Annotated in this window: 47 protein-coding genes, 1 tRNA gene, 1 rRNA gene and 1 pseudogene (1 of these 50 running past the window's edge); 39 read left to right on the plus strand and 11 right to left on the minus strand. The window is 48.4% G+C overall.

The window, feature by feature from the left end:
• Positions 1-162: 162 nt before the first annotated feature.
• Positions 163-279 (plus strand): 5S ribosomal RNA (rrf, locus tag BLR50_RS07825).
• A 263-nt stretch (positions 280-542) separates the two neighbouring features.
• Here rrf and BLR50_RS07830 read toward each other — a convergent pair.
• From BLR50_RS07830 to BLR50_RS07850, 5 genes are all read right to left on the minus strand, one after another.
• The gene (locus BLR50_RS07830; protein WP_092640290.1) at positions 543-1205 is read right to left on the minus strand and encodes a redox-sensing transcriptional repressor Rex; all 663 of its coding nucleotides are present in this window, start codon (positions 1203-1205) and stop codon (positions 543-545) included.
• 50 nt (positions 1206-1255) lie between these two features.
• Positions 1256-2434 carry an isocitrate/isopropylmalate family dehydrogenase gene (locus BLR50_RS07835; RefSeq protein WP_242871714.1) on the minus strand — a complete coding sequence of 393 codons (1179 nt, stop codon included), beginning with the start codon at positions 2432-2434 and terminating at the stop codon, positions 1256-1258.
• A 49-nt stretch (positions 2435-2483) separates the two neighbouring features.
• A complete protein-coding gene (locus BLR50_RS07840; RefSeq protein WP_092640294.1) occupies positions 2484-4415 on the minus strand; it encodes an aconitate hydratase in 1932 nt (643 codons plus the stop codon).
• 203 nt (positions 4416-4618) lie between these two features.
• The gene (locus BLR50_RS07845) at positions 4619-5113 is read right to left on the minus strand and encodes a GNAT family N-acetyltransferase (protein WP_092640296.1); all 495 of its coding nucleotides are present in this window, start codon (positions 5111-5113) and stop codon (positions 4619-4621) included.
• Positions 5114-5128: 15 nt separating this feature from the next.
• Positions 5129-6310, minus strand: a complete 1182-nt coding sequence (locus BLR50_RS07850; protein ID WP_092640298.1) for an MFS transporter — start codon at positions 6308-6310, stop codon at positions 5129-5131.
• Between the two features lie 472 nt (positions 6311-6782).
• Here BLR50_RS07850 and BLR50_RS07860 point away from each other — a divergent pair, with 472 nt between their 5' ends.
• From BLR50_RS07860 to mtnA, 15 genes are all read left to right on the plus strand, one after another.
• Complete coding sequence (locus tag BLR50_RS07860) at positions 6783-7556, plus strand: ClpP family protease (RefSeq protein ID WP_092640302.1); 774 nt, start codon at positions 6783-6785, stop codon at positions 7554-7556.
• Positions 7556-7762, plus strand: a complete 207-nt coding sequence (locus tag BLR50_RS07865; RefSeq protein WP_092640304.1) for a YlzJ-like family protein — start codon at positions 7556-7558, stop codon at positions 7760-7762. The genes BLR50_RS07860 and BLR50_RS07865 overlap by 1 nt, the downstream gene beginning before the upstream one ends.
• 78 nt (positions 7763-7840) lie before the next feature.
• A complete protein-coding gene (locus BLR50_RS07870; RefSeq protein WP_092640306.1) occupies positions 7841-8722 on the plus strand; it encodes an undecaprenyl-diphosphate phosphatase in 882 nt (293 codons plus the stop codon).
• A 26-nt stretch (positions 8723-8748) separates the two neighbouring features.
• On the plus strand, positions 8749-11286 hold the full coding sequence (locus tag BLR50_RS07875) for a DNA translocase FtsK (RefSeq protein ID WP_092640308.1): 2538 nt from the start codon (positions 8749-8751) through the stop codon (positions 11284-11286).
• Between the two features lie 29 nt (positions 11287-11315).
• Positions 11316-13283: a YgiQ family radical SAM protein gene (locus tag BLR50_RS07880; protein WP_092640310.1), complete on the plus strand. Its 1968-nt coding sequence runs from the start codon at positions 11316-11318 to the stop codon at positions 13281-13283.
• Positions 13219-14262: a ComEC/Rec2 family competence protein gene (locus BLR50_RS07885; RefSeq protein WP_162840368.1), complete on the plus strand. Its 1044-nt coding sequence runs from the start codon at positions 13219-13221 to the stop codon at positions 14260-14262. Before BLR50_RS07880 ends, BLR50_RS07885 begins: the two co-directional genes overlap by 65 nt.
• 15 nt (positions 14263-14277) lie before the next feature.
• On the plus strand, positions 14278-14508 hold the full coding sequence (locus tag BLR50_RS07890) for a DUF3006 domain-containing protein (protein WP_092640314.1): 231 nt from the start codon (positions 14278-14280) through the stop codon (positions 14506-14508).
• 78 nt (positions 14509-14586) lie between these two features.
• Complete coding sequence (locus BLR50_RS07895; RefSeq protein ID WP_092640317.1) at positions 14587-15306, plus strand: nuclease-related domain-containing protein; 720 nt, start codon at positions 14587-14589, stop codon at positions 15304-15306.
• A gap of 98 nt (positions 15307-15404) precedes the next feature.
• Positions 15405-16046 carry a cysteine hydrolase family protein gene (locus BLR50_RS07900; RefSeq protein WP_092640319.1) on the plus strand — a complete coding sequence of 214 codons (642 nt, stop codon included), beginning with the start codon at positions 15405-15407 and terminating at the stop codon, positions 16044-16046.
• A gap of 33 nt (positions 16047-16079) precedes the next feature.
• Positions 16080-17543: a nicotinate phosphoribosyltransferase gene (locus tag BLR50_RS07905; RefSeq protein ID WP_242871715.1), complete on the plus strand. Its 1464-nt coding sequence runs from the start codon at positions 16080-16082 to the stop codon at positions 17541-17543.
• A 677-nt stretch (positions 17544-18220) separates the two neighbouring features.
• A complete protein-coding gene (locus BLR50_RS07910) occupies positions 18221-19411 on the plus strand; it encodes a sugar ABC transporter substrate-binding protein (RefSeq protein ID WP_092640320.1) in 1191 nt (396 codons plus the stop codon).
• An 18-nt stretch (positions 19412-19429) separates the two neighbouring features.
• A complete protein-coding gene (locus BLR50_RS07915; protein ID WP_092640321.1) occupies positions 19430-20941 on the plus strand; it encodes a sugar ABC transporter ATP-binding protein in 1512 nt (503 codons plus the stop codon).
• Positions 20942-20943: 2 nt separating this feature from the next.
• Positions 20944-21966 carry an ABC transporter permease gene (locus BLR50_RS07920; RefSeq protein ID WP_205408679.1) on the plus strand — a complete coding sequence of 341 codons (1023 nt, stop codon included), beginning with the start codon at positions 20944-20946 and terminating at the stop codon, positions 21964-21966.
• Positions 21967-22058: 92 nt separating this feature from the next.
• Positions 22059-23282, plus strand: coding sequence for an S-methyl-5-thioribose kinase (mtnK, locus tag BLR50_RS07925; protein WP_092640323.1), 1224 nt, complete (start codon positions 22059-22061; stop codon positions 23280-23282).
• 53 nt (positions 23283-23335) lie between these two features.
• Positions 23336-24430 carry an S-methyl-5-thioribose-1-phosphate isomerase gene (gene mtnA / locus BLR50_RS07930; protein WP_092640325.1) on the plus strand — a complete coding sequence of 365 codons (1095 nt, stop codon included), beginning with the start codon at positions 23336-23338 and terminating at the stop codon, positions 24428-24430.
• Positions 24431-24617: 187 nt separating this feature from the next.
• Here mtnA and BLR50_RS07935 read toward each other — a convergent pair whose 3' ends face one another.
• A complete protein-coding gene (locus BLR50_RS07935) occupies positions 24618-25394 on the minus strand; it encodes a DeoR/GlpR family DNA-binding transcription regulator (protein ID WP_092640327.1) in 777 nt (258 codons plus the stop codon).
• Positions 25395-25663: 269 nt separating this feature from the next.
• On the opposite strand from BLR50_RS07935, the gene BLR50_RS07940 reads away from it, so the two are divergent.
• From BLR50_RS07940 to BLR50_RS08015, 16 genes are all read left to right on the plus strand, one after another.
• Positions 25664-26608, plus strand: a complete 945-nt coding sequence (locus BLR50_RS07940; protein ID WP_092640329.1) for a class II aldolase/adducin family protein — start codon at positions 25664-25666, stop codon at positions 26606-26608.
• Positions 26609-26695: 87 nt separating this feature from the next.
• Positions 26696-28120: an aldehyde dehydrogenase family protein gene (locus BLR50_RS07945; protein WP_092640331.1), complete on the plus strand. Its 1425-nt coding sequence runs from the start codon at positions 26696-26698 to the stop codon at positions 28118-28120.
• A gap of 54 nt (positions 28121-28174) precedes the next feature.
• Positions 28175-28495 (plus strand): BMC domain-containing protein, encoded by a 321-nt coding sequence (locus tag BLR50_RS07950; RefSeq protein WP_092640333.1) that lies wholly within the window; start codon positions 28175-28177, stop codon positions 28493-28495.
• 14 nt (positions 28496-28509) lie between these two features.
• The gene (locus BLR50_RS07955) at positions 28510-28788 is read left to right on the plus strand and encodes a BMC domain-containing protein (protein WP_092640335.1); all 279 of its coding nucleotides are present in this window, start codon (positions 28510-28512) and stop codon (positions 28786-28788) included.
• A gap of 37 nt (positions 28789-28825) precedes the next feature.
• Entirely contained in the window at positions 28826-29122 is a 297-nt protein-coding gene (locus tag BLR50_RS07960) for a BMC domain-containing protein (RefSeq protein ID WP_242871716.1), read from the plus strand.
• Between the two features lie 313 nt (positions 29123-29435).
• Complete coding sequence (locus BLR50_RS07965) at positions 29436-29708, plus strand: BMC domain-containing protein (protein ID WP_143008071.1); 273 nt, start codon at positions 29436-29438, stop codon at positions 29706-29708.
• A 111-nt stretch (positions 29709-29819) separates the two neighbouring features.
• The gene (locus BLR50_RS07970) at positions 29820-30476 is read left to right on the plus strand and encodes a phosphate propanoyltransferase (RefSeq protein ID WP_242871717.1); all 657 of its coding nucleotides are present in this window, start codon (positions 29820-29822) and stop codon (positions 30474-30476) included.
• A 25-nt stretch (positions 30477-30501) separates the two neighbouring features.
• Positions 30502-30762: a EutN/CcmL family microcompartment protein gene (locus BLR50_RS07975; RefSeq protein WP_092640343.1), complete on the plus strand. Its 261-nt coding sequence runs from the start codon at positions 30502-30504 to the stop codon at positions 30760-30762.
• Positions 30763-30927: 165 nt separating this feature from the next.
• Entirely contained in the window at positions 30928-32037 is a 1110-nt protein-coding gene (locus tag BLR50_RS07980) for an extracellular solute-binding protein (RefSeq protein ID WP_092640345.1), read from the plus strand.
• The gene (locus tag BLR50_RS07985) at positions 32034-33365 is read left to right on the plus strand and encodes a CoA-disulfide reductase (protein WP_092640347.1); all 1332 of its coding nucleotides are present in this window, start codon (positions 32034-32036) and stop codon (positions 33363-33365) included. The genes BLR50_RS07980 and BLR50_RS07985 overlap by 4 nt, the downstream gene beginning before the upstream one ends.
• A 67-nt stretch (positions 33366-33432) precedes the next feature.
• A complete protein-coding gene (locus tag BLR50_RS07990; protein WP_092640349.1) occupies positions 33433-34245 on the plus strand; it encodes a CoA transferase subunit A in 813 nt (270 codons plus the stop codon).
• Positions 34246-34257: 12 nt separating this feature from the next.
• A complete protein-coding gene (locus BLR50_RS07995) occupies positions 34258-35007 on the plus strand; it encodes a CoA-transferase subunit beta (RefSeq protein WP_092640351.1) in 750 nt (249 codons plus the stop codon).
• 72 nt (positions 35008-35079) lie between these two features.
• Positions 35080-36252, plus strand: coding sequence for an iron-containing alcohol dehydrogenase (locus BLR50_RS08000; protein WP_092640353.1), 1173 nt, complete (start codon positions 35080-35082; stop codon positions 36250-36252).
• 39 nt (positions 36253-36291) lie between these two features.
• The gene (locus tag BLR50_RS08005) at positions 36292-37299 is read left to right on the plus strand and encodes a dihydroxyacetone kinase subunit DhaK (protein ID WP_092640355.1); all 1008 of its coding nucleotides are present in this window, start codon (positions 36292-36294) and stop codon (positions 37297-37299) included.
• Positions 37300-37338: 39 nt separating this feature from the next.
• A complete protein-coding gene (gene dhaL / locus BLR50_RS08010; RefSeq protein ID WP_092640357.1) occupies positions 37339-37962 on the plus strand; it encodes a dihydroxyacetone kinase subunit DhaL in 624 nt (207 codons plus the stop codon).
• Positions 37963-38045: 83 nt separating this feature from the next.
• Entirely contained in the window at positions 38046-38276 is a 231-nt protein-coding gene (locus BLR50_RS08015) for a hypothetical protein (protein WP_143008069.1), read from the plus strand.
• A gap of 211 nt (positions 38277-38487) precedes the next feature.
• Here BLR50_RS08015 and BLR50_RS14715 read toward each other — a convergent pair.
• Together BLR50_RS14715 and BLR50_RS08025 are read right to left on the minus strand one after the other, a co-directional pair.
• A pseudogene (locus BLR50_RS14715) lies at positions 38488-38631 on the minus strand (sigma factor-like helix-turn-helix DNA-binding protein); the annotation flags it as partial.
• 142 nt (positions 38632-38773) lie between these two features.
• A tRNA-Thr gene (locus BLR50_RS08025) sits at positions 38774-38849 on the minus strand.
• An 824-nt stretch (positions 38850-39673) separates the two neighbouring features.
• On the opposite strand from BLR50_RS08025, the gene BLR50_RS08030 reads away from it, so the two are divergent.
• The 3 genes from BLR50_RS08030 to BLR50_RS08040 all read left to right on the plus strand — a co-directional run bounded on the left by BLR50_RS08030 (position 39674) and on the right by BLR50_RS08040 (position 41541).
• A complete protein-coding gene (locus tag BLR50_RS08030; protein WP_092640363.1) occupies positions 39674-40567 on the plus strand; it encodes a GDSL-type esterase/lipase family protein in 894 nt (297 codons plus the stop codon).
• Positions 40568-40663: 96 nt separating this feature from the next.
• On the plus strand, positions 40664-41155 hold the full coding sequence (locus BLR50_RS08035; RefSeq protein WP_092640365.1) for a DUF4358 domain-containing protein: 492 nt from the start codon (positions 40664-40666) through the stop codon (positions 41153-41155).
• A gap of 29 nt (positions 41156-41184) precedes the next feature.
• The gene (locus BLR50_RS08040; protein ID WP_092640367.1) at positions 41185-41541 is read left to right on the plus strand and encodes a hypothetical protein; all 357 of its coding nucleotides are present in this window, start codon (positions 41185-41187) and stop codon (positions 41539-41541) included.
• Between the two features lie 60 nt (positions 41542-41601).
• Here the strand turns inward: BLR50_RS08040 and BLR50_RS08045 are convergent, their stop codons facing one another.
• Positions 41602-42096: an HD domain-containing protein gene (locus BLR50_RS08045; protein ID WP_092640369.1), complete on the minus strand. Its 495-nt coding sequence runs from the start codon at positions 42094-42096 to the stop codon at positions 41602-41604.
• 240 nt (positions 42097-42336) lie between these two features.
• Between BLR50_RS08045 and BLR50_RS08050 the strand changes: the two genes are divergently transcribed.
• Positions 42337-43968 (plus strand): SulP family inorganic anion transporter, encoded by a 1632-nt coding sequence (locus BLR50_RS08050; protein ID WP_092640371.1) that lies wholly within the window; start codon positions 42337-42339, stop codon positions 43966-43968.
• Between the two features lie 79 nt (positions 43969-44047).
• Here BLR50_RS08050 and BLR50_RS08055 read toward each other — a convergent pair whose 3' ends face one another.
• Positions 44048-45988 carry an NAD(+) synthase gene (locus BLR50_RS08055; protein WP_092640373.1) on the minus strand — a complete coding sequence of 647 codons (1941 nt, stop codon included), beginning with the start codon at positions 45986-45988 and terminating at the stop codon, positions 44048-44050.
• Between the two features lie 134 nt (positions 45989-46122).
• A complete protein-coding gene (gene mutY / locus BLR50_RS08060; RefSeq protein WP_092640375.1) occupies positions 46123-47196 on the minus strand; it encodes an A/G-specific adenine glycosylase in 1074 nt (357 codons plus the stop codon).
• A 371-nt stretch (positions 47197-47567) separates the two neighbouring features.
• Here mutY and BLR50_RS08065 point away from each other — a divergent pair, with 371 nt between their 5' ends.
• The 3 genes from BLR50_RS08065 to yfmH form a co-directional block, all read left to right on the plus strand.
• The gene (locus tag BLR50_RS08065; RefSeq protein WP_162840369.1) at positions 47568-54845 is read left to right on the plus strand and encodes a GH36-type glycosyl hydrolase domain-containing protein; all 7278 of its coding nucleotides are present in this window, start codon (positions 47568-47570) and stop codon (positions 54843-54845) included.
• Between the two features lie 148 nt (positions 54846-54993).
• Positions 54994-56274, plus strand: coding sequence for an EF-P 5-aminopentanol modification-associated protein YfmF (yfmF, locus tag BLR50_RS08070; RefSeq protein ID WP_092640379.1), 1281 nt, complete (start codon positions 54994-54996; stop codon positions 56272-56274).
• 146 nt (positions 56275-56420) lie between these two features.
• Positions 56421-57671, plus strand: partial view of an EF-P 5-aminopentanol modification-associated protein YfmH gene (gene yfmH, locus BLR50_RS08075; RefSeq protein WP_092640381.1) — the 5' portion only. It continues 27 nt past the right edge of the window; only the first 1251 of its 1278 coding nucleotides appear in the window; the start codon lies at positions 56421-56423; its stop codon lies off the right edge, out of view.

Here is a 57671-nt window from a genome sequence, read left to right on the forward strand (position 1 = left end):
TTTCGAATAATGAATTATTCGAAACATTGAAAATACGCTGTCGCGTATTTGATACCCACAATAATCTCTTAGTTTTTCTCTTCAACAGTTGATTTCCTTTTAACAAAAGGTTATCATAGATAGTGTGGCTGGGTTGAGAAGTTTACTCTTCATCACTCTTCAGCCGGTGCTTATGACGATGAGGTCCCACCTGTTCCCATTCCGAACACAGAAGTTAAGCTCATCAGTGCCGAAAATACTTGGCGGGAAGCTGCCCGGGAAGATAGGTCGGTGCCGGCTCCACGAAATAAGAAACAATTCACTTATGTGGGTTGTTTCTTTTTTGTGTATAGTGATAAGTAGTCGCTTGTTTAACTGGTGAGGGCAAGAAACTTAGGCAATAAGAAAGCCTCCTTTTGCTAGTGGCGGTTTGCCAACCGCACTAAGCAAAAGGAGGCTTTGTCGTGAATGACATAAATAGTAACCAGTGGTATTATACCATCTGATAAGTACGAAAATATTATTGCGTGAGTATGTTTGGATTAGCCGTCTCATATTAAATATTACTCTTTGTTGTCTGTACTGTTTCCTTCCAGGGTTTCGTTTACCCGGTAGCTTAGTATCATCAGGCTATCGCCAAGATGAACGTTCTCCACCACAATCCCGGGGTGAGAGACAGCGAAATCGTAATGAGTAAAATTCCAGAAGGCTTTAATGCCCAGCTCGACCAGCAGATCACTTGCTTTGCGGGCACTGTCTTTGGGAATACACAGAATCGCCACCAACGGCTGATGCTCTTTACAAAACGGTACCAGCATTTCAGAGGATAGTATCTTTAATCCGCGCAGATTTTTTCCTATCATCTGCTTATCGGTTTCAAAGACACCGATTAGGTCAAACCCCTTGGCCTCAAAGTCCATATGCGCGGCTACGGCCTTGCCGAGGTTACCGGCTCCAAGCAGGATGGTCTTATGCTTTTTGCCAACACCAAGGATATTGCCAATCTCGGCGTGAAGCTGCTCTACATTATAACCGTAGCCCTGCTGCCCGAAGCCGCCGAAGCAGTTAAGATCCTGCCGTATTTGGGAAGCGGTAAGCCCCATTCTGGATGAAAGCTCGCGCGAGGAAATCCGCAGAATTCCCGCGGCTTTCAGGTCGGACAAAAAGCGGTAATAGCGGGGCAGCCGTCTGATAACCGACAGCGAAACCGATTGACTTTTTGCCACATTAATCGCCTGCTTTCTGAATTTTCAATTAATTAATAACGAGTATACTATTAAAGCTTCTGAATGGTCTGCATTACATATTCGCCGAAATCCGAGCAGGTTGCACCGGTATCGCGCCCGGTAATGGTCAGTTTCTTCTCTTCGTACATACAGATATCCAGAGCACGCTCCAGCTTATCCGCCTGCTGCTGGTATCCGATGTGGGAAAGCAACAGAACCGCCGCCCGCAGCATCGAGCAAGGGTCGGCATATTGTGCGCGTCCCTCCTGAACCATTCTGGGAGCGGAGCCGTGAATTGCTTCAAACATCGAATAGCGCTTTCCGATGTTGGCACTGCCTGCGGTACCTACACCGCCCTGGAATTCAGCGGCCTCATCGGTAATAATGTCACCGTACAGGTTTGGTAGTACAAACACTTTAAAATCACGGCGGCGCTTCTCGTCAATCAGCTTAGCGGTGGTAATATCGATATACCAGTCGTCAGTAGTGATCTCGGGGTATTCTGTGCCGATTTTCTGGCACAGCTTCAGGAACTTGCCGTCGGTTGTTTTAACAACGTTGGCCTTGGTAATAATCGAAACGCGGTCTTTATGGTTCTTGCGCGCATACTCGTAGGCAAGACGAGCAATGCGCTCGGTACCCTGCGTGGTGGTTACGGTAAAATCAAAGGCCAAATCATCGTCCACATTTACGCCACTGGAGCCGATGGCATAAGCACCCTCGGTGTTTTCGCGGAAGAAGGTCCAGTCAATGCCCTTCTCGGGAACCTTTACGGGGCGAACATTGGCAAACAGATCAAGCTCTTTGCGCATCGCCACGTTGGCGCTCTCGATGTTCGGCCATGGGTCTCCCGCGCGAGGGGTGGTGGTGGGGCCTTTTAAGATTACATGGCACTTTTTAAGCTCGGCAAGCACATCATCGGGGATAGCCTTACCCGCTGCCGCGCGGTTTTCAATGGTGAGACCGTCAATCACGCGGAAGGATACCTTGCCCTTTGCAGCCTCATCCTTGAGAAGATACTCAATCACGCGGTGTGCCTCATTGGTGATGGTGGGGCCGATGCCGTCGCCGCCGCACACGCCTATTACGATATTATCCAGCTTGCTGTAATCAATAAAATCGCCTTGTGCTTTCATCTGCTCCACGCGCTTTAACTGCGATTCAATCAGCTTCGCGTATTTTTCAGCAGCAGCTGTTATCTTTTCCGAGTAATCCATTAAAATGACCATTCCTTTCTTTAGTACCCCAAACGATCAGAATAACTGACAGGTTTTTATTTTATTTGGATTGTTCTCTGGTATAGTTTAATAGCCCGCCCGCAAGCAGAATATCCTTCTGACGCTGTGAAAGCGCACAGGTAGCCGTAAACGTTTTGCCAGAAGCAGTACGGATGGTAAGGGGTTTGTCTGCAGCAATGTCTTTCAGCACGTTCTCAATAACAAGCGCGTCACCGAGCGCCACAGTGTCGTAATCCGCAGCGTTTTCAAATTCCAGCGGCAGAATACCGGCGTTAATCAGGTTCGCGCGGTGAATGCGCGCAAAGCTCTTGGCAATAACGGCCTTGATGCCGAGATAGAGCGGAACAAGCGCCGCATGCTCACGTGAGGAGCCCTGCCCGTAGTTGGTGCCGCCGATAATAATTCCCTTTCCGGCCGCTTTGGCTCTGGCGGGGAACTCCTCGTCACAGCGGGTAAAGCAGTAATTTGAGAGATGCGGGATATTAGAGCGGTAGGGCAGCAGCTTAGCGCCCGCGGGCATGATGTGGTCGGTGGTGATATTATCGCCAACCTTAAGCAGTATATCCGCCGAAATGGTGTCGGCAAGCGGGTCACTCTTGGGGAATTCCTTAATATTCGGGCCGCGAAGCACCTCAACATCCTTTGCCTCAGCTTCACTCGCGGGAGGAATGATCATATTATCGTTAATGATAAACTGCTCGGGAATTTTGATATCAACAGCACTTCCGAGGATTCTGGCATCAGTCAGCACACCTGTAAGAGCGGAAACTGCCGCCGTTTCGGGGCTAACCAGATAAACACCCGCATCTGCGGTGCCGGAGCGCCCCTCAAAGTTGCGGTTGAAGGTTCTCAGGCTGATCCCGGCTGAGTTAGGCGACTGCCCCATGCCGATGCAGGGGCCGCAGGCGCACTCAAGAATTCTGGCGCCCGAAGCAATCAGGTCGGCCAGTGCGCCGTTTTGCGCAAGCATATTAAACACCTGCTTGGAACCGGGGGCAATCGAAAGGCTTACGGCAGGATGTACGGTTTTACCCTTTAAAATCGCTGCGACACGCATTAAATCAAGGTAAGAGGAGTTGGTGCAGGAGCCGATGCAAACCTGATCAATCTTCATTTTCCCGATTTCGGAAACCGATTTTACGTTATCCGGGCTGTGCGGACAGGCTGCGAGGGGCTCCAGAGCAGAAAGGTCAATTTCAACAACCTCGTCATACTGAGCGTCGGGGTCAGATGCAAGGGGGATGTAATCAGCCTCACGGCCTTGAGCCTTTAAGAAGGCATGAGTAATCTCATCGGAAGGAAAGATCGAGGTGGTAGCGCCAAGCTCGGCACCCATATTTGTAATAGTTGCGCGTTCGGGAACAGTAAGGGTTTTAATCCCTTCTCCACCGTACTCGATAACCTTGCCTACGCCGCCCTTCACGGTTAAACGGCGAAGCACCTCAAGGATAATATCCTTTGCACTTACCCATGGAGCAAGCTTGCCGGTCAGGTTCACCTTTACCATCTTGGGCATAGGAATATAGTAAGCGCCGCCGCCCATGGCTACCGCAACATCCAAACCGCCGGCACCCATTGCCAGCATGCCGATGCCGCCGCCCGTGGGGGTATGGCTGTCGGAACCAATCAATGTTTTGCCGGGTATACCGAAACGCTCCAGCTGCAGCTGGTGGCAGATGCCGTTACCCGGGCGGGAAAAATAGATACCGTGCTTTTTTGCAACACTTTGAATATACCGGTGGTCGTCCGCGTTCTCAAAGCCTGTTTGCAAGGTGTTATGGTCGATATAGGCGACAGAACGCTCGGTTTTTACCCTAGGTACTCCCATAGCCTCAAATTCAAGGTAGGCCATGGTGCCGGTAGCGTCCTGCGTAAGTGTCTGGTCGATTTTCAGACCAATCTCTTCACCTACAATCATGCTGCCGCTAAGCAGATGATTCTTAATAATCTTCTGTGCAATCGTTAATCCCACGTTACAGCTCTCCCCTTATTTAAAATACAAAAATATAATTTATAAAATAGAACAGAAATGGGCTTTATTGATTTAAAGCACAGAACTGTTTAGACTATCAGATTATATAATTTTATAATAATGCGAGAAGATTGTCAATCAATTAACTAAGAGGTTTCCAGTTAACACGCAGGTAAAAACCAGTAATAGGGTAGCATATGGCATTATATTATCTTTTGGTAAGCAACAACATCAAGGTATTGGCCAAACTTAATACCCACTTCTTTATAATGTGCACATTTGGTAAAACCGTTCTTTTCAAACAAGCGAATACTTGGCCGGTTTTCACCGCATATAGTAGCTACCAGTACATGCATTTTTTGTTCCTTAGCCTTTTCTTGAATAAACTCAATAGCCTTGCTGCCGATCCCTTTTCCAGTAAGGCCGGGCTTTAAATAGATGGTAACTTCAGCGGTGGCATCGTACGCCTCACGCTTTTTATGCTGTGTAAGGATTACATAGCCCGCTATGGTATTATTTTGCCTAATCACATAAGTACAATATTTAGGGCTTTCAAAGATAACAATCTCCTTCATCTCCGCTTTCGTCAGTGCATGTGCGTGAAAGGTTGCGGTGGTATTCAGCACGTAATAGGTGTATATTTCTAAAACCTCAGGCAAGGTTTCGTCGCTCACCTTTTCAAAACTGATTGTCTCCATTTTAAACATCTTCCTTCACTTGATTTTTTTATTTAGATGCCATAATATCAGAAATACAATATTACCTGCAAGAAATAGGGCGGCGGTAAATAAAAATGTATTTTGAATTCCGGCAGCATCCGTAATAATGCCCAAAAGAAGATAGCCGATAATCGTACCGGCACTGTTTACGGAACCTAAAAACCCCATCGTTACGCCCATCCCGGCCTCTTTTCCCACAACGGCCGCTAATGCCGTTATCGACGAAAGATGCAAGGCTGTGCAAATGCCTAAGAAAACCAGCAGGATTCCAATAAGCCAGCAACCTTTGAATGCGGGAAAAAACAAAACCAGAAGGGCGGTTATAGCCCCTGAAATCATCACAAGTTTTATTTTATTATGCCTGTCACAGAATCTTCCTAGCGGTATCTGTATGGCCCCTATCACCACATTGTATACGGCAATCAGTACCCCAATGGTACCCATGTTCATCCGATTATCCAATGCGTATTGTGTAAAGGTTGCGCCAAACAGCGCAAGCAACACAGCAGAAACGATATTCAGGCAAGCCAGCCCAATCATGGATTTGCTTTTTAATATATCAGTCAGTTTGCTGTAGACTGGTTCTTGCTGTTTATACGCTTTAGGGTTGGTATGGTTACCTTTTTTAAAATTTCCAAAACAAAGCAGTATAAAAAGCGAAACAAATGAAAGCCCAAGCAAGGTAAGAAAGACGGGTATATTTCCATTGCTTTCCCGGCTCTCGTAAATAACCCCGCCAATGATAGGCCCAACACCGCTGGCCACAAAGAGGATGGTATTATAAATTCCCATATACCGTCCTTCTTGCCCTTCGGGGCTTATTTCCCCCACATAGGCCATTGCCATCGGCAGCATCATAGCGGAGGCTACGCCGTGCAAAAGCCGTGCAGCCAGCAGCGACGGGATATTCCACGATATAAGATAAGCCGCTGCGATAAAGATGTATAATATCAGGCTATAGAGCAGAATAGTTTTTGCGCCCCGCTTTTGTGAGAGTCTGCCTACCGGTGTGCCGATTATCAGTCTTACCGCATACATGCTACTGTAGATTACCCCAATAATAAAACCGGTGCCGCCCAAGGTCTTAGCATAAGGTACAAGAATTGTACCCGAGATACAGGTTCCCAAAACCAACAAAAAAACCGAGATACAAACAATGCTGAATTCTTTTTTCATGATGTCAATTATGGTCTGAAGCCTTACCTTTCAGAATGTTGTTATAATGTTTAAAGTGAATCAAACTACAATATATGATATTATTTTAACATACTCTGGCAGCAATTTCAATGTTTTCAAGGAGATCAGAATGAATATCAGAATGAATATTGCATCTGCAATAACCGAAGACAAGATAACCTTAAAACGAAAATATGTTCTTTTCCGACGGCGTTTTATATATCTTGCTATTGTTTAAAAATAGAATAGTTGATATAATAATTCTGGTTACGTTTATTAAACTTACAATTGCGTAAGCTTGATATTATGCGATGAAAGTGTAGTATAATGTAGTTATTGCGGCATGATTATAGCAATTACCAGCGTTGGGGTTTACCCAGTTAAATGCTTGTTGGGTGATACAGTTTGCCCGCATACATTCCTTTACCGTTGGAAACAATATCTTTTATGATATTGGAGGTGAGGGAATACTGTGAGCAACCAGCAGGCAGATGAAAACAACAAGGATAAGCCCGAAAACGAATCCGCACACAGCACCACAGGCGAGGAGCAGACCGAGCAGATTGCTAAAACCGGTTCGGTAACGCAGAGCAAGGGCGACCACACCATACACTGCCTTACCATCGTGGGGCAGGTGGAAGGGCACTATATCCTGCCGCCGCAGAACAAAACCACAAAATATGAACATGTAATTCCCCAGCTTGTTGCCATAGAGGAAGACCCTGAAATTGAAGGGCTTTTGATTATACTCAATACCGTGGGCGGTGATGTTGAGGCGGGGCTGGCTATTGCGGAGCTTATCGCGGGCATGAAAAAGCCCACGGTGTCCATCGTTTTAGGCGGTGGGCATTCCATCGGGGTTCCGCTTGCGGTTTGTGCCAAGCATTCCTTTATTGTGCCGTCAGCCAGTATGACCATACACCCCATCCGCCTGAGCGGGTTGGTATTGGGCGTGCCGCAAACCCTTTCTTACTTTGACAAGATGCAGGAGAGGATTGTGCGCTTTGTTTCAGATAATTCCAACATCTCCGCCGATAAGTTCCGTGAGCTCATGACCAAAACCGGGGAGCTGGTAATGGATATCGGCACGGTGCTGGACGGGGAGAAGGCGGTAGAGGTGGGGATCATCGACTCCTTAGGGGGCTTAAGCGACGCAATCAGCTGCCTTTATGATTTGATTGAGAAGGATGCCGAGGAGCATAAGAAAAAGGGAACAAGGAAAAAGGGAGGCAGGGTGACAGGCTGATGCTGTTATATACAAAAGAGCCATACGAACTGATTTTTCAAAACCAAACAAACGATAAAACCGTTACAAAAACCGTAAACGGCGTACTGCTTGAAGGCTGCGAGCAGCCGGACGGCCTGCATATTACAAGAGTTCTGTCTACCGACCCGAAGGCGTACCTTCGAAAGGAGTTTTCGCCGGGCAGTATTATTACTCTTACCCAATAACTCAGTCTATTACTGCCCGCACAGGGCAGCGAAGTATATTGCCTGCTCGGCAGGCTACATAAAACGGAGGGCATTACTTTGACAATTTTAAACGCGATTCTTCAGGGTATATTACAGGGCATTACCGAGTTTTTGCCTGTATCCAGCGACGGTCATCTTTCTTTGTACCAGCATTTCACCAAAACCTCGGGCAATGGAGCCTTAATGTTTACGGTTATGTTGCATCTCGGCACATTGATTGCCGTATTTGTTGCATACCATTCGCTTATATGGGATTTGATTCTTGAGTTTTTCCGCATGATTGGTGATATCTTTACAGGAAAGTTTTCGCTTAGAAAGCTAAACCCTGACCGTCGGATGATTCTGATGATACTGGTGGCGACGCTCCCACTTGCGGCGTTTTATTTTGTAAAAGATTTCTTTACCTCGCTCGCCGAGGATAACGACATTGTGGTGGAAGGTGTTCTGTTCCTGTTCACCGGAATTATGCTGTTTTTGGCCGACCGCTGCTTTAAGGGTGATAAAACCGCCAAGAACATGCGGTACGGTGATGCACTGCTGATTGGTACCTTTCAAGGTCTTGCAGCACTTCCTGCGGTTTCCCGTTCCGGCTCCACCATCTCCATTGCGCTGCTCAGGGGCTATTCCAGAGAGTATGCGGTGGCATTTTCGTTTATCTTAGGTATCCCGGCTATCCTCGGCGCAAATATTTTTGAGTTTGGCGATGCGCTTTCACAGAGCAGTAATATTAATTGGCTTCCGATTATTATTGGAATCATATGTTCGGCGGTTGTAGGGTTCTTTGCCATAAAGTTGCTGGCGTGGATGGTTAAAAGCGATAAGCTGTCTATATTCGCATACTACACCCTTGCCCTTGGCGTACTGGTGATTATCATCGGTGCCATAGAGCATATAACAGGCTCCAATTTCGTAGATTTAATCAGCTCCATGATTGCTTAGATTGAAAGCGGAAGGATAGAATAAGGATGGCACAAAGAAGGTCGACCACGGCCCCCAAAAAACCGGCTGCACGGTCCTCCGGCAAAAGTAGTGGGGGAGCAAAGTCCGCGAAAGCGCAGGAGAACGAAAGTAAGCGCGCCTATGCCAGACGGCAGCTGTATGCGGTCATACTTTTCGCCGCAGGTATTTTCTTCTGTGCACTGGTGTTTGTGCAGGGTACCAATCTGTGGACAGAGCTGCACAAATTCATGTTCGGCATGTTTGGCGGCGTAGCATATGCAGTACCTTTTATCACCATGCTACTGGCCGTATTTATGGCTGTTGACCAAAAAGCAATCTCTCCTGCGGCAAAATGCTGGCAGGCAGGGCTCCTTACGGTAATGATCTGCGGTGCCGTGCAGATTTTTACAACCGGCAAGCCGCAGGGCGATACCTTCTTTAATCAGATCGCCTCTCTGTACAACGATGGTGTAGCCAAGCGCGGCGGGGGCTTCTTCGGCTCGGTGTTTGGCTGGACATTATATGAGCTTTTTGATAAAACCGGAGCGGGTATTACCATCATCCTGCTTATCGTGTTATTTGTAATGATTTTAACCGGTATTACGTTGCTGGATATCTTTAAAACCGTGAGCACGCCAGTCAAAAAGCTGGGGGATGTGTATCAGGAACGTTTTGATGAAAAATCCAAGCCGCGGTTTAATATCGACATACCGCTGGATGATGATACCGAAATGCCAGGGCATCCCATCACGGCAGGGCAGGTAATATGGTCCAATACCCCGCAAACCGAAAAGGAGCGCAAGGCGGCGCTCAAGCAGAAGCAAAAGGAAGAAAAGCAGAAGAATAAGAATCTTATTGCTGAGATTAAGAATAAGAAGCCTGAATCGACTGACGCAAATACCGCCGGAGAGATTAATAACATTGTGGAACGCGTGGCCCCCAGAGCGCCGATAGATATCCCGCTGGATAAGCCTTCTACCCCCAAAGCCACCCGTCAGGCAGTCGAAAACGAGGCCAAAGCCTTTGAGCAGAACATTGCCAAAACGGCGGTGGAGCAGGAGGCCATGGATAACGGCACCGGCTATACATATCCACCTATTACGCTGCTGGAGCAAGGCAAGCCGGTGAACACCGCCGACATCAGCGAAGAGCTGCGCCAAAATGCAGAGCTGCTGGTAGATACCCTTAAAAGCTTCGGCGTGGTTACCAAGGTGCTGGATATCTCACGCGGCCCGGCGGTTACACGCTATGAGCTGCAGCCTTCCGCGGGCGTTAAGATTGCAAAGATTACAAGCTTGGCCGATGATATCGCTCTAAACCTTGCAAGCGGCGGGGTGCGCATTGAGGCGCCTATTCCCAATAAGCCGGCAGTGGGTATTGAGGTGCCCAATAAAGAGGTAAGCGTGGTAAAGCTGCGCACTATTGTGGATTCCACCGAGTTTGTAAGTGCAAAGAGCAAGCTGTCAGTAGCACTGGGCATGGATTTAACCGGCGATAAGACCATTACCGACCTTACCAAGATGCCGCACCTTCTGGTGGCTGGCGCTACCGGTTCCGGTAAGTCAGTGTGCATCAACTCGATTATCATCAGCCTTTTGTATAAATCTACCCCAGACGAGGTTCGCTTCTTAATGGTTGACCCTAAGGTGGTAGAGCTTGGCATCTATAACGGCATCCCGCACCTGCTGGTGCCTGTGGTTACCGACCCTCGCAAGGCGGCCGGTGCACTGAACTGGGCAGTCACCGAGATGCTGAACCGCTACAAGCTGTTTGCTGATAATCAGGTTCGTGATTTGGTGGGCTACAACGAACTTGCCGCCATCAACGACGAGATTAAGCCGCTGCCGCAGATTGTCATCATCATCGACGAGCTGGCCGACCTGATGATTGCCGCCCCCAACGAGGTGGAAGACGCCATCTGCCGACTTGCTCAGATGGCGCGTGCCGCGGGTATGCACCTAGTTATCGCTACACAGCGCCCGTCGGTAGATGTAATCACCGGTGTTATTAAGGCAAATATCCCCAGCCGTATCGCGTTTGCAGTGTCCTCGCAGGTAGACTCGCGTACCATCCTTGATATGGGCGGCGCCGAAAAGCTGCTTGGGCGCGGCGATATGCTGTTTTCGCCGGTTGGTTCCTCCAAACCCATCCGCGTACAGGGCTGCTATGTAAACGAGAAAGAGGTCGAGCGTGTCGTTTCCTTTATCAAGAAGGGTTCGGCTGCCGATTATGACGATAATATCCTGGATGAGATTGAAAAGCAGGCCGCGAAGGAGAAATCCTCACCCTCCGGGGAAGACGGCGGAGCTGACAGCGAAGACGAGATGCTGCCCAAGGCCATTGAATGTGTGGTAGAGGCCGGGCAGGCATCCACCTCGTTATTGCAAAGAAAGCTCAAGCTCGGCTATGCCAGAGCCGCGCGTATTATCGACGAGATGGAGCAGCGCGGAATTGTCGGGCCGTTCGAGGGCAGCAAGCCCCGCCCGGTTCTCATTACCCGCCAGCAATGGATTGAAATGACAATGCGGCAGGAACCTGCTCAGGAATACAGCATGAAAGATTAGTCTTTATAAAAATAGAACAGGAGCAACGAATGTCAGGTTTTTTACCGATTTCCCGCAGCGAGATGCTTGAAAAGGGTATTGATCGCTTTGATTATATCTGCGTAACAGGTGACGCTTATGTTGATCACCCTAGCTTTGGTATTGCTATTATCTCAAGGGTGCTGGAGGCGCAGGGCTACTCGGTGGGCATCATCGCGCAGCCCGACTGGCACAGCGTGAAGGATTTCAAACAGCTGGGTGAGCCGCGTTACGGTTTTTTTGTTACCTCGGGTAATATTGATTCTATGGTTTCAAACTATACAGTTGCCAAGAACCCGCGTACGGAGGATAGCTATTCTGCCGGAGGAGAAGCGGGGCACCGCCCCGACCGTGCTGTTATCGTTTACTGCAAGCTGCTGCGCAGTGCTTATCCCGATACACCAATTATCATTGGGGGGCTGGAAGCCTCTCTGCGCCGGTTTGCCCACTATGATTACTGGGACGATGCCGTTCGCCCCTCTATTTTAATCGACAGCGGCGCCCACCTTCTTACCTATGGCATGGGCGAGAACCAAACCATCGAGATAGCACGCCGTCTGGCAACAGGGGAACCGGTAAAGAATATAACTGATGTGCTCGGCACCTGCTACGTTACCGCCAATGAGAATATTCCCTTGGGGCTGGTAAACCTTCCAAGCTACGAGATGGTTTGCGAGAACAAAAAGGAATACTGCAAGGCCGCAAGGCTGGAGATTGACGAGCACGATGCCATCTCAGGCCGTGCGCTGCTGCAAAAGCACGGTAAAAGGGCGGTGATACAGAATAAGCCCATGCCGCCACTTACGCAGGAGGAGCTGGACAAGGTTTATTCGCTGCCGTACATGCGTTTTTACCACCCAAGCTACGAGCAGAAGGGCGGGGTACCCGCCATCGAAGAGGTGGAGTTCTCCATCACACACAACCGCGGCTGCTTCGGGCACTGCAATTTCTGCTCTATTGCGTTTCATCAGGGGCGCAGAATCACCTGCCGCAGTGAGGATTCGGTAGTAAACGAGGCTGAAAGCTTTGTGAAGAACCCTAGGTTTAAGGGATATATCCACGATGTGGGCGGGCCCACCGCAAACTTCCGAAAGCCTTCCTGCAAAAAGCAGCTGACAGTGGGCTTGTGCAAAGGCAAAAAGTGTCTGGCACCCGAGCCCTGCGCCGCACTGGAGGCCGACCACAGCGAGTATCTGCATATGCTGCGCAGGCTGAGGGCTATCCGCGGAGTAAAAAAGGTGTTTATCCGTTCGGGTATCCGCTTCGATTACCTGCTGCAGGATAAAAACGATGCTTTCTTTAACGAGCTTGTTGAAAACCATGTAAGCGGTCAGCTGAAGGTAGCGCCCGAGCACTGCTCTCCCTCGGTGCTGGATGCCATGGGCAAACCACATATCGAGGCCTACGAGGCCTTTGCAAAGCGGTTCTACGAGCGCACTAGGAAGATACACAAGGAACAGTATCTGGTGCCCTACCTGATGTCCTCCCACCCAGGCAGTACCCTGAAGGATGCCGTTACCTTGGCGCTATTCTTAAAGAAGCATAACATTCGTCCTGAGCAGGTGCAGGATTTTTACCCAACCCCGGGCACCATCTCCACCTGTATGTTTTATACGGGGCTGGATCCTTACACCCTCAAGGCAGTTTATGTACCGCGCGAAAGCGGTGAAAAGGCACTGCAGCGGGCATTGCTGCAGTATTTTAACCCCAATAACCACGCACTTGTAAAACAGGCGCTTATAAAAGCGGGCAGGGAAGACCTGATCGGTTACGGCGAAGGCTGCCTGATTCCACCCTTTATTGCGAAAAAACAAGACTTTGCTGGCGCTAATGCGAAGAACCGCCCTCACAGCGGCTTAAGATCACTCAATGACCGGCAGGTGCCACCACAAAAAGGTAACGGAGGCTTTAGGTATGGCAAGGCAAAACAAGGAAAGCCGGCAACTGCAAAGACTACTAAAAAACCTGTTCAAAAGTAAGCCTGCGGCACTCTCTGTTATCTGTGTTGTAGTAATAGCAGCCATATTGCTGACATTATCATCCGCATCCATTCTGCCGTTCACGTTCCCCACATGGGGAGATGCCTACACGGCTGTAACCGGTGAGCCGGCCAGCTCACAATCGGTATTTGCCCTGGCAGAGATATCTTCAGCGGCACAGAGCAAAAGCTCTACGTCCGAAACGCTCAGCGGCAAGCAGATGTCGGTGTATATCATTGATGTAGGGCAGGGCAGCTCCACCTTGTTTACCACCGGGGATAATTCCATTTTGATTGATGCTGGTGAGAATGATCAGGGCGGCAAGGTGCTTGATTGTCTCAATGCTCTTAAAATTAATCATTTAGATTATATAATCGGTACCCACCCGCATTCCGACCATATTGGCGGAATGGACGACGTACTGAAAAAGGTAGAGGTTGATACTGTAATCCTGCCAAAGGTACCTGATGCAATTCTGCCAACCACCAAAACCTACGAGGATGTTCTGACCCTGCTTGCAGAGAAAAAGATTAAAGTGATTACTGCCGCTCCTGGCAAAAGCTACGTCATCGGTGCAATGAAGCTGGAGACCTTAGGCCCGGTTGGGGAGTATGATGATTTGAATAATGAATCGGTGGTTTCCAAGATTTCGTTTGCAAACACCAGCGTATTGGTTTCAGGCGATGCCGAAACCGCCGCCGAAAAAGATATACTAAAGAAGGATTTTAACCTTAAAAGTGATATCTATGTAGCCGGTCACCACGGAAGTTCCACCTCAACCGGGAAAGCGTTTTTGGCGGCGATCAAGCCTGCTTTTGCTGCCATATCCTGCGGCGAGAACAATGATTACGGCCACCCGAGTGCATCAACCCTTCAGAAGCTGAAGGATAAAGGTGTTACCGTATACCGCACTGATTTAAACGGAACCATTGTTTTTACTACCGACGGAAAGAACATCGCCGTAAAAACCGAAAAATGAAGGGGCATATAACCTATGACAGATAAACTCCTAAGAATCGACAGGCTAGAAGGCACTGTTGCCGTCTGTGAAGATGAGCAAGGCGGAAGGGTTCAGCTGCCTGTATGCTCGCTTCCGGCGGGAGTAAAGGAAGGCGACTGCTTAAAGCTTGATGATACCGGCCGCGCGGTAGTTGATACTGAAGAAACCCGCCACAGGCGGGAGCTTATAAAAAAACTGCAGCAGCAGGTATTTTCAGAAGAATAGATTTATAAAGTTATTACTCATACACAACCCGAGTATTTCCCGCCAAAACATGGCGGGTTTTATCGTTTAGGAGGAAGAATGGCTAGAATTATAAAAAACGGCATCGTCAATACAGTAAAGAGCAGTTATAACCACTGTATCCTGCGTATTGCGTTATATGTATTCGTTGCACTCGCAGGGGCGGCACTTGCTTTTTTTACATATGGAATCAGCCTGATCCTACTTATCTTTCTTTTCCTGATTAAGCGCGAGCGGGTACAGATGATAATACTCAAGCATGGAATTGAGGGCGAGGCGGCTACCACCGAGGTTCTGAAAGGCCTGCCGCGCTGCTATTATGTCTGCCCCGATGTAACCATCTCGGGTGATGGGCATTCCGCACAGATGGATCATGTGGTAGTAGGCCCAAACGGCATTTTTGTTGTAGAAACCAAGAATCATATCGGTAAGATTTATGGGGACGACGACGATCATGCACTGCTGCAGAAGAAAAAGGCCGAATACGGCAGCCGCTATGCAAAGCGTTTCTACAGCCCCATCAAACAGGTTACAACCCATACACGGGTGTTAGGCCGGGTATTGGAGCAGTATGGGTACAAGATACCCGTGCAGGGCGTTGTATATTTCTCACATCCCAAAACCAAGGTTAAGGTGTTTAGCGAAGAGATTCCGGTATTTTCTGCACGCCGCGGCGGCAAAAGAAAACTCAAACGTTATATTAAACATTATGGCGGCGAAAGAATGCTGGAACCTTCGGAATGCAAAATAATCGCGCACAGAATTGCAAATTATAAATAGTGCTGTTATAATAATTTACTAAACAGATTAAGGTATAATTTATGTCTGAAGCTTGTAAATGAATAGCCTAAACCTGTAACAGCTGAAATGAGGCCATTATGAATGATTATATAATCTCTGCGCTTGAAGAAATGGAACAAAGGGTGCGCAGTGCTCAACCCCTAAGCTTTTCCGGGCTGAACCCTGAAGAGACACTGCTGGTTTCGGTGGATATGAACAACGGCTTTGCCAAACAGGGAGCCCTGTTTTCTGAAAGGGTGAAGGCACTTATCCCCAAAACCGCAGCCTTGGCAGCAGCCTGCGAGGAACATGGAGTGGTTTTAGTTGCGGTGAGCGACCATCACAATGAGCAGTCCATTGAGCTGAACGGCGGATATCCGCCGCACTGCTTGGAGGGAACCGATGAGCCCAGTCTGGTTAGCGAACTGCAGGCGTTTTTCCCTACTGTTATCGAGAAGAACTCCACAAATGCCTTTTATAAGATGAGCACCAAAGAACTGCTTAGTGATTATAAAAACTTTATCATCACCGGCTGCTGTACCGATATTTGTATCTTCCAGTTGGCCTGCGCGCTGAAAACCTATTTTAATGAGCAGAACGACTTGCGCGATATTATTGTACCGGTTTCACTCGTTGATACCTACGACAGCCCGCAGCATCCGGCGCAGATGATGAACACGGTGTTTTTGTGCAGCATGATGGATAATGGCATCCGGGTTGTATCCGACATCCTTTATTAAATTTAACATTTCAGCAGAAAGAAGAAGAGACAAATGAGCACAAATTGGGCACAGAATCGCAACCTTACCATGCTCACCGATTTTTATGAGCTGACAATGTCCAATGGCTACCTTGAAAACGGTATGCAGGATAAGATTGCGGTTTTTGATATGTTTTTCAGAACCATCCCCGATAAGGCCGGCTTTGCAATCTTCGCAGGCCTTGAGCAGGTGATTGATTATCTGAACAACCTCAAGTTTACCGACGAAGACATTGTATACCTGCGTAAAAAGAATCTTTTTAGCGAGAAGTTTTTAGACTATTTAAAGAATTTTCAATTTACCTGTGATGTCTGGTCAATGGAAGAGGGAACCCCCATCTTCCCCAACGAGCCGGTAGTAACGGTTCGCGGGCCGATAATTCAAGTGCAGCTGTTGGAAACCATGATTCTGCTCACCATCAACTTCCAGTCTCTTATTGCCACCAAGGCCAACCGCATTGTGCGTGCGGCACAGGGTAAGCAGGTGCTGGAGTTTGGTTCCCGCCGGGCTCAGAGCAGCGATGCAGCAATACTGGGCGCCAGGGCCGCTTATATCGGCGGCTGCCACGGAACGGCTTGCACCATCGCCGACCGGGAGTATCTGATTCCCGCTTCCGGCACAATGGCACACAGCTGGGTGCAGATGTTTGACAGCGAGTATGAGGCCTTTAAGCGCTATGCAGAGGTTTACCCCGATAGCTGTACCTTGCTGGTGGATACCTATAATGTTCTTAAATCTGGTATTCCAAACGCCATAAAAACCTTTAATGAGGTATTAAAGCCGATGGGCTACCGCCCCAAAGGGGTTCGGATAGACAGCGGCGATATCGCCTATCTTTCCAAGAAAGCTCGCAGAATGCTGGATGAGGCAGGGTATCATGATGTTGCCATCATAGCCTCCAATTCTCTCGATGAATACCTGATTCGTGATCTGTTCCTGCAGGGCGCGTGTATCGACGGTTTTGGGGTAGGTGAAAACCTGATTACCTCTAAGAGCGACCCGGTATTCGGTGGTGTTTATAAGCTGGTTGCGGTTCAAAAAGATGATGGAACCTACCAGCCCAAAATCAAAATCAGCGAAAGTATCGAGAAGGTAACCACTCCGCATTTTAAAGAGCTGTACCGTCTGTATTCCAACGAAAGCGGTATGGCGGTTGCCGATTACCTCGCAATTCGCGGTGAAGAGCTTCGTGTGGAAAACGGCTTAACGATTTTTGACCCCGTTGAGGTGTGGAAAAAGAAGTACCTCACCAATATTACTGCAAAGCCTATGCTTAAGCAGATCTTTAAGAATGGAGCGTTGGTTTATAAAACCCCATCGCTCGCCGATATTCGTACCTACTGCCTAGAGCAGGTTGATCTTTTATGGGATGAGGTTAAGCGTTTTGAATACCCCCATCGCTACTATGTAGATCTTTCCTTCCGCCTCTGGGATGTTAAAAACACCCTGCTTTCAAGCTACATGGCAAAATATTAATGCAGCACTGCCGCTTAGAGCCTAAAGCCTAAGCGGCAGTGCTTTGTTTCAAGATCGGTTCGCACAAGAAGAAAGCATAGCGTTGCAGCTGCACATCCATTAGATGCTGGGCTATCCCAATAAGAAGCAGGAATACAACAAAGGCAGGCTTAACGGAACAGTCGCGCAGCCGATGCTCGTGAATTAGATGAGATTATTGTTTTGGTGCGGATTTTTATATATTTATCAACCGGATATATGTATAACGGATACTTTGCATAGAGTATCCGCTTTTTTATGGATATTTGTTTGGCCCCGCATTGCAATTTGATTTTACCTAGATTTATTAAAATCCACAAAAATACATAATTATAAGCAGATGGCTCCATATTTGATTTGACATTGATGACTGATGGCTGTATACTTAAAAACAACATAAAACAACATTAAATTAAGCATAATGCCACACTCTTGATATTAAATAGCACTCATGTGTTAGGAAAACGAATCGAAAATTGTACAATATTAATAAATAGACGTTGATGATATCATCTAAAACGGAAAAAATACAGACAAACAAACAAATACCATTGATATGCCGCAAATTTAGTGATATTATATAAACGACCAAACAAGATGCCACATCAATGTGGCATGAACAAGCAGAAAGCAACCCAAAATTTTAAGGAGGATCTCAAATGAAGAAAGTTTTGGCATTTATTTCAGCAGTTGTTATGGCATCAGCATTGTTCGCCAGCTGCAGCTCCGCTCCCGCAGCAAGCTCGTCAGCAGCTCCCGCAAGCTCTGCACCTGCCAGCTCGGAAGCAGTTAGCTCCGCAGCAGCAAGCTCTGCAGCGGCAACCGGCGATGTAGACCTCAGCAAACTCGCGGGCAAAAAAGTAGCTGTAGTTCGCAACCTGGCTGCAGGCGACCATACTCAGCAGTTCCTTGACGGCTGCGTATCTGAAGGTAAAAGCTTTGGTTTTACAGTAGATACATACGTAACTGACGGCGACGACGCTAAGACTCAGGAAGTTGTTGCACAGTGCATTTCTAAAGGCTACAACGGCATCATCCTTTCTCATGGCCAGCTCTCCTACACTTACGACATGCTCAAGCCCGCCAGAGATGCAGGTATTGAGGTTGTAACCTTCGACAGTATGCCCATGAAGGGCGGCGACGCTAAAGGCGAGCTGCTTCAGGGCGTGACTTCCACCGCACAGGACGATCAGGCACTTGCTCAGCTTTCTCTTGATTCCATGCTCTCTGAGTATCAGGCAAAGGGCGGCAAGCTCCCGATGAAAGTTCTCAAAACCTTCATGGGCCCTGGCATCCCTCCGCTTGACAGACGTAACGTCGTTTACACCAAGTACGAGCAGGAAGGCAAGATTAAGACCCTTGAAGTAATCGCTCCCTCCGATCCTGCAAACGCTCGCGGCGATATGACCAATAAAACCGCTGCTATCCTCCCCAAATATCCTGCAGGTTCTGTTGATGCTATCTGGGGCTGCTATGACGAGCTTGCTAAGGGCGTTCTTCAGGCTCTTAACGATGCTGGCCGTACCGATATCCCGATGTACACCATCGACGTTTCCAACGATGACATCAACCTCATGCGCACAAACAACAAGGTTTGGAGATCTACTGCAGCAGTTGACCCCAAGCTTATCGGTATCGTTGATATGAGACTTCTTGCTTCTAAGTTTGCCGGCGTTGAGACCCCTGATTACTATAACCTCTCTGCTAGCAGCATCAAGACCGACGAACTGAAGCCCGACACCTCCATGACCACCTTAAACCAGGTTGTTAAGGGCTGGGGCGACGCTTCTACCGATGCTTCCTTTAACCTTCCTTGGATGGACACGCTGCGTAAACAAAACAGCAAGTAATTGGAGAAGTATTAGGAAATGAAAGAATTAAAACTTGAAATGCGGGGCATATCACTTGAATTCCCGGGTGTCAAAGCATTAAGCAATGTAGATTTTGATTTGACCAGCGGAACAATTCATGCTCTGATTGGTGCAAACGGCGCAGGCAAATCAACCCTTATGAAGGTTTTGGCAGGTGCCAATGCCCATTACACAGGTCAAGTTTTCGTTGATGGGGAACCGGTGGAAATCCGGTCCCCCAAAAACGCAAAAGATCTAGGCATTGAGATTGTATACCAAGAGGTTGACGTTGCACTGATTCCTTACCTTTCGGTTGCAGAGAACGTTATGTTCGATGTAATTGTGAACAACATGGGGAAGAATCACATTGTTAACTGGTCTAAGATCAAAAAGACTGCGAAGGAAACCCTTGAAAAGCTAAACGTTGAGCTGGATGTGAACCAGCCTGTTTCAGAGCTTACTCTTGCGCAAAAGCAGATGGTACTGATCGCCCGATGTGTGGTAGAAAAATGCCGCCTGCTGATACTTGATGAGCCTACCGCGCCGCTTTCCAATTCCGAGACAGAGGAATTATTCCGTATTGTTCGTGAACTTGCCAAAGAAGGCGTTGCAATTGTATTTATTTCACACAGATTGAATGAGCTGTTTGAAATCTGCAATACCATTACTGTAATGAGAGACGGCAAGGTTGTTAAAAACATGCCGATTACTCCCGAGCTGCAGACCAAGGATATTGTAGAGCTTATGCTTGGGCGTAAATTTGACGATAACTATATCAAAAAATCCGTTAAAATCGGCGAACCGTTACTAGAGGTAGAGGATCTTTCAGAAGCCGAGGGCAGAGTTAAGAACATAAATATGACGGTTAAACGCGGCGAGATTGTCGCTGTAGCCGGCCTTGTTGGCGCAGGTAAAACGGAACTGTGTAAAACCCTGTTTGCTGCATTTAAGCAATCCAGCGGTACTGTAAAATTGAACGGGAAAACTATCAAATATAAAAATCCGAACGAAGCAGTTAAGCGAGGCTTTGCGCTTGTACCCGAGGAACGCCGCAAGGAGGGAGTGCTGATTACAGACCCTGTTTATGCAAATATAAGCGTTGCCGCCATGAAGAAGTATACCGGCTTTTTGTCTGTAGTAAACAAGATTAAGGAAAGAAAAGATGCCTGCACCATGATTTCAGATCTTGGGATTAAAACCCCTTCCGAATATCAGGAGGTAGCGTTGCTTTCCGGTGGTAACCAGCAGAAGGTCGTACTCGGAAAATGGCTCAATTCCGAATCGGAGATTTATATTTTTGACGAACCCACCAAGGGAATAGATGTCGGTGCAAAGCGTGACATGTACGAGCTCATTGAAAGGCTTGCAGCCCAGGGTAAAGGTGTAATATACGCATCCTGTGAGTTTCAGGAAATTCTGACCATTGCAGACAGAGTGTATGTGTTATACGACGGACAAATTGTTAAAGATTTAAATGTCGCCGACACAGATGAAAAAGAATTACTTTACTTGTCAACAGGAGGACACTAAAAATGAATGAAAAAAGCCTGTCTGCAAAGAATAGTGCAGTGGGTAAGACCGTAATGAGCTTTATAACAAAATGGGGAACGCTTCTTACCATCTTGTTATTGTTCATCATCTTTACCTTTGCAAACTGGAACGCCCAAACAAACTCCAGTATATTCCTCACGCCAGATAACATGATCACCATTCTAAGAAGTATCTCAATCACAACCATTATCGCAATCGGCTTAACCTTCTCTATTGCGGTAAACGGTATGGATCTTTCCATCGGTGCCAACGCAAACTTTGCAGACTTTTTAATAATGACAATGTTTGTTTGGTACAACATCAACATGGGGCTTTCTATTGTCCTCACACTGATTATCTGTCTATCCGTTGCACTGATAAACTGCTTGCTGATTGTAAAGCTAAAGATACCAGACATGGTTGCAACCCTTTCGGTAATGTTTATGTTCCAGGGTGTTGCGATGACCTACTCCAACGGTGGCGCTATTACAGAGCGCATGGTAAGAGCAAATGGTCAGGCTTCTGCCGGCCTTGTTCCTGCAGCGTTCCGTGCAATCGGCAAAGAGCCGTGGCTGATTATCATCATGCTGGTAGTAGTAGCTTTCGCTTTCTTCTTCTTAAACTACACCAAGCACGGCAGATATATGTATGCAGTAGGCGGTAACCCAGAGGCAGCCAGACTTTCCGGTATTCCGGTAAATAAGTACAAGATTCTGGCTTATTTCCTCTCTGCTGTATTCGCTGCACTTGGCGGTATTTTCATCGCAGCCCGTGTTGGTACGGCTCAGGTAAACGCCGGGGCATCCTACCTTATGCCGTCGGTTGCTGCAGCCTACATCGGTTTCTCTGTTGCGGGTGCCGGTAAGCCTAACGCAATTGGTACACTGGCTGGCGCAGTACTGGTTGGTTTACTTGAAAACGGCTTAATCATGATGTCTGTACCCTATTTTGCTATGGATATTGTAAAGGGCGGCGTACTTGCAATCGCTCTTGCGCTGACCTACTCGCAGCAAAAAAAGAATTAATCCCAAACGAGATAGGGAGGAGTTTAACCTCCTCCCCTTTTCTTGTATGGCAAACTGCATAAATCACTACTATGAGAAAGGATTGACTGTTTATGTCGCGTTTTGATAAATACTTTTTGTTAAAAACCGATGATGTTGCAGAGTATGTTCAGGAAAAGCTTTCGTTTTTCCCGGCAGATGCCAAGTTTGAGTGTAAGGAAATCGGTGACGGTAACCTCAATTATGTATTCAGGCTGGTAGATGCCAACACCGGAAAATCTATCATTGTAAAACAGGCCGGTGAGGCGACCAGAATATCTGCCGAGATGAAGCTCTCTACCGATAGAGGCCGAATTGAAGCGAAGATTCTTGGCATACAGGCCTCCTATGCACCGGGGCTGGTTCCTGAGGTGTATCTGTACGACAAGGTGATGTGCGCAATGATCATGGAGGATATGATCGGGCACACCATCATGCGTGCAGCACTCATGAGGCACGAGAAGTTCCCGCGCTTTGCGGAGGATATCTCTACCTTCCTGGTAAACACCCTGCTGCTCTCTACCGATATTGTAATGAATCACAAGGAGAAGAAGGCAAACGTACAAAGCTTCATTAACCCTGACCTGTGCGAGATTTCTGAAGACCTTGTTTACAGTGAGCCCTTCATCGATTACAACAAGCGAAACAACGTATTCCCTGCGAATGCAGAGTTTGTGAAGAAAGAGCTGTATGAGGATAAGGCGCTGCACCTTGAGGCTGCAAAGCTCAAATTTGAATTCATGAACAACGCGCAGGCACTTATCCATGGCGACCTGCACACCGGTTCAATCTTTATTAACAAGGATCACACCTTTATCTTCGACCCTGAGTTCGCGTTCTATGGCCCCATGGGTTACGATATTGGTAACGTGATTGCAAATATGTTCTTCGCATGGTGCAATGCAGATGCTACCATCGAAGACCCTGCCCAGCGTGCCGATTACTGCGGCTGGATTGTTGATACAATTGAGGAGATTGTAGATAAATTCATTGTTAAATTCAAGGCTGCCTATGCGGCAAACGTGAAGGATATCCTGGCAAAAACTGAAGGCTTTGTGGATTGGTACCTTGGTACCGTTCTTGCGGATACTGCAGGTGTTGCGGGCCTAGAAGCCATTCGCCGTACCGTGGGAATGGCCAACGTGAAGGACATTACCACTATTCCCGACACCGAAAAGCGTGCAAGAGCCGAAAGAATCGTTATTACACTGGCAAAAGAGTTCATCAAGAACAGAGACAGCTTCAAGTCTGGCAAGGATTACAGAAAGGCCATTGAAGCCGTTGCTACGAAGTTCTAATAACGGCAATAGAGATTAAACCTAGCATGTATCTTTAGGAAAGGATCATTACAATGAGTGAAAAAAAATCAATCCTGGATTACGAAACAGTTGCCTTGGATGATGCAAAGAGTGCACTGGTTATCATTGACCAGACACAGCTGCCGTACAAGACCGAGATACTGTCCCTCACCACCCAGAAGGAGATCTGGACAGCTATCTATCTGCTGCAGGTGAGAGGCGCACCCGCCATCGGCGTTGCGGCAGCAATTGGTATCTACCTTGCGGCGAAGGAAATCAAGGCGGATACCTACGAGGATTTCTATGCCCAGTTTAAAAAGGCGAAGGAGTATCTCGCATCCGCCCGTCCCACTGCGGTAAACCTTTTCTGGGCACTCAACCGCATGGATGATGTGGCAAAGGCCAACTCTGATAAAACAGTAGCGGAGGTTAAGGAGATCCTTCATAAGGAAGCCGTTGCTATTAAAGAAGAGGATATCTGGGTTTGCAAGCAGATTGGTGAATACGCCTTAACACTTGTAAAGCCCGGTGACGGCCTGCTTACCCACTGCAATGCCGGTCAGCTTGCTACCGCCAAGTATGGCACCGCTACCGCTGCAATGTACTTGGGGCAGGAGAGAGGCTATAACTTTAAGGTGTTTGCCGATGAAACAAGGCCTCTGCTTCAGGGCGCAAGACTTACCGCCTATGAGCTGCATGAGTCTGGCATTGATGTAACGCTGATCTGTGATAATATGTCTGCCACTGTAATGAAGAACGGTTGGGTGAACGCCGTATTCGTAGGCTGCGACCGTGTTGCCGCAAACGGCGATACCGCAAACAAAATCGGCACCTCAGTGGTTGCCACAGTTGCGAAACGTTATAATGTGCCGGTATACATCTGCGCTCCTACCTCTACCATTGACCTTAACACCAAAACCGGAGCCGATATTCATATCGAGCTGAGGCCCGCAGAAGAGGTTACTGAGATGTGGTATTCTAACCGCATGGCTCCCGCAGGCGTAAAGGTGTTTAACCCGTGCTTTGATGTAACGGATAACGACCTTATCGCCGGCATTATTACCGAGTATGGTATTGCAAGAGCACCTTATTCTGAATCGCTGAAAGAAATCTTCGCAAAAAAAGAGGCTGCAAAGGCAGCCAGATAATACCAATCACTCACTAAAGCCTTACTAAATAATTCTCGTAAAAAGCCGTCAATCGAAGCTTCCTGCTTGATTATTCAATACGAAATATATATTTCGTATGGCTTTTTATAATTGTGATAAGTATCAGGAGATTACATAAGGCGAAGAAGTTTTACAATTCAATAACCTCTTCGCCTTATCATTCAATTTATAGCTGTGCTTTGTTGATACATTCATAATATGCAACGTTGTTCTCATTCAAAAAATCAATCCAGCTCTGCTCCAGATGCTTATCGGTGATGAGCCCGTCAATATCAGAGAAGTTACATATGTTCAAGAATGAGGTTTTATCAAACTTAGAATAGTCAGCCACTACATAAACCTTGTTGCTGCGAACCAGCAGCTTCCGCCTGATTTCAGACATTGATTCGTTGGAATCGGTGATACCGTATTCTTTTGAAAGTGAACGGCAGGACATAAAGGTTTTATCAACGAAGTAGTTATCCAGCGACTGAAGCGCGCCGCGCCCGATAAATGACATGTTGTTTGGGGCAAAGAGGCCGCCGATTGTAATCAGGTGTATGTTCTGAAAATCAGCCAGAAAGTTTACCACCTTCAGCGAATTGGTAAGTACGGTAATGCGCATCTCGCAAACGGCCTTCGCAATAAACATTGCGGTGGTTGAGGCATCCAGAAAGATCGAATCACCGTTGTGAACAATCTCTGCACACTTTCGGCCAATCAGCTGTTTACTTTCGGTATAAGCCGCTTCACGAACAGAAAGGTCAACCTCGTTCTGAACACCGTCCTGAATAAAAGCACCTCCGTAGGTACGGGTTAGGAAGCCTTCATCTTCAAACGCTTTCAAGTCTCTTCTGATGGTTTCTTCGGTAACGGAAAACATCTCCGCAAGCTCCGAAACGATAACGCTTTTTTTCTCCAGAATAATTTCCTTGATTTTTGCTTTTCTTGTTATTGCCAGCATAATGAACCCCCGATTTAATAAAGTATGTTGCTGTTAGTTTGTGTTTGCAAACACAGAAAATCGCACTTTTTATTTATTATTACATGTTTTTAACGGGAAGTAAATAATCAGTGCAGATTTTTTTGAGCAAAAATCACATAAAAACTACAAAACACAATAAAAGCAGAAAAAAGCACACCAAAGTATAGGCTAAATTCACAAAAATACGGCCATCAAAATCAAACACCAATCACAAATTTCAGAGAAAGTGAGGAGAGGAAGATTTCGATATGATTACTATTCAAAACGTAAAATATATGTCGGACTTCGAAGCAAAAAAAGCCATCATCGATATAGGCAAGCGAATGTACATAAAGGGCTTTGTAGCAGCGAATGATGGAAACATCAGCTGCAAGGTAGGGCCAAACACCATCTGGGCCACCCCCACCGGTGTATCCAAAGGCTTTATGACCCCCGATATGCTTGTAAAGATTGATTTGACAAATGGTAAGGTTATTATGGGCAACCGCAAGCCGTCCTCGGAACTGAAGATGCACCTGCGGGTGTATGAAGAGAACCCTGAGGTGATGGCGGTAACACATGCGCACCCCATGGTGGCCACTTCATTTGCGATAGCCGGTATCAGCCTTGACAGGGCGGTTTTGCCCGAGGCGGTTGTTCAGCTTGGTTCGGTGCCCATCGCACATTATGCCACCCCCGGCACACAGGAGGTACCCGATTCCATTGCTCCCTACTGTAAAACACACAATGGCGTGCTGCTTGCCAACCATGGCGCATTAAGCTGGGGCAAGGATGTTTTTGAGGCGTTTTACCGTCTGGAGTCCATCGAGTATTATGCAACCATCTTAATGTATATCGGAAGAATCATCGGCCAGGCCAACGAGCTTTCCTGCAATCAGGTTGATGATCTCATCAATATTCGTCAGAAGCTCGGCATCTCCAGCGGCGGCATTCCTCCGTGCACCTTAAATGCCACCAACACGCAAGACGTGGTTTCCTCCGTGCCAAGCCCCAAACCCGAGGTTCAGCTGGCGGGGGTAACGCCGCTGGTTCGTCCCGGCAAGGCATCAGAAGGCCAGGATATTGGCTGCGGATGTACGGGCAGGGTTATTCAACCCCCCACTGCGGCAGCGGATACGGGCAAAACCAAAGAGGAGATTATCTGCGAGGTAGTTAAAAGGGTAACCGAGCAGATTTCCTCGGGTAACAAATAAGAAAGATTGTTCCTGCGGCATAGCCGCATCGCAATTTTCCATGGTGTATGTGCCTTTCCGGCGCGTACGCCGGAAAGGAATGATTAAATGGAATTTGCAGTAAATGAAATAAGCATGATTGTCGAGCAGGTTCTCAAGAATCTTGATCTCAGCAAGGTTTCTGCAGGGAATGCACCCGCTTCCCCAAAAGGAGATTACGGTGTTTTTGAGAATGTAGAGGACGCTATCGAAGCTGCTTATCAGGCTCAGAAGATCTATCTTGACAAATTTCAGGTGAAGGACAGACAAAGAATCATTGCGGCAATCCGTAAGGTTTGCAGAGAGAATGCCGAAACCCTTGCCAGAATGGTTAGGGAAGAAAGCAAGATGGGCCGTTACGAGGATAAGATTCAAAAGCATCTGGCGGTTATCGATAATACCCCAGGCCCTGAATGCTTAACCACCGATGCCATTTCCGGCGACAGTGGCCTAATGCTGGAGGAATACGCTCCGTTTGGTCTTATCGGTGCAATCACTCCGGTAACAAACCCCACCGAAACCATTATTAACAACACCATTAGTATGATTTCGGGAGGCAACTCGGTCGTATTCAATGTACACCCCAGCGCAAAGAATGTCTGCGCTTACTGTTTAAGGCTTATCAACAAAACCATTATCGATAACGGGGGGCCCGCAAACCTGATTACAATGGCCAAGGAGCCCACCATGGATACGGTAAAGGCAATTTCCTCCAGCCCCAAGGTAAGGCTGATGGTGGGTACGGGCGGTATGCCGATGGTAAACGCACTGCTTCGTTCCGGTAAAAAGGTAATCGGTGCTGGTGCTGGTAATCCTCCGGTTATCGTAGATAATACCGCAGATATTAAAAAGGCTGCAAAGGATATCTACTATGGTGCCTCCTTTGATAACAACCTCCTCTGCCTAGCGGAAAAGGAAGTATTCGTTCTGGATGAGGTGGCAAACCAGTTCATCTACAACATGGTGGAAGAGGGCGCCTACCTGCTAAACGGCGTACAGCTTGAGAAGATTTTAAACCTTGTTTTTAAATTCGACGGTAAGTACGACGTAAATAAGAAGTGGGTAGGGCAGGATGCCGGAAAGATGCTTGATGCAATCGGTGTGGAGGGTAAATCTGATACCCGGCTGCTTATCTGCGAGGTTCCCCACGACCACCCGTTTGTAATGGTGGAACAGCTGATGCCGGTACTTCCTATCGTACGCTGCAGAAACCTTGACGAGGCCATTGAGTATGCGTACATTGCCGAGTCTGGCAATCGCCACACCGCGTCAATGTTCTCAAAGAATGTTGACAACATGACACGCTTTGCAAGAAAGATTGAGACCACCATCTTTGTAAAGAACGGGCCTACACTCAACGGTGTAGGAATCGGCGGCGAGGGCTATGCAACCATGACCATTGCAGGGCCTACCGGCGAGGGCCTTACCTGTGCAAAGAGCTTTACACGGCGCAGAAGGTGCATGCTATCCGACGGCGGCCTGCGCGTTATCTAATCCCTTTAAGTCGAACCCGCACAAACCCTCGGCTTAGGAAGAAAGGTTATTGTTATGGCGATTGGATTTTTAGAATGTGCCGGATACGGAGCTATTCTGTATGCCATGGATAAAGCGTGCAAAACAGCAGATATCAGGATTTTGGGTATTGATACCATCAACCCAAAGGATACCAGCGCGTTCATACCGCTAACAACACAGGTGAAGTTCGAGGGGACGGTTTCCGACGTTAAGGCGGCTTTGGATGCAGCAAAGCAAGCAGCGCTCCGCTTCAACGATGAAAGTGAGATTATTACCGCAATCATCGAAAACCCATACAACGGGGTAGAGAAGCTTTCAGAAATATCAAAAATTAAATTTAATAATAAAAATTAATAATTTGGAGGTAAATACAAATGTCAGCTATCGGAATGATTGAAACCAGAGGATTAACAGCAGCTATTGAGGCCGCGGATGCTATGCTGAAGGCCGCAGACGTAGAGCTCGTAGGCACCGAGAAGATCGGTTCAGGCCTTGTAACGGTTATCGTTAAGGGTGAGGTTGGCGCAGTAAAGGCAGCTACAGAGTCCGGGCAGGAGGCAGCTTCAAGGCTTGGCGAGCTCGTAGCAGTTCACGTAATCCCCAGACCCCACACCGACGTTGCCAAGATTCTTCCCGCTATTAAGTAATTCAACAGAGAAATTTGTGTAAGAGGTCGTGAAAAACTTGAAACAGAACGCAATCGGAGTTGTTGAGGTTAATTATTACACAAATTCCGTTGTTGTACTGGATGAAATGCTGAAGGCCTCTGATGTGGCGCTTGTCAGCTTCCACACAAAGCTCGGCGGAAGAATGGTACACAGCATTGTAGCAGGCGAAACCTCTGCCGTTAACGCGGCAATAGAGGCCGCCAACAAGGCAAGAAGCATCGTGGGTGAAAAGAATGTGAAGGTTGCCGTAACCATCAGCAACCCGCATCCCGAAGTACTGAAGCTGTTGAATTTAATTAAGCAGGGGGCATAGGCGCCATACGATGCGGTAAGCTAATAATACTTATTCAGTAATAAGTACTAAAGGAGCTCCAATGAAAAGCTGGGGTTCACAGATGTCGAATAGGCTTAAAAGACTTTGGAATTTAATTCGTAACAAGTCTGTCTGTGAGAATGAAAAGAGTTTGAAAGATAAATCTTTCAAACTAGGGTTTTGTGCTTTTCGGTCAATGACCGAAATTTCGGCTGAAGCCGAAACCACACAATCCCCGGAAAGGAATGGTGTAATTATGGCAGCAGTTAATAACGAAGCTAAAGAGGCAGAGAGCAAGGCCGTTAAAACCGGAATGCAGGCACTCGGCATGATCGAAACCAGAGGCTTAACCGCTTCTATCGAAGCAGCGGATGCTATGCTCAAGGCCGCAAACGTAGAGCTTGTAGGTACCGAAAAGATCGGTTCAGGCCTCGTAACCGTAATGGTTCAGGGCGACGTAGGCGCTGTAAAGGCAGCTACCGAGGCTGGCCAGGAGGCCGCGTCCAGGCTGGGTGAGCTTGTTGCGGTTCATGTAATTCCCAGACCGCACGCAAGCATTGCAGCGATTCTTCCTTTTATAAAGTAATTCTTTTGAGGTAACGGCGTTAAAATTGCCGCCGGAGTTCACTGCTCCCGTGGCAATGCCGTATCACAATTCTCATGGCGTTTAAACCTTCGGTTGTGGCGCCGGAAAGGCATGGTCATACGTATGAACTGTGATAAGGCAACGGTGGAACAGGTTACGAAGCTGGTACTGGAAAGCCTGCAACAGTATAGTTCCATTAAAACAGAGGTGCCTGTCGGGGTTTCTGCACGACATATTCATCTTAATAAGAATGATTTGGTGCGCCTGTTTGGCGAGGGGTATGTGCTGCATCAGCTTAAGCCCCTCAGCCAGCCCGGGCAGTATGCCGCCGAAGAGACCGTTGATATTACAGGCCCGAAGGGGAAGATTCCCAAGGTGAGAATCCTGGGGCCGGAGCGCAGTGCCACACAGGTGGAGATTACAGCCACCGATATGCGAAAGCTTGGCATTAACGCTCCGGTCAGAACCTCAGGCGACCTGAAGGGTACTCCCGGTATCACCATTACCGGTCCCAAAGGTGAAATCACCATAGACGAGGGTGTAATCATCTCCGACCGGCATATACACATGACACCCGCTGATGCGGTGGCTTATGGGGTTGCGGATGGTCAAAAGGTGAAGCTTTTGGCAGAGGGAGAGAAGGGCGGAATACTGCACAATGTAATCATTCGTGTTAGCGACAAATACGCGCTCGACTGCCATATCGACACCGACGATGCCAGCGCCTTCTTGATTCGTCAGGGGCAGGTCCTGCATATTATTAAATAACATTGAAGCTGAAAGGGTATTCGGTATGATTCTAGGAACAGTTAAGGGCACGATTGTATCAACAAGAAAGTGCAGCAACCTTGTGGGCTTTAAGCTGCTGCTGATTGCACCTTATTATGGGGATAAATCGAATATATTTGTGGCGGCGGATACCATTGGCGCAGGGATTGGCGAGCTGGTGCTGATTACTACCGATAATACCACACAGTATGCACTTGACAAATCAGCTCCGATTGATGCTTTTGTGGTGGGTATTGTAGACGCACCTCCTCAGGAAATAAAGTAATATTTGTTCTATTGTTTCAACTCAAAATGGGGACTGACATTTATAGGGTGAAGCATACCCATTAAGTAGTACAGTCCCTTTTATAAGCAAAGGTACTTATTATTCAGATTGTCAGATTTAAGATCATCTTTCAAGGCTGGTTAAAGAAAGGGCAAGGTACCTTTTATGAAAGATAAGGCACTAAAAGTTTTGGCAGTGGCTGATCCTGCTGTTTTGGTTTATATCGATGATAAACTAGGGGTTATGCGCAATTTTGGGCGCAGGGTAGAGTTTGATGTGTTCCCATGGGAACAGTACTATACCACGATGATGGAAGTTTTTAAGGGAAAGGCCTATTATGACGCAGTAATGGTTGCCGGCCACCTATGGAAGCGTGATTTTGTTGATAAGGGTTATCTGGCCCCCATTGAATTTGAAGATGAAGATATTTTGCCTGCTATTGCGCAGGAAATGAAATATAACGGCAAAGCCTATCTCTCACCGTCGTTCTGTGACGGTCACATGATTGTTTACCGTAAGGACATGACCGATAAACGCTTCGGCGATATCATTACTCCACAGGAATATGCGGTATTCTGCACGTCCTTCGAGGTTCCCTCCATTGCCATGAAGGCACATCCGTCGGAGATATTTACCGATGCCCTGCCCTTCTTGCGCATGAATGGGCAGGATGTATATGATAGAGCAACCCACAAGGCTGTATGCGATTGCGAGCAGGTGATTAGAGGGCTCGAGGTTTATTGCAGCCTGAAGAAGTATGCGCTTGAAGGCACCGAAAGTTTTGGAAACGAGCAGATTGCTCAGGTGCTCAGAAATAGAAGGGCAGCCGCCGCGGTAACGTGGAGCGGCCAACTTGGCACTCTGCTGAATAAGGATTGTATAAAGCCCGAGAACCTCGGCTTTGCAACCTTCAGCACTGCCTGGAATGTAACATGGTCCTTTGCCATCAACGCTCACTGTGAAAACATGCAAGAGGCTAATGAGCTTCTGCGCTACCTCCGTTCGCCGGAGGTTGACGCGGTAGCCGGTGCTTACAGCGGCGCGCCGGTGCGCGAGCGCAGCTACCTTACGGGTAAGGATAAGTACCCGTGGTATTCCTGCCAGCTGAATATGATCAAGAATTCCAAGCCACTGCCGGATCAGCAGGGAGCAGGCGATAAAAACGCGGTATTCTATGAAGAGATTGCCGCTGCGTTTTCGGGTAAAAAAACGCCCAAAGTGGCGATGAGTGATGCGCAGAAAAGAATCAACGAGCAAGGAGGGTTTACGGCGTGAAAGTAGTTGTTATCGGCGGTGTTGCCGCGGGTATGTCGGCAGCCTCTAAGATTGCAAGAACCGATAAATCCGCCGAGGTTGTTGTGTACGAGAAGGGCGGCTTTCTCTCCTACGGAGCTTGCGGGCTTCCCTATTATGTGGGTAATTTTAACGATGATTACAGAAGAATGATTGCCCGCACGCAGGAACAGTTTACCAAGGCCGGTATCAAAACACACCTGCACCATGAGGTTGTTAAGGTTGACACCGAAAAAAAACAGATACTTGTTAAGGATATTAAGAATGGCAGCTTTTTTACCGAAAGCTATGATAAGCTCATGATCTCCACCGGTGCTTCATCGATAGTACCGCCTTTTCCGGGCGCGGAACTTATGGGAGTACATGTACTTAAAACACTGGAAGACGGTATCTTTTTAAAGGAATTTGCTGCAATGCCGGAGGTTAACAATGTTACCATCGTAGGCGGCGGATATATCGGCGTTGAATGCGCAGAGGCCTTTTTAAATATCGGTAAGCATGTACGTATGATAGAGGCAGCAAGCCGGATACTTACACCCTTTGATACTGAGTTTTCTGATATCGCGGCGAAAGAACTTGAAAACCATGGGGTAAAGCTGCATATCGGTGAAAAAGTAAAAGGCTTTAAAGGCTCCGGCAAGGTAAGTCAGGTTGAAACCGATAAAGGAACCTATGATACCGATCTTGTTATTATCGCAGTGGGCGTACGCCCCAACACCGCATTTTTAAAGGATACCGGAATCAGAACCGCGAAAAACGGCGCAATAATCGTCGATCGAGAGATGAAAACCTCGGTGGAGGATATCTACGCTGCCGGTGACTGCGCATTGGTTTACAACAGGGTGATGGAGGAGGATTCCTTCTTGGCACTTGGAACGGTAGCTAACAAGTGCGGCAGAATCGCGGGCGGCAATATCGCGGGCGGGCACCAGAAGTTTGTGGGCGCCCTTGGCTCTGCTGCCATCAAGGTATGTGATATCGAGATGGGGCGCACGGGCATGGGCGAAGCAGATGCCAAGCGTCTTGGTGTAAAATACAAAACCGTAATAGCCCAGGCGAATGATCATCCGGCCTATTACCCCAATCCCACGCCGGTTACTATTAAGCTGATTTACGAAGAGGGTACCAGAAGGTTGCTGGGTGCACAGGCTTGCGGCAAAAAAGGTGCAGTCATGCGTATAGATGTTTTCGCCGTAGCCATTCATGCCGGAATGTCAACCGACGAACTGGGCATGGTAGACCTAGTTTACGCCCCGCCTTTCGCAGGGGTATGGGACGCGGTTCACATTGCCTCAAACCTCGCGAAATAATGCCTATATTTACAGATATCAATATAAAATACCATCATAAAATCTGTAAGAAAGGAATACCAAATAGATGAATAAGCTTATGTCCCTCACACAGGCTGTGGAGCTGATAAAAGACGGAACAACTGTCGGGATAGGCGGCAATGTGCTGCATCGAGCGCCTATGGCTATCATCCGTGAAATGGCGCGTCAGGGCAAAAAGAATCTGCGTATTGTAAAAACCGCGGGTGCGATGGATGTTGACCTCTTATGCCTGGCAGAATGCGCCTACAGCGTGGATGCCGGTTTTATCAGCTATGAAACGGAATATTCCCTTGCCGGGCACTACCGCAAGGCTGTTCAAAGCGGAACGGTAAAGGGAAATGAACATGCCTGTTATACCGTAATATCTGCGCTGCGCGCTGCTTCCGCGGGTATCCCGTTTATGCCGGTAAAAGGGCTGCAGGTAAGCGACCTTATTGCCGTGAACGATTATTTTACCAGAATACGCGATCCCTTTTCGGGTGAAGAGGTAACTGTAGTTAAGGCCATCCGCCCCGATATTGCAATTATCCATGTGCAGGAGGCCGATACAAACGGCAACGCAAGAATCACGGGGCCAAAGTATGATGACATCCTGCTTTCCCGTGCGGCAGATAAGGTAATCATTTCAGCCGAAACCATCGTACCGGTAACCAAGTTCTCCTTCTCGTCCGAGAAGGCAGATATCCCTCATTTCATGACGGCAGCCGTTGTGCTTGCCCCTAAGGGTGCGGCTCCTTGTTCCTGTACCGGAAGGTATGATATTGACCGCAGCGGCCTTGATACATTTAAGGCAATCAAGGATAAGGGCGGACTTGAAGCCTATCTTGAGCAGTACAAGCTTGCCGACAGGGGAAGATAAGGAGGGGCGAATATGGCATACATAAATAACACCAATCTTTCAAATCAGAATTATCGTGCCTCTGATATCTTGGTTTGTGCAATGGCAAGGCTAATAAATAACGAGGAAACGGTATTCCATGGGGTATCCTCCCATATGCCCATGCTGGCGGTAATGCTTGCAAAAGCGCTCCATGCACCGGATGCCGTACATCTGAATATCCCCGGAGGCGTTAACCCTAAGCCGGCCGCACTTCAGAAGTATACAAGTGCAGGATCAGAGCTTTTGGATCATGCTTCAGCATACTTTCCGCTTGCGGAGGTGTTTGACCTTTCCATGCGTGGAAAGCTGGATGTGGCGTTTTTAAGCGGCATACAGTTTGATGTAAACGGCAATGTCAACGCCTCGGTTATCGGCGACTATCACAGGCCGAAGGTACGTATGCCAGGCGGTGCCGGAAGTGCCGTATTAATACCCACCGCAAAACGTGCCATCATTTGGCGCACCAAGCACGACAAGAGAACGTTTGTGGATAAGGTGGACTTTGTTACAACCAGGGGCAATATCGACCGGATTATCACCCCACTGTGCATCTTTAAATTTGAGAACGGTAAACTGGTTTTGGATACCATCCATCCGATGTCGAGCCTCGAAGAGGTAATAGAGAACACCTCTTTTAAGGTGGAGTACAGCAAGGTTGAATATACCGCTCCTCCAACCCAGCAGGAGCTTACATTGTTAAGAAGATTAGATCCGAAGGATTACAGAAACATAGAGTTCTAAGGCTCATGCGATAAACTTGGGGCTGCTTGTTTAATCCCCAATTTCGCAGCCTGTAGAGAGGAAAAACAGCATATGGGCATTCATAGGGTCAACTCGGTTGCGGTTAGCTTTTTCGGAAAAGGCTCAATCAGCTTGTTACCGGAGGAACTGAAAAAGCGCAGCCTTAAAAGAGCACTGATTATTACAGACAATTTCTTGTATGAATCCGGCACTGCCGCGCGTGTGGGCGACGAACTGCTGAAGGCCGGGATTGAATACGCCATCTATTATAGGGTACAGCCCAACCCAACGGTGGATATCATCAATGAATGTATCTACGCCGCAAGTGAGCTTAAGGTGGATGTTTTGGTTGCGGTTGGCGGCGGTTCGGCAATTGATACAGCCAAGGCGGTAGGTATTGTATTAACAAACGGTGGTCAGGTGGAGCAGTACGAAGGGCTTAACAAATCGAAAAATCCTGCACTTCCGATTGTCGCTGTCAATACTACAGCCGGCACGGGCTCTGAGGTAACCTCGTTCTATGTGGTTACCAACCCTAAAATCCATTCCAAGATGGTAATGGTAGACCCGAACTGTATGGTGAGCATTGCCATCAACGATTCCGATTTTATGCTCTCGATGCCAAAAGGCCTTACTGCGGCTACCGGTATGGATGCGATGACACACGCTATTGAGGCAGTACTCTGCCGCCAGTCTACACCGCTTACCGATAAGGATGCTTTGTGGTGTATTAAGACGATTAAGGATTATCTCCCCACAGCGGTTGCAAACGGCAGCGATGTAAAGGCACGCGATATGATGGCCTATGCCGAATATACCGCAGGTATGGCATTCTCCAACGGCGGCCTCGGCATGGTTCATGCAATGGCTCACTCGCTGGGTGGGTTTTATAACCTTCCGCACGGAATCTGCAACTCAATACTGTTGCCCTTTGTAATGGAATATAACGGCCAATCGGCTGAGGTTCAGCAGAAGTTTATTTCCATAGCACTTGCTTTGGAGATTGACGGAGCTAAAAGCATGTCTGCCGCTGAGGCGATGAGAGCATGTGTTATGTATATTCGTAATCTATGCAAACAGGTGGGTATTCCAAGCGGATTTGCACAATATAAAGTAAAGAAAGAGGATTTTTCTGCCCTTGCAAAGCTGGCGTTAGCCGATACCTGTATGCCGGCAAACCCCATTCAACCCACGGCTGAGGATATTATTGCCGTTTACGAAAAAGCATACAACGGTATAGCGTAAAACTACTTATAGAATTACAGAATAAGGAGGATAACAATCATGAAAAAAATCATCAACAAGCCTGAAAACTACGTAAAAGAGATGCTCGAAGGTCTTTACATTGCCCACCCCGACTTGATAACCTATACCGCGGATGATCTGCATTGCCTTGTGACTGCTAACAAAAGAGAGGGCAAGGTGGGGTTGGCCACAGGCGGCGGTTCCGGTCATCTTCCGTTATTCCTCGGCTATGTGGGCAAGGGCATGCTGGATGGCTGCTCGGTTGGCGATGTTTTTCAGTCTCCTTCTGCGGAACAGATGCTTGCGGTAACCAAGGCAATCGATTCCGGTGCAGGTGTACTTTATATCTACGGAAACTATAACGGCGATATATTTAATTTCGATATGGCTGCCGAAATGGCCGATTTTGAAGAGAACATTCAAGTACTGAGTGTGGTAGCGGGCGATGATGTTGCTTCTGCGGGGCCTTCCGCTCCCGGCGAAAAGAGTACCCGTCGCGGTGTTGCGGGCATCTTTTTCGTGTTCAAATGCGCTGGTGCAGCTGCCGATAAGATGCTGCCCCTTGAAGAGGTAAAACGTATAGCCGAAAAAGCGGCAGCAAATGTTAGAACGATGGGCGTAGCACTTACCCCATGCACCGTTCCCCGCGTTGGCAAACCGGGCTTCAGCATCGGCGAGGATGAGATGGAGATAGGCATGGGCATACACGGTGAAGCCGGCATCCGGCATGGTAAGATTGAACCTGCCGACCAGATTACCGATGAAATGCTGGATAAGATTATTACCGACCTTCCGTATACCGCGGGCAACGAGGTGGATGTACTGGTTAATGGCCTCGGTGCAACCCCGCTTGACGAGCAGTATATCGTCACAAGGCGTATCAGTATGTATCTTGCTGAGAAAAACATCAAGGTTCACCGCTTCTATGTAGGCGAATATGCTACAGCGATTGAAATGGCCGGTATCTCCATATCGGTTTTAAAGCTGGATGCTGAACTGAAAGCGCTGATGGAAGCTCCTGCCTGCACACCGTTCTTCAGGCAGTAATACTGTCTCTCAATTAAACCTTTAGTGAGGATGAATTTGATGGATAAGGGTTATATCATAAAGTTGCTGGAAAATCTCAAAGATATAATGATGACTAATAAGGATTATCTCATACAGTTAGATAGTGTTGTTGGCGACGGCGACCTAGGGTTAACCATGAGCGATGGTTTTCTTGCAGCCTACAATGCCGTAAAGGATACGGATGATAACGATATCGGTAAGATTCTTTATGCCGCAGGTAAGGCGATGTCTACTGCCGTTCCTTCTACCATGGGCACATTGATGGCATCTGGATTTATGAACGCGGGAAAGGTTTTAAAGGGAACAACTGAGGTTACACTGACAGACATCGCCAATCTATTTGATGCCTACCTTGAAGGTGTTGCTGCAAGAGGAAAGGCCAAGCTGGGCGATAAAACCTTCTTAGACGGCCTTGCGCCCGCCGTAGCTTCCCTAAAGGCGTCGGCGAAGAATCAAGACACACTTGAACATGCGGCGTCGGATGCAGCATACGCCGCCGAAGAGGGCTTCATGCATACCAATCAGCTTCTTGCCGTGCATGGCAGGGCCGCCACAAGGGGAGAAGAGTCCAGAAAACTGCTGGATCCCGGCGCTGCAGTAGCAATGCTGATGATGAAGGCCTTTCATAAGAGCGTTCGCTAATGTTAACATCTCAAAACGAGCAATAATACGGGTTACATTGCAAAAACTCCTGCAAACCTAGGTTCGCAGTACAGACCGCTGACTTGGACTTTGTCAGCGGTCTGTACTCTAATAAAGAGTTGGTTTCTTTTGAACCGAAATCCAATGTAGAAATTACATGGTATAAAGATAATCCTAAATGGATTGATTATTATAACAAAACCCATGATGCAGATGACAGCGCAAATATTCCTATGCTTATTCCTGAATATTATAATGCACTTACAGGCGAAGAACACGAAATTAAAATTGGTGAAAGCAATACCTGTGGTTAATTACTATAATAATAGACTATTAAGATTATAGACATTGGAGGATTTGAGAGTGAGATACAGAATTTGTAAGATTTTAGCCTCTTTGGTTTTGGTGACGTGCATGATTTGTTCCCAATTTTTATATGGAGCAAAAGTAAAAGAAAATTGTTGAATGAATGAGGAAAACAGCCCATAGAATGATTTTAATCATTTCATGGGCTGCTATTTTATAAATCTGCTTTTCAATCATCTTAAGTGCACATTTTTCAAGGCGCAAAACCTGTGCTTGGCTGATTCCAAACTCCGATGCTACCTCCATCTGTGTTTTATCTGCAAAGAAGCGTAGCAAAAGGACATTAGTTTCGTGTGAGCTCAAACACAAAAAATGGATCAAAGAAAATATCAATACATGTATATGAATGTCCGAAACTGCCATTCAAAAATGAAGTTTTCACGGTTAAAAAGTAAGCAGTAAAAAATCCTTAGAACCATTACGATTCTAAGGATTTTCTCTTAAATGGAGCTGGCAAGGTGACTTGAACACCCGACCTGCTGATTACGAATCAGCTGCTCTACCGACTGAGCTATGCCAGCATGTATACAAGGGTGGGGCTAACGCCATCGGTTTTTATTATAGCACAATATCTTAAAAATTCATCCTACCTTATCAACAATCACAGACCTGCTGATTACGAACAGCTGCTCTACCATCTGAACCACAGAAGCATATATGAGAGGGTGGGTGTTACCACAGTTTTATTGTGTCATTAACTGCTTTTCGGTTGTAATTTGTGGTTTCTGAAGTATCCAGCCTTATCAACAGCCACAGACCTATTAATTACGAATCAAAGGCGTTTAGTCAGGGTAAAAATTAGGGTAAAATCTTAAAATACATCGAAAAAACCGCACCAGAATCACGTTTTATGCAATTTTCCAAAAACATTACGAATGCGCTGCTCTACCGACTGAGCCATACTAGCATTTATAATTGAACGTCTAAAACCCGTAAAAACTATTATATCAATTTTTAAGCTTTGGTCAAGATGTTTTTTTATTAAAATGCAATTCTGGATATCGATTATGTAAACCAAATCCATAATCTACAATATGTTACTTCCATAAAAAATTTGATATATTTTGAAAATAATCATTTTACTTTATAACGGTTTATGATAATATATTACTTGGATGTCTGTTGAACGACCTAATAAAAAGGCAAGGAATATATCAACCTCTTTTTGCTTTGAATGCAGATATTTTGCCCTTACGGGGAACACAAATAAAACAAGATGATATTGTTTTTACATATAAACCACGGGCAATGAATGCTCCTTGGCGGGCCGTTATTGAATTGGCTTTATTAAACGGTGATTATGCCGATAAGACGTGGATGTAAAGACGCATAAGGAGTGTAGGACATGCCCAAAGTGATGCGGGTGGGGAAGTATAAGCACAGACATAAGCCACGGACAAGGTTTCCAATTGTTATAGTGCTGTTTTTACTGATATCTTTGGGTTCGTTTACGGCGGCTGTACTGCAGGGCAAATCGGTAGTCGACAGCGGCCTTTCCGATTCCGAAGCTGTGCCGGCCGGTGCCGAAAACGTCATCTCGGATATTGAGTTAACTGATTCATCCGCCGCCTCGCAGGAGGCATCTTCTGCGCAAAGTTCATCTCAGCCTACGGTATTTGGCACCCCGCTGCCCGAGAGCGAAAGGGTTGACAACACATACTTCAGTGACGCGGTGTTCTTTGGCGATTCAGTTACCGACGGTATCTCTCTCTATAGTGTTATGTCAAATGCTAAGGTGATTGCCTATACCGGCATAAATCCTGCGACCGCACTCACGCGAGAGGTTATTAAATCCGGCGGTGACAAGAAAATCTCGATGATTGACGCCCTAAAAAACGCAAACCCTAGTAAGATTTATATTATGATGGGCATCAATGCCATTGGAATGGAGAAAGAAGCGTTTATCAGCAGTTATGAAAAGATGCTCGATGCCATTATTGCACAGCATCCTAACGCTATCATTTACATACAGCCAATCACACCGGTTACTTCGGCGTATGAACAGAGCAAGGAAAACACCTATGGTATAACAAATGTTAAAATCAACAGCTATAATGCCGATCTTCTCGCCTTGGCTGGGAAGAAAAAGGTATACTACGTTGATGTAAGCGAGGCTTTGAAGGACGAGAACGGAGCCCTGCCTTCAGAGGCGAGCCCCAAGGACGGTATTCATTTCGGTAAGAAGTACTATGAAAAATGGTTTGAATACCTGCGTACCCATACGGCAGCCAAGAAGTAAAGGAACATTGATTTTTAAAATTATTGGGAAGAATGTGGCATTTAAAATGCTACCATCTTATAAAGATTATATAACGCTGGAGGAAGTATACTACATATGAAAAGGTTCCACAGACTATTAACAAAACTTATTCTTGCTGTAACCGTGCTGACTGTTCTGGTTTCCCTTACTGCCTGCTCGGGCGGCAAGAGCGGCAAAACACCGGCTACTCAGGATATTGCTAATAAGTTAATGCAGACCTGCACCTATGACGATCTGATTGAACTGAAGGATGACGTGCTGTACAACCAGTACGATAAGCTTGATAAGAGCATTGTAAAAGAGATTTCTGTCTACGTTTGTTCTACCGGTGGCGCGGTTGATGAAATCTGTGTAATCCGTGTAAACAACGAATCCGATATTGCGGCAGCTAAACAGGCTATCGAAAGCCGGCTAAAAGACCTGCACGAAAAGTTTGTAGATTACGTTCCCGCCGAAATCCCCAAGCTTGATAAGGCTGTTACCGTTACAAACGGCACTTACATTATGATGACTACTGCCTCCGACAGTGAGAAGGCTGCGGATGCGTTTAATAAGTTGTTTGAATAGCTGTTTCAAAGCTGAAAGGGGGGCTTTCTGTGATTGTTGAATGTATTGCCATCACCATTATTATCCTTGCAATATTCTTTGTTTTCCTGCGGTCACATAAGCCGAAATCCGCACTTTCTACTATCCCGCTGATTTCTGTCCCCGCAATGCATATCCTTGGCTTCCCAATCTCGAGATGGATTGGCGCCATCTCCTCCGCAAAGGTTGTAGATGCCCATATTGTAATGGACATTATTGGCTTTTTAGTTTTTATCATTTTTACCTCAATCTTTTTAAAGCATTTCCGCTCAACCAAAACCAAGGTGGGGTATTTTGTGTTAAGCGGGTTATTCTCCATAACCTTAACAACCATTCTTATTCTTAACCTGCTTGGCAGTTTTGCTTAATTGAAATACAATATATAAATGGCGCAGCCGCGGTTCGATGCGGTTGCGCCATTATCGTTTTCAGTTGTCTGGATACATTCGATTTAGCAGGGTAATACCCGTTTTGGTCTTGAAGTATTTGTTGCAGATCATCTTGGCTTGTGCGGCAGATAGGTTTTCCTCATAGATATTCACTAAAAAATCCGCCTCGACCAATATCCGATAGTCAAGGCCGTCGATATTGCCGTAGGTATGGTGGTGTCCCACCAGATAACAAACCCTTTCCACAACCTGGGCATCAATACAAAGCTCCGTTAACATCTTCTTAGCAATAGGCGGGCCTTCCAGTTCCTGATAGTTGCCTGCACTGCTGCCGTACTTCTGCTCACTCAGCTTAATGCCGATATCATGCACTACCGCAGCTGCTTCCAGGGTAAACAGGGTATGAGCATCCAAGCCCTCCAGCTCTCCGATGGTTTTTGCAAACTCATGAACCTTTATAAAATGATTAATTCTTCTGGGGTCTCCGGCATAGTATTCTGTCATGCTATTAATTATTTGGCTGATGTTCTCCATGTGCCTTTTATCCTTCCTCAAGGGTACGCTGTTTCATTAGTGTAGCCTTTATGATTTCTAAAATTTAGCTTAAGTATACCATAACGGTTCTCTTTTTTCTTACTAAAAATAATCAACCGCTTATATAATGTATTGTTAATATGCATGAAATGCAGAAATTCTTATTGATTACAGCTGGTTGTTGCAGTAAAATGAAAAACTGAGTGTTTAAGCTGGAAATTACGCGTGGGTGGGTTTGCTGTGTTATTAAAGAATTATGCACGGGCATTAAAAAAAGAGTTTTCGGGCTATAATGGCAAGAGCTTTGGCAAGGATGTATTGGCAGGCATCACGGTTGCAGCGGTTGCGCTGCCGTTGGCGCTGGCCTTTGGTGTAAGCAGCGGTGCAGATGCCGCAGCGGGCCTTATCACCGCGATTATTGCGGGTTTGCTGATCGGCGCGCTCTCCGGCGGCTCGTATCAAATCTCCGGCCCCACAGGTGCCATGACGGCTATTCTGCTGCCGCTGGTTGCCCAGTATAAGATGCAGGGCGTATTTGTCGCCTGCTTTATCTCGGGTATCATACTCATTTTGTGCGGGGTGCTTCGGCTGGGCGCGCTGGTTTCGTTTATTCCCGCGCCGGTGCTCACCGGTTTTACCTCCGGTATTGCCATCATTATTGCGCTCGGGCAGATTCCCAACCTCACGGGGCTTGTATCCTCGGGCGAAACCACCATCGAAAAGCTGGCGGGCTATTTTACAACACCTCAGTCGCCGAACCTTACCGGTATCATCATCGGTGCGGCGGTGATTGTCTTCATGGCGGTGTACCCTAAAAAGCTCAACCAGTACTTCCCGGGCTCGCTGTTTGCGATTATCCTGGCGACAGCGGCCAACCTGATATTCCGGTTTGATGTTCCGGCAGTAGGCGAGATTCCTCGCAGCCTGCTTTTAGATAATCGTCTTTCCTTTTCTCAGATAGATTTGGCAGCCGTTAAAAACCTGATAGCTCCGGCCATCAGTATTGCGGCACTTGGGTTGATTGAAAGCCTTTTGTGCGGCGCAAGCGCTGGGCGTATGAAGAATGAAAAGCTGGACGCAGACCGCGAGCTGATTGCGCAGGGCATTGGCAACATGGTCATCCCGTTTTTGGGCGGTGTGCCCGCCACAGCGGCGATTGCGCGCACCAGTGTGGCCATTAAATCCGGCGGGCAGACGCGCCTCACCAGTATTATTCACTCGGTGGTGCTGCTGCTTTCTATGTTCCTTTTAGCACCGGTAATGTCGGCCATTCCGCTTTCGGCGCTCTCCGGCGTACTGATTATGACGGCATGGCGCATGAATGAATGGGGTGTCATCAAGGGCTTCTTCAGCAAGCGCCTCAAAACAGCCATCGCCCAGTTCTTAATAACCATGGTCGCGACGGTGGTGTTCGATCTTACGCTGGCTATTCTGATAGGCATTATCTTTTCCATAGCCGTATTTGTGGTAAAGGTTTCGGATATGCAGGTTTCGATAAGTGATATCGACCACAAACGGCTCACCGATGACGCATGCGATTGCGAACAGCTCGAAAATGCGGCGGTTGCCTACCTTACCGGCCCGCTGTATTTCGGTACGGTCGGCAGGCTGGAGGATAAGCTGCACGAGCTAAGCCAAAAGGATATCATCATTATCTCAATGCGCGGTGTGCCGTTTGCGGATATGTCCGGCGTGCAGGGGCTTTCGGAGCTGTGCACGCGGCTTTCGCTCAGCGAAACCTCGGTTTACTTTTCCTGTGTGCAGCCCAATGTGGCGCAGATGTTTGACCGCTGCGGCCTCACCGAAAATATCGGGCAGGAGCGCTTCTTCTGGAGCACCGATAAGGTGCTTTCTCACATCGCAAGCAACTAGTTAGGGTATCCGCTCCTTAATTTAGAACAGGTTGAAAAACCGCCCCCTGTTTGCCGTTTGGCAAGCAGAGGGCGGTAGTTTATTTCAGGGTATCAAGTTCCTTTAGCCAAAGCGCCACCGATGCATCGCTGGGCATACGCCAGTCGCTGCGAGGTGAAAGGGTTACCGAACCGATCTTGGGGCCGTCCGGCAGGCAGGAACGCTTAAACTGCTGTGCGAAGAAACGGGTATAAAATACCCTGAGCCATTTTAGTATCGTTTCACGGTCATAACCCGACTCATCATCAGATGAATCAGGTTTATCGCCATTAAATGCATAGGCAGCCAAGCGGAACACCTTACTTGGCGAAAACCCGAAGCGCACTACATAATAAAGGAAGAAGTCATGAAGCTCGTATGGGCCTACCAACTGTTCGGTTTCCTGCGTAATCTTATCGTCCTTGGCGGGCAGCAGTTCGGGGCTTACCGGCGTATCCAGTATATCATACAGCACCTGCTTCGTCTGCTCATCCTCCGCGGTATCCGCGGCAAAGCGCACGATATGGCGTATCAGCGTTTTGGGTACCGAGGCATTCACGGCGTACATCGACATGTGGTCTCCGTTATAGGTTGCCCAGCCGAGGGCAAGCTCCGAAAGATCGCCGGTGCCCAGAACGATTCCGTCGGTCTGGTTGGCCAGGTCCATCAATACAAGCGTTCGGATACGGGCCTGCGCATTTTCATACACCACATCGTGGTTATCAATATCATGTCCGATGTCGGCAAAGTGCTGCTTTACCGATTCGGTGATATCAACACATTTAAAGTTTACTCCCAGTACCATGCATAGCTGTTCGGCATTGCTTCTGGTGCGCTTGGTGGTGCCGAAGCAGGGCATGGTTACTGCCACAATATCGCTGTGCGGGCGGCCAAGCATGTCCATGGCGCGAGCAGCTACCAACAGGGCAAGCGAAGAATCCAGCCCACCGGAAATACCAACCACAACCGTTTTGCTTTTTGAGTGCTCAAGCCGGGTTTTCAGCCCCTGAGACTGCATTAACAGAATCGCTTCGCTGCGGCTGTTGCGGTCAAATCTGGCGGAAGGTACAAACGGGTGCCGGTCAACTGGGCGGGTAAGCGTGGTTTCCTTTGGCGGCATGCTGAAAAACACCTTCTGGCAGCCTCCGTTACTAAACGGAAAGGAGGTCATGCGGCGTCGGTCGTAGCTTAAACGCCCGACATCCAGCTCCGTTGTAATCAGCCCGTTTTGAAACAGGCGACTTTCTTTTAAGATAATGCCGTTTTCGGCAATCAGGTTATGCCCCGCAAACACCATATCGGTAGAGGATTCACCGTCTCCCGCATCGGCGTACAGGTAACCGCACAGTAGCCTTGCCGACTGCCCCGATACCAGGGCGCGGCGGTAGTTATCCTTACCGATGGTCTCGTCGCTGGCCGAAAGGTTTGCAATCACCGTTGCGCCGGCCAGTGCCAACACCTGCGACGGGGGAGCAGGCACCCATATATCCTCGCAAATCTCAACGCCAAGGCAAAACTCGGGCAGTTCACTGCAAACAAACAACTGTTTTGCCCCAAAGGGAATCTCCTGCCCAAAGAGTGTAATGGTATCGGTAAAGCCGTTGGGCTCACTAAAATGGCGTTGCTCATAGAATTCACTATAGTTAGGCAGGTTTGTCTTTGGCACTACACCGAGAATAACACCGTTATAAAACACGATTGCGGTATTAAAAAGTTTACCGTCATGCAAAACAGGTGCACCTGCAATGGTAAGCATGTCCATCCCCGCACTGGCATTGCAAACATCCTCAATAGCATTCAAGCACTCTGCGAGCAGCGTATTCTGCAAAAACAGGTCGCCGCAGGTATATCCGGTAATGCAAAGCTCGGGGAACACCAGCAGCTTTACCCCCTGCGCTGCTGCCTCTTTCATCTGAGCTATAATCTGTTGTGTGTTGTAGTCACAGTCGGCTACGCGGATATGTGGGGTAGCCGTGCCCACTTTAATAAAGCCATGTTTCATCTATATTATCATACCTTTCGTACAAAGCGCCGTTAAAGTTCTTAATGTGTTCTGTTGGAAAGTATTGTAGCATGTTTCAGCATGATTATCAATCAGCTGGCATCGCCTGACATGCCCATAGTTTTAGAGAAAACCTACCGTCCTGTATTACTGTTAAGATAAGCATAATAATGCCGTATATACGCCTTAAATGCCGTCGGCAGCGCCATCCGTTCCTTTAAATCCTTCGGGCTTACCCATGTAATGCTGTCATTTCTGGCTTCGTTCACTTGTAAAAGATAGCCCATCATATTCCACATGATATGTGTAAAGATATGTTTTGCTTCCGTAAGCGGCTGAATCTCATTAACAGATAAGCCCATGTCTTTTACCACCGTAATACATTCCTCCATAGATAGAGCTCCGTCAATATTGGGCAGCTCCCACATACCGGCCAAGAGGCCGGTTTTTTTGCGTTTTGTTACCCCCAGCTTATCGCCGCACACCATTACCAGCACCGTTTTAGCTTCTGCCCGTTTCGCAGCTTTTACAGTCTTTACGGGTAACTCGGCGGCAATGCCATGCTCAAAGCCCAGGCAAAGGTGTTTAAGCGGGCAGATATCGCAACGCGGTGCGCCATTCGGCAGGCAGACAGTGGCCCCCAGCTCCATCAGCGACTGGTTAAAGTCCCCCACAGCTTCGGTTGGCAGAATTTCAGTTACCTGCTGCTCAATGCGCTTTTTAACCGGAATATCGGTAATATCATCGGCACTCGCAGTAATGCGCGATATTACCCGCAGCACATTGCCATCCACTGCCGGAAAGCGCAGCCCAAACGCTATAGAAGAAATTGCCCCCGCCGAATACGCCCCGATACCCGGCAGCTCCTTTAACGCTTCAAACGAGGCGGGTAGCTTGCCGTTATACAGCTTCATCACAGTAAGGGCAGCCTTCTGCATATTCTTCACACGACTGTAGTAGCCCAAACCCTCCCAGAGCTTCAGCAGCTGCTGTTCATCAGCCTGAGCCAGTGACGCAATATCAGGCAAAGCAGCGACAAAGCGTTCAAAATAGGGCAAAACCGTATCCACCCTTGTCTGCTGCAGCATGATCTCCGATACCCATACACGGTAGGGCGTGGGGTTATCCCGCCACGGCAGTACCCGTGCCGAGCTGTAGTACCAGCTTAACAAGGGGTTTACGATTGTATTCAATAGTGGTTTGTTCATAAATTAAACAATTCTTCCTATAGTAAGTGTCAGTAATATACCGCATACCATATTGCTTTTAAAGCAATTATACCATAATTACTGCAGGTTTAGGAGCTTTCATTTTACAAGGCTTCTATCAGCGCAGTGAATTTTTTAAAACGCCTTCGGCAACAATATCCATAATGCAGGCAAGAACAGTAATTCTGTTTCGGCGTATCAAACGCTGCCGATGATATAACGTAATTTGGTATAAGGAGCGGTTTGCCGTGAAGCCAGAATTTTTTGGGGATTCTAATAGCCAAGTCATACAAGTATCCGGCAATCAGACGCTTAAACGGCCAGTATTATTAAGAAAGATGGTGACAAAAGATCTCGACCGGCTCTGGGATATGTACCGTCGTGTCTCCAAAGAGCGTTCGCGTCCGGGCGCATGGCAATGGCTCTACGATAATTTTTATACCCTGCAGGCTGAAGGACGTTCTGTTTTGCGCGTGCTCCGGCAGGAAAGCGAGCTGCCCTGCGTGGATGATACAGCTGTGCCGATGGTATACCGGCTGATTGACGAGCTTTTTGTGGGTAAGGGGATAGAGCTTACAGGAGAGAACCTTGAACAGTTCTTAACAAGAGTGCAGCAGAATGCGCCGCTCTCGGTGGCGGAGCTGTGCTTTCTGCCCACTGCGCTGCGCTGCGCATTTATCAGCCTTTGCGCCGAATCCTGCGAGAAACAGGATGAGACAAGTGAAAAGCAGTTTGCTTATGGCATTCTATCCATTCGGGGTATTTCCGATGTCAGCTTTGAGGAACTTCTGGAAAAACAGAGTATCGTGGAGAAGATCCTTCAACAAGACCCAACGGGGCAGTACGCGGGTATGGACGACGAAAGCAAAAACCTCTACCGCTGCAAGATTACCCGTATTGCCGCCCAGCAGGGGGTAAGCGAAAAGGAAGCCGCCGAAAAGGTACTTTTGCTTGCAAAGGGCGGAAAAGGGGATAAGGAACGGCATATCGGCGAGCCGATTTTTGAACTGGACATTACCCCTAAGCAGTCAAACAATCGGGGGCAGTGCGTGCTTATACTAAGCTGGCTGCTGCCGTTAATTCTGTCTGCGGCCTTTGGGGTGTATTTAAAAAGCGTGATTGCGGCAGTGCTGCTCTACCTGCCACTGTGGGAGATATTGCGCCCTCTTATTGAGCTTTGTGCGCTCAGGGGGGTACCGGTAAGCTATGTGCCGCGTATGCAGCTTAAACGCGATCTGCCTGAGGGCGCGTATACGCTGGTTACGGTTTCAACCTTGCTGCCGCGGCCGGAGGAAGCAAAAAAACTGGAGGAACGGCTTGAAAACCTTTACATCACCAACGGCGGCAAGAACGTAGGTTTTATGCTGCTTGCCGATTTTAAAGAAGATAAATCGGTAGACAACCCCAAGGATAAAGCCATGCTGGGCGCGGCGCAGGCGGTAATCGGCCGGCTGAACGCCCGATTTGGCGGGTGCTTCTTCATGCTGGTTCGCAAGCGCAGCTATAATAAATCCAGTAAGAGCTTCGGCGGGTGGGAGCGCAAGCGCGGTGCTATTACCCAGCTTGTGCGTCTGATTCACGGGGAGAGTATTCCCGTTAAACTGTTCTGCGGCAGTATGGAGCAACTTAAAAAAACACGGTACCTTCTTGCGCTGGATGCCGATACGGGGCTATTGCTCGGTACGGTACCGCAGCTTGTTGGTGCGGCACTTCACCCGCTTAACCGTGCGAAGGTTTCAGAGGAAACAGGCATCGTTACCAGTGGGTACGGAATCTTCTCTCCGCGCATCTGTGTCGACCTTGATTCCGCCTACAAAACGGGCTTTTCCAAGGTAATGGCGGGCAGCGGTGGCATTACCGCCTACAGCGCCACCTGCGGCAACCTGTATCAGGACCTGTTCGGTCAGGGCGTTTTTTCGGGCAAGGGGCTTATCGACGTAAAGATCTTCCACACAGTAATGGATAAGCGGTTTGAGGATGGCAGAATCCTTTCGCATGACATTCTTGAAGGCGAATACATGCGCACCGCCTATATCTCCGATGTTGAACTGACCGAAAACTTTCCAAGGGATGCATCGAGCTTTTTTGGCCGCTTGCACCGCTGGATACGCGGCGATGTACAGAACCTCGGTTTTATCTTCCCGCACATAATGCAGTATGGGGTAAAGCAGCGCAATGTTTTAGGCAGGGTTTCGCGTTATAAGCTGTTTGATAACATCCGCCGTGCTATAACCCCCATCCTTGCACTCACCTGTATTATCGTTTCATTTTTCGGCTGGCGGCAGTATGCCTATACGATGGCCGTTACGGGCTTTTTAGCTATGACCGCGCCGCCTTTGCTTGCGATGTTCACCGCCATCTTTGTAAGCCGCGGGTTTGCGCTCTCGCGTGAATACTACTCCAAGACGCTTCCGGCAGCGGCAGAAAGCCTTTCACAGGCGTGTTTTCACTTTGTGTTTTTACCCAAACACGCCTTTATTGCCGGTGATGCCGTTATACGCTCCCTTTACCGCATGGCAGTTTCAAAAGAGAAGCTGTTACAGTGGACAACCGCCGCCGAGGCTGACCAGCGCAGGCACAAAACGGTGTTTAAGGTTGTGGATATGCTGCCGGGTATTGCCGTCGGCACTTTTTTGCTTTTTTCCGGTTACAGTATCCTTCGGCTTTTCGGGGTAACATTTTTACTTGCGCCGTTTGTTGCGGTGTTCTCCTCGCGCGAAAACAGTGTTATACAAGAACCGCCCGATATGCAGACTGCCGATACCCTCACAGCCTATGCTGCCATGATGTGGCGATATTACGACAAAACCTGCACGGCACGCGATAACTATCTGCCGCCCGATAACGTGCAGGAGGCGCCCACCTACGCGGTGGCGCACCGAACCTCTCCCACCAACATCGGCCTTATGCTGCTGTGTACGCTTGCCGCACGAGACCTGCACTTCATCACGAACGAAGAGCTATTAACGCGAATTGAGCATACCATCACCACCGTAGAGCGCATGGAGAAGTTCCACGGTAATCTGTATAACTGGTACGACACCAAAACCCTTGCCCTTTTGCAGCCCGCCTTTGTTTCAACCGTAGACAGTGCAAATTTTGTGTGCTGCCTGATTGCACTCAAGGAAGGCCTTAAGGAGTATTGTATCGATACCGCAAGGCTCTTAAAGCTAACCGCACGACTGAATATTCTTATCGACAACGCCGATCTCACCATCTTCTACAACAAACGCAAGAAGCTGTTTTCTGTCGGTTATGAATGTGAAACAGAAAAGCTCAGCCATTCGCACTACGACCTTTTAATGAGCGAGGCGCGCCTAACAAGCTACCTTGCCATCGCGAAGGAGCAGGTTCCCAAAAAACACTGGGGTGCCCTAGAGCGCACGCTCGCGCGGCAGGGTGCCTACGCGGGGCCGGTTTCTTGGGGTGGCAGCATCTTTGAATACTTCATGCCGCACCTGCTGCTGCCGGTGTATGAGGGTTCGCTGCTTTACGAGGCACTGCGCTTCGCAATCTATTGCCAAAAGCTGCGCGCCAGGCAGCTTTCGTTGCCGTGGGGTGTTTCGGAGAGCGGCTTTTACGCATTTGACAATATGCTCAACTACCGTTACAAGGCCCACGGTGTACAGAAGGTGGGCCTGATGCGCGGGCTGAATACCGAGTATGTCGTTTCGTCCTACTCTACCTTTCTTACCATGCAGCACGACCTAAGCGGTGCGTTAAAGAATCTCGCAGAGCTTGAGAAGATTGGTATGCTCGGCAAGTGGGGGTTTTACGAGGCGTGCGACTATACCTCTTCCCGAACAGGGGCTTATGAAAAAGGAATTGTGCGTAGCTATATGGCACACCATGTGGGCATGAGCCTGCTTTCTGTGTGCAATGTTTTAAACGATAACTGTATGCAGCGGCGTTTTATGGCCGATAAGGCCATGAAGGCAGCGCAGGAGCTTTTAAAGGAAAAGATTGCCGTGGGCAGCCTGATATTTGAGGATGTCCCCGATAGGGGCGAGCCGCCCAAGCACGGGCGAGACAACCCCACCGAGGAGGTCTTTCGCGAGATTACCCCAATCACCCCGCATCTGCAGATACTCTCTAACGGCGAGCTTACACTGGTGGCAAGCGATTGCGGCGCCCAGCATATCACCTACGGCAGCGTGGATATTACCCGCCGCACCACCGATCTTCTGCGCGCGCCGTTCGGTATCTACTTCACAGTACAGGCGGCGGACCGTATCCTTTCTGCCACCGCAGCACCCTTTTATGACCGCAATTCAAAGAACACTGCAAAATTCACCGCGTCTTCGGCAGAATTCTATGGCTCCAGCGGCGTTTTTGAAGCCGGGCTGCAGGTGTGCGTGGGCAGCGATTTCCCCGGCTGCCAGTATATCGGGGTCATCAAAAACAACTCCTCACGCAGGGTAAAGGCCAAGGCCATCTTCTACCTAGAGCCGGCGCTTGCCAAGTGGATGGATGTTGAGGCCCACCCTGCGTTTACCAAGATGTTTATTCAAGCCTCCTACGACCGTGCCTCCAATACACTGGTGTTTACCCGGCGTACACGCCCCTCCGAAACCGACGTCAGCCTTGCCGCGGGTTTTTTGGATGATACCGTCTTTGAATACGAAACCGTAAAGTCCAATGTGCTGGAGCTGCCTTACGGGATATCCTCGCTCAACAAGGCGTTTGAGAAGTCCTTTACCGGAAGGGAGGGCATCCCAGACGCGGTATGTGCCATTCGTGTATCGGTGGAGCTGCCGCCGAACGCCCAGAAGGAGTTTTCGTTTATGCTGATGGTGGATGACACCCCCGAGGGGGCGATCTCCCGCATGATGGCCGCTAAGCGAAGAGGGGTAATCAGCAGCGGGCGGGCGGCAAAATCGCCGGTTGCCACCACCAAGCTGGAAGACCGCATCGGCCAAAGTGTGGTGCCGCTGCTGTTTTATCCTAAGCGAGAACGTGCCGAAAGCATAAAAGCAGCGCAGGAGAACGTACTCGGGGTAAACGGGCTGTGGGGTTTAAGCATTTCGGGCGATTTTCCCATTGTTTTGTTCGAGGCAAAAAACGCCGAGGAGGTTAAGCGTTGTGAAGGGTATATCCGCCTAATGCAGAAGCTTAGGCTGTGCGGCGTGTTTTTTGATCTGGTGATAGCCTACCATGAACCCGAGGGAGGCGGCCTTGTAAGGAATGCACTGCATGAAACGGCCAAGGCTTGCACGGCGGAAGACTTAATCGGCGCAAGGGTTGGCATACACGCCGTTAACCTTTCCCGCCACGGTGAGCAGGTGAAAACCCTGCTGTACGCAGTGGCCAGCCATGTGGTGGAGGAGGGGCTTGTCCGCACGGGTGTGGAGTATAAGCCCTACCATCCCGCAGACATTGCGCCGGTTGAAAAGGCAAGGGTTCGATTGGTGGGGGAAGACCGTCTGTTGGGCGGAGCCTTTACCAAAGAGCGCTTTTATATCACCGGTACACCCAAGGCCCCATGGTGCCATATCCTTGCAAACCCCGCCTTCGGAACCCTTGTTTCGGATAAGGCGCTGGGCTTCTCGTGGGCCATCAACTCCCGCGAAAACAAGCTCACTCCATGGTTTAATGATCTGGCCCTAGATAACATCGGCGAGATGCTGCTGGCAGAGATTAACGGCAGGCTGTATGACCTTGCAAACGGTGCGCTTACGTCCTTTTCGGCAGAGAATGCGGTATACGAGGGGATTGCAGGCAATGTTAAAACCACTGTAACCGTTACCGTATCAAAAACCGGCAGTATCAAGTACTGTGATGTCTCCCTGCATAATACCGTAAAGGAGGAGGTTGCCATCAAACTTGCTTACTACACCGAGCCTGTTCTGGGGGTGAACCGGCGCACTTCTCGTTATATAGTCCCCACGCAGTGTGAAGGCAGGCTGCTGCTTCACAACCCCTATAATACGGCGGTAGGCGGTAATATGGCTCTGAGCTGTGATAAACAGGACGTTTATTTCAGCTGCGACCGTGCGGCAATCCTTTCCGGAAGCCTGAAGGCCGGTACGGTAGCCCCAAGCGACGACCCATGCGCCGCAATCATTCATCCCTTTAAGCTGCCACCGAGCGGGAAATACACGGCAAGGTTTATCCTCTCCTTCGGTATGAGCAGGGAGGCTTGCGAGGTTCAGAGCTGCACCCGCCCCGAGGAGTACCGCCTTGAGGAAAACCGGTTGTGGATTGATACCCCCGATAAAACCTTAAACCACCTGTTTAACGTATGGCTGCCGCATCAGATCTCCCGCGCCCGCCTGATGGGCCGCACGGGCTACTATCAGTGCGGCGGTGCGTGGGGCTTCCGCGATCAGCTGCAGGATGTCTGCGCGTATCTGCTGCTGTCGCCTAAAATCGCTAAGCAGCAGATTATCAGGGCGGCGGGCGCACAGTTTAAAGAGGGCGATGTGCTGCACTGGTGGCACAATCTGCCCAAGGAAAAGGGCGGCAAGCGCGGTGTGCGTACACGCTATTCCGATGATTTGGTATGGCTGCCCTATACCGTATGCGAATACCTCGATAAAACGGGTGATGAAGGTCTCTTAGCGATTCCGGTTCGTTTCCTTTCGGGTGACGAGCTTACCACAAAGGAGCACGAGCGTTATTTTGAACCGCAGACTTCCGATGAGGCGGGCGATATCTACGAACACTGCTGTAAAGCCATCGACAGGGCTGTTCGCCTAGGCGAGCATGGCCTGCCGCTCATCGGCTGTGGTGACTGGAACGACGGTTTTAACCTTGTAGGGGTGGAGGGCAGAGGAGAAAGCGTATGGCTGGCGTTGTTCTTAGCCATTACGCTGGAGCGGTTTGCCTTTGTGTGCGACAGAAGAAAGGATACCGCACGTGCTGAGCAGTACCGCACACAGGCTGCACTGTTAAAGAAAAACGTGGACGAGCATTGCTACGACGGCGGCTGGTATCTGCGTGCGTTCTATGATGATGGCTCCAGGATGGGCAGTGCCGAAAACGATGAGTGCCGTATCGACTCGCTGCCCCAGAGCTTTGCTGTGTTTGCAGACCTGCCCGATAAGGAGCGGGTAAGAACCGCGTTGCTTAACGCCTACGAGCAGCTAACCGACCGCGATAACGGCATTGTGCGGCTGTTTACCCCCTCTTTTCAAAAGGGGAACCAGTCCCCCGGGTATGTTAAAGCTTACCCCTGCGGCCTGCGCGAAAATGGCGGGCAGTATACTCACGCCGCTGTATGGCTGGCGCAGGCGCTGCTCAAATTCGGCCTTACCGAGCAGGGGTATGAGCTGCTTTGCCTGATTAACCCCGCCAACAAGTATAAAAACGAAGCCACTGCCGAGGCCTACCGTCTGGAGCCTTATTATATTGCCGCGGATGTTTATACCAACCCGTCCGCCTACGGCAGGGGCGGTTGGAGCATCTATACCGGTGCCGCGGGCTGGTATTACCGCACGGTGTTTGAAAACCTTCTTGGCGTACGGGTGCTGGGAAGCCATGTCGAGGTAAAGCCAAAGCTGCCCGAAGCTTGGGATGGCTTCTCGCTGCGGCTGGAGATTCAAAAGACCATTATCAAGGTAACGGTTGCAAAAGAGAATAATAATGCCAAAGCAGAGGCGGTAATACCGCTTGACGGCAAGGCCCACGAGGTAAAACTGAAAGGCTAGGAATAAAAAATTGAAAGGTTTGTGAATTTTTATGGCAGGTATGGAACTGTATTCGGATGTGTGGTAAAATATAGCGTACGCTTGTTGCAAGCTATATAATTAAGATAAATCTTTCAACCGCCAGCTGGCAGGAAAGGATTGTCACGGTATGGGAAACAGACTAAGCCGCGAAAAGATCGCGCAAAATGTATATTTCAGCAGTATTACCGACAGTCGTTATAAAACCAACCGCATTTCGGTAAACCTGATGCTGCCGCTGGATAAAAAGACGGCAACGCCAAATGCACTACTCTGCTCTATGCTGCGTAAAAGCGGTGCGGAGTATGAAAACTTCATGGCCATCAGCAAAAAGCTCTCCGACCTTTATGGAGCCTACCTTGATTCCGATGTTATGAAAATCGGCGAGAATCAGGGATTAAGCCTCTATGTAACAGCTATCGACGATCGGTTTGCTTTAAATCACGAGCCGCTCACTACCGAGTGTGCAAAGTTGCTCTGTTCGCTGCTGCTCAAGCCGAATATCAAGGGCGGTGCATTCAACGAAAAAGAGCTTGAGGTAGAAAAGCAGGTGCTTATCGACGAGATCGAGTCCGAGATCAACGAGAAGCGCAGCTACGCCGTGATGCAATGCTCTAAAAACATGTGCGAGGGTGAACGCTTCGCAATCCCGCGCTACGGCTATAAAGAGGACGTGCCTTCCATTACGGCGGAAAGCCTTGTAAAAACCTATCAGAATGCTGTTTCCACAGCGCTGGTGGAGGTGTTCTTTACCGGCTGCGGCAGCCCGGATGCGGCCAAGCAGATATTTATCGATGCCTTTAAGGAGATACGGCGCGGGGAGGATTACCGTCTTTCCACCGAGGTCATCCGTGAGGTGAAACAGGTAAAAGAGATTACCGAGCATCTGGATGTCGCACAGTCTAAGCTGGTGCTTGGCTTCAGGGCGGGCTCTGATGTCTCCGATAACGATAAAAACCTTGCGGCGCTGTTGATGGTGGCCATTTACGGCTCCACCCCCAGTTCCAAGCTGTTTTTGAATGTCCGAGAAAAATTAAGCCTCTGCTACTACTGCGCCTCGCGGTATGACCGCTACAAGGGTATCCTGATGGTGGATTGCGGTATCGAGGCGGGCAATATGCAAAAGGCAAAGGATGAAATCCTAAAGCAGCTGCAGGAGATGCAGAGCGGTAATATCACCGCCGATGAGCTTAACCATGCGCTGCTGGCCATCAAGAACGGCTATAAAGCGGTGTTTGATTCCACTAAGTCAGTGGAAACCTACTACCTTGGGCAGATCTTCTCGGGCACAACCTACGATCCCGAAGAGGTTCTCGCGCAACTGGAGGGTATAGCTATCGAGGATGTACAGAATGCAGCAAAGCGGGTAAAGCTCGACACCGTATACTTCCTTACCGGGGAGAATCAATAGGAAATGCAAGCATTCCCTATTGATTATTATAAAACTGCTGTCCAAAGCCAATCAAATGGCACAGCCATTTGATTGGCTTGCGTAGCCCCTCCTGCGGCAAAGCCGCATCGCACTTTTTCTATCTAGTGTGAGAGGTATGAAGATAAATGAATAAAGAAGTTATCAAAAGCACGGTAATAGGTGAGCAGTACACCCGTTACAATCATAAAAGCGGCCTGACGATTTTACTCTGCCCCATGCAGGGCTACAGCTCCACCTATGCGCTGTTTGCCACCCGTTACGGCTCAATCGACACCTGCTTCAAAACCCAGCACGATGCCGATTTTGTAACCGTGCCCGAGGGTATTGCGCATTTTCTGGAACACAAGATGTTCGAGGACGAAGACGGTGATGCCTTTGCCAAGTATGCAAAAACGGGCGCCAGTGCCAACGCCTTCACCTCGTTTGATCGCACCGCCTACGAGTTTTTAACCTCCGATAATGTTTATGAATCGCTTGAGATTCTGCTCAAGATGGTAACCACCCCTTACTTTACCGAAAAATCGGTGGCCAAGGAACAGGGTATTATCGGGCAGGAAATCGAGATGTATAACGACGACCCGAACTGGCGCGTATTCTTTAACCTGCTGCGCGCCTTATATGTAAACCACCCACTGCGCATCGATATCGCGGGCACAGCGGCTTCGATTGCACAGATTGATAAAGACCTGCTGTACCGCTGCTACAACACCTTCTATAACCTAAAAAACATGGTGCTTGCCATTTCGGGCAACTTTGATATCGAACGTGTGCTTGAGGTATGCGACAAGGTATTAAAGCCAGCGGAGGAGATGATCATCGATCGCCGCCAGCCCGAGGAGCCCCTCACCGTGGCGAAGGAGTATGTTGAGCAGGAATTTGAGGTTTCTATCCCGCTGTTTCAGTTTGGTTTTAAGGTGCCGCCCTATACCGACGCGGAACGTTTAAAGCTCAGCGTTGCAAACGATATTCTGTTGGAGGCTTTAGCGGGCGAGGCCTCGCCGCTATACTCCAGGCTCTACGAGCAGGGGCTTATCAACGACAGCTTCAGCTACGAGGGGATGATTGAGCGCGAATGTGTCGCTAATGTGTTCTCCGGCGAATCGAAAAACCCGCAGAAGGTTTGCGACGAGATTGTAAAAGCGCTCGAACAGATACAGCAAAACGGAATCGATACCGAGGCCTTTGAACGTGCCAAGAAGTTTTATTACGGGCGGCTGGTGTTTGCGTACAATAATGTGGAATCGGTGGCTTCCGCCCTCGTAACCTCCTACCTGTATGGCCGCAATGCTTATGATATCATCGATATGCTGGTAGGTATTACGAAAGCTGATGTAGATGCCGCTGCGCATCGCAATTTCAATATTCAGCACAAGGCG

This window comes from Acetanaerobacterium elongatum (assembly GCF_900103835.1).
GTDB classification, from domain to species: domain Bacteria; phylum Bacillota; class Clostridia; order Oscillospirales; family Ruminococcaceae; genus Acetanaerobacterium; species Acetanaerobacterium elongatum.

Bases quoted from the DNA above. Each gene is read 5' to 3' on its own strand.
- BLR50_RS07835 (WP_242871714.1), bottom strand. From the start codon at position 2,434: ATGGTCATTTTAATGGATTACTCGGAAAAGATAACAGCTGCTGCTGAA.
- BLR50_RS07845 (WP_092640296.1), bottom strand. From the start codon at position 5,113: ATGGAGACAATCAGTTTTGAAAAGGTGAGCGACGAAACCTTGCCTGAG.
- BLR50_RS07850 (WP_092640298.1), bottom strand. From the start codon at position 6,310: ATGAAAAAAGAATTCAGCATTGTTTGTATCTCGGTTTTTTTGTTGGTT.
- BLR50_RS07865 (WP_092640304.1), top strand. From the start codon at position 7,556: ATGCTGTTATATACAAAAGAGCCATACGAACTGATTTTTCAAAACCAA.
- BLR50_RS07875 (WP_092640308.1), top strand. From the start codon at position 8,749: ATGGCACAAAGAAGGTCGACCACGGCCCCCAAAAAACCGGCTGCACGG.
- BLR50_RS07880 (WP_092640310.1), top strand. From the start codon at position 11,316: ATGTCAGGTTTTTTACCGATTTCCCGCAGCGAGATGCTTGAAAAGGGT.
- BLR50_RS07885 (WP_162840368.1), top strand. From the start codon at position 13,219: ATGGCAAGGCAAAACAAGGAAAGCCGGCAACTGCAAAGACTACTAAAA.
- BLR50_RS07890 (WP_092640314.1), top strand. From the start codon at position 14,278: ATGACAGATAAACTCCTAAGAATCGACAGGCTAGAAGGCACTGTTGCC.
- BLR50_RS07895 (WP_092640317.1), top strand. From the start codon at position 14,587: ATGGCTAGAATTATAAAAAACGGCATCGTCAATACAGTAAAGAGCAGT.
- BLR50_RS07900 (WP_092640319.1), top strand. From the start codon at position 15,405: ATGAATGATTATATAATCTCTGCGCTTGAAGAAATGGAACAAAGGGTG.
- BLR50_RS07905 (WP_242871715.1), top strand. From the start codon at position 16,080: ATGAGCACAAATTGGGCACAGAATCGCAACCTTACCATGCTCACCGAT.
- BLR50_RS07910 (WP_092640320.1), top strand. From the start codon at position 18,221: ATGAAGAAAGTTTTGGCATTTATTTCAGCAGTTGTTATGGCATCAGCA.
- BLR50_RS07915 (WP_092640321.1), top strand. From the start codon at position 19,430: ATGAAAGAATTAAAACTTGAAATGCGGGGCATATCACTTGAATTCCCG.
- BLR50_RS07920 (WP_205408679.1), top strand. From the start codon at position 20,944: ATGAATGAAAAAAGCCTGTCTGCAAAGAATAGTGCAGTGGGTAAGACC.
- mtnK (WP_092640323.1), top strand. From the start codon at position 22,059: ATGTCGCGTTTTGATAAATACTTTTTGTTAAAAACCGATGATGTTGCA.
- mtnA (WP_092640325.1), top strand. From the start codon at position 23,336: ATGAGTGAAAAAAAATCAATCCTGGATTACGAAACAGTTGCCTTGGAT.
- BLR50_RS07935 (WP_092640327.1), bottom strand. From the start codon at position 25,394: ATGCTGGCAATAACAAGAAAAGCAAAAATCAAGGAAATTATTCTGGAG.
- BLR50_RS07940 (WP_092640329.1), top strand. From the start codon at position 25,664: ATGATTACTATTCAAAACGTAAAATATATGTCGGACTTCGAAGCAAAA.
- BLR50_RS07945 (WP_092640331.1), top strand. From the start codon at position 26,696: ATGGAATTTGCAGTAAATGAAATAAGCATGATTGTCGAGCAGGTTCTC.
- BLR50_RS07950 (WP_092640333.1), top strand. From the start codon at position 28,175: ATGGCGATTGGATTTTTAGAATGTGCCGGATACGGAGCTATTCTGTAT.
- BLR50_RS07965 (WP_143008071.1), top strand. From the start codon at position 29,436: ATGCAGGCACTCGGCATGATCGAAACCAGAGGCTTAACCGCTTCTATC.
- BLR50_RS07970 (WP_242871717.1), top strand. From the start codon at position 29,820: ATGGTCATACGTATGAACTGTGATAAGGCAACGGTGGAACAGGTTACG.
- BLR50_RS07975 (WP_092640343.1), top strand. From the start codon at position 30,502: ATGATTCTAGGAACAGTTAAGGGCACGATTGTATCAACAAGAAAGTGC.
- BLR50_RS07980 (WP_092640345.1), top strand. From the start codon at position 30,928: ATGAAAGATAAGGCACTAAAAGTTTTGGCAGTGGCTGATCCTGCTGTT.
- BLR50_RS07990 (WP_092640349.1), top strand. From the start codon at position 33,433: ATGAATAAGCTTATGTCCCTCACACAGGCTGTGGAGCTGATAAAAGAC.
- BLR50_RS07995 (WP_092640351.1), top strand. From the start codon at position 34,258: ATGGCATACATAAATAACACCAATCTTTCAAATCAGAATTATCGTGCC.
- BLR50_RS08000 (WP_092640353.1), top strand. From the start codon at position 35,080: ATGGGCATTCATAGGGTCAACTCGGTTGCGGTTAGCTTTTTCGGAAAA.
- BLR50_RS08005 (WP_092640355.1), top strand. From the start codon at position 36,292: ATGAAAAAAATCATCAACAAGCCTGAAAACTACGTAAAAGAGATGCTC.
- dhaL (WP_092640357.1), top strand. From the start codon at position 37,339: ATGGATAAGGGTTATATCATAAAGTTGCTGGAAAATCTCAAAGATATA.
- BLR50_RS08030 (WP_092640363.1), top strand. From the start codon at position 39,674: ATGCCCAAAGTGATGCGGGTGGGGAAGTATAAGCACAGACATAAGCCA.
- BLR50_RS08035 (WP_092640365.1), top strand. From the start codon at position 40,664: ATGAAAAGGTTCCACAGACTATTAACAAAACTTATTCTTGCTGTAACC.
- BLR50_RS08045 (WP_092640369.1), bottom strand. From the start codon at position 42,096: ATGGAGAACATCAGCCAAATAATTAATAGCATGACAGAATACTATGCC.
- BLR50_RS08055 (WP_092640373.1), bottom strand. From the start codon at position 45,988: ATGAAACATGGCTTTATTAAAGTGGGCACGGCTACCCCACATATCCGC.
- mutY (WP_092640375.1), bottom strand. From the start codon at position 47,196: ATGAACAAACCACTATTGAATACAATCGTAAACCCCTTGTTAAGCTGG.
- BLR50_RS08065 (WP_162840369.1), top strand. From the start codon at position 47,568: ATGTACCGTCGTGTCTCCAAAGAGCGTTCGCGTCCGGGCGCATGGCAA.
- yfmF (WP_092640379.1), top strand. From the start codon at position 54,994: ATGGGAAACAGACTAAGCCGCGAAAAGATCGCGCAAAATGTATATTTC.